At 43.8% G+C, this 57,671-nt stretch carries 48 protein-coding genes (1 of these 48 cut by a window edge); 21 read left to right on the top strand and 27 right to left on the bottom strand.

Annotated features, from left to right (window positions below):
- The 6 genes in view from Q3W13_RS09470 to Q3W13_RS09445 are tightly spaced (at most 28 nt apart) and all read right to left on the bottom strand, a layout consistent with a single transcriptional unit that may run on beyond the window.
- Positions 1-137, bottom strand: the beginning of a protein-coding gene (locus Q3W13_RS09470; RefSeq protein WP_302863226.1) for a glycosyltransferase family A protein. 733 nt of this gene lie to the left of the window's left edge; 137 of the gene's 870 nt are visible here — the first part of the coding sequence; its start codon is at positions 135-137; its stop codon lies off the left edge, out of view.
- The gene (locus tag Q3W13_RS09465; RefSeq protein WP_302863224.1) at positions 125-877 is read right to left on the bottom strand and encodes a bifunctional 2-polyprenyl-6-hydroxyphenol methylase/3-demethylubiquinol 3-O-methyltransferase UbiG; all 753 of its coding nucleotides are present in this window, start codon (positions 875-877) and stop codon (positions 125-127) included. Before Q3W13_RS09465 ends, Q3W13_RS09470 begins: the two co-directional genes overlap by 13 nt.
- A gap of 19 nt (positions 878-896) precedes the next feature.
- Positions 897-2,168, bottom strand: a complete 1,272-nt coding sequence (locus tag Q3W13_RS09460) for a lipopolysaccharide biosynthesis protein (RefSeq protein ID WP_368077628.1) — start codon at positions 2,166-2,168, stop codon at positions 897-899.
- Between the two features lies 1 nt (position 2,169).
- Positions 2,170-3,168 (bottom strand): SDR family oxidoreductase, encoded by a 999-nt coding sequence (locus Q3W13_RS09455; protein WP_302863219.1) that lies wholly within the window; start codon positions 3,166-3,168, stop codon positions 2,170-2,172.
- 20 nt (positions 3,169-3,188) lie between these two features.
- Positions 3,189-4,178: a Wzz/FepE/Etk N-terminal domain-containing protein gene (locus Q3W13_RS09450; protein WP_302863218.1), complete on the bottom strand. Its 990-nt coding sequence runs from the start codon at positions 4,176-4,178 to the stop codon at positions 3,189-3,191.
- 28 nt (positions 4,179-4,206) lie between these two features.
- Positions 4,207-6,633: an SLBB domain-containing protein gene (locus tag Q3W13_RS09445; RefSeq protein WP_302863215.1), complete on the bottom strand. Its 2,427-nt coding sequence runs from the start codon at positions 6,631-6,633 to the stop codon at positions 4,207-4,209.
- A gap of 468 nt (positions 6,634-7,101) precedes the next feature.
- Between Q3W13_RS09445 and Q3W13_RS09440 the strand changes: the two genes are divergently transcribed.
- The 6 genes from Q3W13_RS09440 (at position 7,102) to Q3W13_RS09415 (ending at position 12,671) form a co-directional block, all read left to right on the top strand.
- Positions 7,102-8,730 (top strand): ABC transporter ATP-binding protein, encoded by a 1,629-nt coding sequence (locus tag Q3W13_RS09440; RefSeq protein ID WP_302863214.1) that lies wholly within the window; start codon positions 7,102-7,104, stop codon positions 8,728-8,730.
- Between the two features lie 72 nt (positions 8,731-8,802).
- Positions 8,803-9,774: a glycosyltransferase family 2 protein gene (locus tag Q3W13_RS09435; RefSeq protein WP_302863212.1), complete on the top strand. Its 972-nt coding sequence runs from the start codon at positions 8,803-8,805 to the stop codon at positions 9,772-9,774.
- A gap of 63 nt (positions 9,775-9,837) precedes the next feature.
- On the top strand, positions 9,838-10,113 hold the full coding sequence (locus tag Q3W13_RS09430; RefSeq protein WP_302863210.1) for a hypothetical protein: 276 nt from the start codon (positions 9,838-9,840) through the stop codon (positions 10,111-10,113).
- Between the two features lie 243 nt (positions 10,114-10,356).
- Positions 10,357-10,812: a heme-binding domain-containing protein gene (locus tag Q3W13_RS09425; RefSeq protein ID WP_302863208.1), complete on the top strand. Its 456-nt coding sequence runs from the start codon at positions 10,357-10,359 to the stop codon at positions 10,810-10,812.
- Positions 10,813-10,861: 49 nt separating this feature from the next.
- Positions 10,862-12,043, top strand: coding sequence for an MFS transporter (locus Q3W13_RS09420; protein ID WP_302863205.1), 1,182 nt, complete (start codon positions 10,862-10,864; stop codon positions 12,041-12,043).
- 319 nt (positions 12,044-12,362) lie between these two features.
- Complete coding sequence (locus tag Q3W13_RS09415) at positions 12,363-12,671, top strand: DUF305 domain-containing protein (RefSeq protein ID WP_302863204.1); 309 nt, start codon at positions 12,363-12,365, stop codon at positions 12,669-12,671.
- 33 nt (positions 12,672-12,704) lie between these two features.
- On the opposite strand, the gene Q3W13_RS09410 is transcribed toward Q3W13_RS09415, so the two are convergent.
- On the bottom strand, positions 12,705-13,166 hold the full coding sequence (locus Q3W13_RS09410; RefSeq protein ID WP_302863202.1) for a DUF3659 domain-containing protein: 462 nt from the start codon (positions 13,164-13,166) through the stop codon (positions 12,705-12,707).
- A 271-nt stretch (positions 13,167-13,437) separates the two neighbouring features.
- On the opposite strand from Q3W13_RS09410, the gene Q3W13_RS09405 reads away from it, so the two are divergent.
- From Q3W13_RS09405 to hemN, 8 genes are all read left to right on the top strand, one after another.
- On the top strand, positions 13,438-13,755 hold the full coding sequence (locus tag Q3W13_RS09405; protein WP_302863200.1) for a hypothetical protein: 318 nt from the start codon (positions 13,438-13,440) through the stop codon (positions 13,753-13,755).
- Positions 13,756-13,887: 132 nt separating this feature from the next.
- Positions 13,888-14,388: a DUF3347 domain-containing protein gene (locus Q3W13_RS09400; RefSeq protein WP_302863198.1), complete on the top strand. Its 501-nt coding sequence runs from the start codon at positions 13,888-13,890 to the stop codon at positions 14,386-14,388.
- Positions 14,389-14,424: 36 nt separating this feature from the next.
- On the top strand, positions 14,425-16,617 hold the full coding sequence (locus Q3W13_RS09395) for a multicopper oxidase domain-containing protein (protein ID WP_302863197.1): 2,193 nt from the start codon (positions 14,425-14,427) through the stop codon (positions 16,615-16,617).
- Positions 16,618-16,632: 15 nt separating this feature from the next.
- A complete protein-coding gene (locus Q3W13_RS09390; protein WP_302863195.1) occupies positions 16,633-18,678 on the top strand; it encodes a copper-translocating P-type ATPase in 2,046 nt (681 codons plus the stop codon).
- 326 nt (positions 18,679-19,004) lie between these two features.
- Positions 19,005-20,192 (top strand): PAS domain-containing sensor histidine kinase, encoded by a 1,188-nt coding sequence (locus Q3W13_RS09385; protein WP_302863193.1) that lies wholly within the window; start codon positions 19,005-19,007, stop codon positions 20,190-20,192.
- The gene (locus Q3W13_RS09380; protein WP_302863192.1) at positions 20,189-21,241 is read left to right on the top strand and encodes a response regulator; all 1,053 of its coding nucleotides are present in this window, start codon (positions 20,189-20,191) and stop codon (positions 21,239-21,241) included. Before Q3W13_RS09385 ends, Q3W13_RS09380 begins: the two co-directional genes overlap by 4 nt.
- 81 nt (positions 21,242-21,322) lie before the next feature.
- A complete protein-coding gene (locus Q3W13_RS09375; protein WP_302863191.1) occupies positions 21,323-22,351 on the top strand; it encodes a 2-hydroxyacid dehydrogenase in 1,029 nt (342 codons plus the stop codon).
- A complete protein-coding gene (hemN, locus tag Q3W13_RS09370) occupies positions 22,348-23,727 on the top strand; it encodes an oxygen-independent coproporphyrinogen III oxidase (protein ID WP_302863190.1) in 1,380 nt (459 codons plus the stop codon). Before Q3W13_RS09375 ends, hemN begins: the two co-directional genes overlap by 4 nt.
- A gap of 132 nt (positions 23,728-23,859) precedes the next feature.
- Here the strand turns inward: hemN and Q3W13_RS09365 are convergent, their stop codons facing one another.
- From Q3W13_RS09365 to Q3W13_RS09325, 9 genes are all read right to left on the bottom strand, one after another.
- Entirely contained in the window at positions 23,860-24,171 is a 312-nt protein-coding gene (locus Q3W13_RS09365) for a hypothetical protein (RefSeq protein ID WP_302863189.1), read from the bottom strand.
- A gap of 137 nt (positions 24,172-24,308) precedes the next feature.
- A complete protein-coding gene (locus Q3W13_RS09360) occupies positions 24,309-24,998 on the bottom strand; it encodes a sulfite exporter TauE/SafE family protein (RefSeq protein WP_302863187.1) in 690 nt (229 codons plus the stop codon).
- Positions 24,995-25,417, bottom strand: coding sequence for a FixH family protein (locus Q3W13_RS09355; protein ID WP_302863186.1), 423 nt, complete (start codon positions 25,415-25,417; stop codon positions 24,995-24,997). Before Q3W13_RS09355 ends, Q3W13_RS09360 begins: the two co-directional genes overlap by 4 nt.
- 12 nt (positions 25,418-25,429) lie before the next feature.
- A complete protein-coding gene (gene ccoG / locus Q3W13_RS09350) occupies positions 25,430-26,803 on the bottom strand; it encodes a cytochrome c oxidase accessory protein CcoG (RefSeq protein WP_302863184.1) in 1,374 nt (457 codons plus the stop codon).
- Between the two features lie 7 nt (positions 26,804-26,810).
- A complete protein-coding gene (locus tag Q3W13_RS09345) occupies positions 26,811-27,740 on the bottom strand; it encodes a cbb3-type cytochrome c oxidase N-terminal domain-containing protein (protein WP_302863183.1) in 930 nt (309 codons plus the stop codon).
- Positions 27,740-27,928, bottom strand: coding sequence for a hypothetical protein (locus Q3W13_RS09340; protein ID WP_302863180.1), 189 nt, complete (start codon positions 27,926-27,928; stop codon positions 27,740-27,742). Before Q3W13_RS09340 ends, Q3W13_RS09345 begins: the two co-directional genes overlap by 1 nt.
- Before the next feature lie 11 nt (positions 27,929-27,939).
- The gene (gene ccoN, locus Q3W13_RS09335) at positions 27,940-30,069 is read right to left on the bottom strand and encodes a cytochrome-c oxidase, cbb3-type subunit I (protein WP_302863178.1); all 2,130 of its coding nucleotides are present in this window, start codon (positions 30,067-30,069) and stop codon (positions 27,940-27,942) included.
- An 81-nt stretch (positions 30,070-30,150) separates the two neighbouring features.
- Positions 30,151-30,315 carry a cbb3-type cytochrome oxidase assembly protein CcoS gene (gene ccoS, locus Q3W13_RS09330; protein ID WP_302863176.1) on the bottom strand — a complete coding sequence of 55 codons (165 nt, stop codon included), beginning with the start codon at positions 30,313-30,315 and terminating at the stop codon, positions 30,151-30,153.
- On the bottom strand, positions 30,312-32,702 hold the full coding sequence (locus Q3W13_RS09325; protein ID WP_302863175.1) for a heavy metal translocating P-type ATPase metal-binding domain-containing protein: 2,391 nt from the start codon (positions 32,700-32,702) through the stop codon (positions 30,312-30,314). Before Q3W13_RS09325 ends, ccoS begins: the two co-directional genes overlap by 4 nt.
- A 151-nt stretch (positions 32,703-32,853) precedes the next feature.
- On the opposite strand from Q3W13_RS09325, the gene Q3W13_RS09320 reads away from it, so the two are divergent.
- The 3 genes from Q3W13_RS09320 (at position 32,854) to Q3W13_RS09310 (ending at position 38,328) form a co-directional block, all read left to right on the top strand.
- Positions 32,854-34,617 carry a hypothetical protein gene (locus Q3W13_RS09320; RefSeq protein ID WP_302863174.1) on the top strand — a complete coding sequence of 588 codons (1,764 nt, stop codon included), beginning with the start codon at positions 32,854-32,856 and terminating at the stop codon, positions 34,615-34,617.
- A 119-nt stretch (positions 34,618-34,736) separates the two neighbouring features.
- Positions 34,737-35,933: an acetate/propionate family kinase gene (locus Q3W13_RS09315; RefSeq protein ID WP_302863172.1), complete on the top strand. Its 1,197-nt coding sequence runs from the start codon at positions 34,737-34,739 to the stop codon at positions 35,931-35,933.
- A gap of 4 nt (positions 35,934-35,937) precedes the next feature.
- A complete protein-coding gene (locus tag Q3W13_RS09310) occupies positions 35,938-38,328 on the top strand; it encodes a phosphoketolase (RefSeq protein ID WP_302863170.1) in 2,391 nt (796 codons plus the stop codon).
- Between the two features lie 54 nt (positions 38,329-38,382).
- Here Q3W13_RS09310 and Q3W13_RS09305 read toward each other — a convergent pair whose 3' ends face one another.
- The 6 genes from Q3W13_RS09305 to Q3W13_RS09280 all read right to left on the bottom strand — a co-directional run bounded on the left by Q3W13_RS09305 (position 38,383) and on the right by Q3W13_RS09280 (position 44,232).
- Positions 38,383-39,072, bottom strand: coding sequence for a VIT1/CCC1 transporter family protein (locus Q3W13_RS09305; RefSeq protein ID WP_302863168.1), 690 nt, complete (start codon positions 39,070-39,072; stop codon positions 38,383-38,385).
- A gap of 38 nt (positions 39,073-39,110) precedes the next feature.
- On the bottom strand, positions 39,111-39,863 hold the full coding sequence (locus tag Q3W13_RS09300) for an SDR family NAD(P)-dependent oxidoreductase (protein ID WP_302863167.1): 753 nt from the start codon (positions 39,861-39,863) through the stop codon (positions 39,111-39,113).
- Between the two features lie 6 nt (positions 39,864-39,869).
- Positions 39,870-40,730, bottom strand: coding sequence for a universal stress protein (locus Q3W13_RS09295; protein WP_302863166.1), 861 nt, complete (start codon positions 40,728-40,730; stop codon positions 39,870-39,872).
- Positions 40,731-40,919: 189 nt separating this feature from the next.
- Entirely contained in the window at positions 40,920-41,924 is a 1,005-nt protein-coding gene (locus Q3W13_RS09290) for a zinc-dependent alcohol dehydrogenase family protein (protein ID WP_302863165.1), read from the bottom strand.
- Between the two features lie 49 nt (positions 41,925-41,973).
- Entirely contained in the window at positions 41,974-43,341 is a 1,368-nt protein-coding gene (locus Q3W13_RS09285) for a hypothetical protein (protein ID WP_302863164.1), read from the bottom strand.
- Positions 43,342-43,512: 171 nt separating this feature from the next.
- On the bottom strand, positions 43,513-44,232 hold the full coding sequence (locus Q3W13_RS09280; RefSeq protein ID WP_302863162.1) for a TIGR00730 family Rossman fold protein: 720 nt from the start codon (positions 44,230-44,232) through the stop codon (positions 43,513-43,515).
- Between the two features lie 221 nt (positions 44,233-44,453).
- On the opposite strand from Q3W13_RS09280, the gene hemA reads away from it, so the two are divergent.
- The gene (gene hemA, locus Q3W13_RS09275) at positions 44,454-45,689 is read left to right on the top strand and encodes a glutamyl-tRNA reductase (protein WP_302863161.1); all 1,236 of its coding nucleotides are present in this window, start codon (positions 44,454-44,456) and stop codon (positions 45,687-45,689) included.
- Here hemA and mgtA read toward each other — a convergent pair.
- Positions 45,667-48,252: a magnesium-translocating P-type ATPase gene (gene mgtA / locus Q3W13_RS09270; RefSeq protein ID WP_302863160.1), complete on the bottom strand. Its 2,586-nt coding sequence runs from the start codon at positions 48,250-48,252 to the stop codon at positions 45,667-45,669. The two genes, hemA and mgtA, sit on opposite strands and share 23 nt — an antisense overlap.
- Positions 48,253-48,256: 4 nt before the next feature.
- Positions 48,257-49,069 carry a hypothetical protein gene (locus Q3W13_RS09265; protein WP_302863159.1) on the bottom strand — a complete coding sequence of 271 codons (813 nt, stop codon included), beginning with the start codon at positions 49,067-49,069 and terminating at the stop codon, positions 48,257-48,259.
- A gap of 212 nt (positions 49,070-49,281) precedes the next feature.
- Here Q3W13_RS09265 and Q3W13_RS09260 point away from each other — a divergent pair, with 212 nt between their 5' ends.
- The 3 genes from Q3W13_RS09260 to Q3W13_RS09250 all read left to right on the top strand — a co-directional run bounded on the left by Q3W13_RS09260 (position 49,282) and on the right by Q3W13_RS09250 (position 51,842).
- Positions 49,282-49,953 carry a response regulator transcription factor gene (locus Q3W13_RS09260; RefSeq protein ID WP_302863158.1) on the top strand — a complete coding sequence of 224 codons (672 nt, stop codon included), beginning with the start codon at positions 49,282-49,284 and terminating at the stop codon, positions 49,951-49,953.
- 2 nt (positions 49,954-49,955) lie between these two features.
- Positions 49,956-51,242, top strand: coding sequence for a HAMP domain-containing sensor histidine kinase (locus tag Q3W13_RS09255; protein WP_302863157.1), 1,287 nt, complete (start codon positions 49,956-49,958; stop codon positions 51,240-51,242).
- Positions 51,243-51,398: 156 nt separating this feature from the next.
- The gene (locus Q3W13_RS09250) at positions 51,399-51,842 is read left to right on the top strand and encodes an SRPBCC domain-containing protein (RefSeq protein WP_302863156.1); all 444 of its coding nucleotides are present in this window, start codon (positions 51,399-51,401) and stop codon (positions 51,840-51,842) included.
- Positions 51,843-51,924: 82 nt separating this feature from the next.
- On the opposite strand, the gene Q3W13_RS09245 is transcribed toward Q3W13_RS09250, so the two are convergent.
- From Q3W13_RS09245 to Q3W13_RS09235, 3 genes are all read right to left on the bottom strand, one after another.
- Complete coding sequence (locus Q3W13_RS09245; protein WP_302863155.1) at positions 51,925-54,387, bottom strand: glutaminase family protein; 2,463 nt, start codon at positions 54,385-54,387, stop codon at positions 51,925-51,927.
- A gap of 182 nt (positions 54,388-54,569) precedes the next feature.
- On the bottom strand, positions 54,570-56,093 hold the full coding sequence (locus Q3W13_RS09240; protein ID WP_302863154.1) for a glycoside hydrolase family 32 protein: 1,524 nt from the start codon (positions 56,091-56,093) through the stop codon (positions 54,570-54,572).
- A gap of 6 nt (positions 56,094-56,099) precedes the next feature.
- Positions 56,100-57,668 carry a glycoside hydrolase family 172 protein gene (locus tag Q3W13_RS09235; protein WP_302863153.1) on the bottom strand — a complete coding sequence of 523 codons (1,569 nt, stop codon included), beginning with the start codon at positions 57,666-57,668 and terminating at the stop codon, positions 56,100-56,102.
- Between the last annotated feature and the right edge of the window lie 3 nt (positions 57,669-57,671).

Raw genomic sequence — 57,671 nt, 5'->3', positions numbered from 1 at the left:
CCATCATTCAATATCAATACTTCAAAGTCATTAAAACTTTGCTTTAGAACAGAAACTACCGTCTGCTGTAAGTATCGGCTTCCGTTATAAACCGGGATGACTATACTTACTTTTGGTTTGATCTTCACTTTCGGCATACAGCAAATAATACGTGACAATTTTTTTCCGCAAACTCCTTTTCAGAAAATAATTGAAAATCATGAGACGTGGGGTAAAGCGATTGACCGAAAAAAGATTCAAAAACACTATTCCGGACTTTGTAAGGCAACTTTCTTATACCGCGCGCCAGCAACAGATTTTCCATACGGCGCTTAGCCCAACTGTGCCATTTTCCCGGGTAACGCACATACTTTTGCCCGTAAATATCAACCGTTGCAAATTCAGCCCTTAAAATATCATTTAACTCCTCGTAAGTAAATTCCTGGGTATGAAACGGGTTGATAATGTTTCCGTCCGGACTGGATATTTTAATATTGGGTGTCGAGATAATAACAGTTCCACCTGGTTTAACAACCCGGCCAAACTCTGATAGCATTTTCCTGTATTCGATTAAATGTTCAATAGTTTCCAGGGAGACAATAACGTCAAAAAAAGCATCCTTAAACGGAAGGGAGGTCGCATCCATTATCTCAAAGCTTATTGATGTGTTGTGTTCCCAGTCCTTCCGGCATGCTGTTATAGCGGCTGGATCTATATCACCTGCATAAATTTTAGTATTGCTGACCTTGCTTAAAATATCAGCACCGTAGCCCGACCCACATGCAAGGTCTAATATTACGTCGCCTTCACGAATATACCGGGCGGACTCAATATACCGGTGTATATGTTCTCCAGTCCAAGGGGTAACCTCTACAAAGTGGTGACGTTCTATTGACATAGTTATAATTATCTGGCAATCATTTCGGACTTCTATTCAATCGATATGGTGTTGATTCTGACAATATAATTATCCCCCTTTTTATTTCCCTTCGATAAAAGACTGCTATTAAGCTAAAGCAAAAAAGGTATGATAGCACTGATGCGTACCCAAATTGAGTTATTTTTAACACAGCCAGTAAATAGTAATTAACTAAAATTGAGAACATTATCACCACAGGGCAAATGAAATAGTAAAGGTTATTTTGCCTTTTATAATATACAAGTCCACCTAAAATCATATAAGCGCTGTAAAAAAACTGCCCAATAATCAAAAAGGGCAGATAGTACAATGAAGATTGGAATTTTGGAGCAATAAAATACCTGAATCCTATAGGCGCAAATAGGTATATCAGCAAGCCTGTTACGCCAAGAAGCAACACATAACTGCCAGCTACTTTAACTACTTTTTGGTAATTCCCCTTATTTAGATTATCATATAAAAAGGGATAAAAAGGTGTGATAAAAGCCGAACTGAGCATGGTTATAATAAAGGCAAACTGTGCAGCCAAACCATACAGGCCGGCTTTTGCCGCCCCGAAAAAGTAATTGACCATGTATTTATCCGTATTGTACAAGAAAAACACCATAAAAAAGAGCGGTATGGCCGGAAGTCCTCTTTTTAAGATAAGCAGAATCCAGCTTTTACTGCAGTTAAACGTAATTAGCCCGCTTTTAATAAAATAAAAAAGCGCTACAATAAATACCACAACAGTGCTTATAAACATACTTTGCACCCTGCCCATATAACCCATTCTGAGAAACCGTATAAAAAGCACTGCCAGCACCAGTTCAAGCACCGTTTTCAAAATAGCAAGTATACCAAAGCTCAGGGGTTTGTTTTTGTTTCTTAATATGGTAAACAAGTAGTCGCTATAGAAATTGGAGAAGCTAAAGAAACATACGATATATTGCACCTGCGTGGTCAATCCCGTCAGGCTGAAAAAAACAGAATGAAAAAGTATAACCGTCAACAGCACCATCAATAACACTAAAACAGGGATCGCTAAGGAAGTGCTTACAAAGCTTGCCAGCTGCTTTTTGTCGATAGACGGATATTCAACTGTAAACGTTTCTCCTATCCCCAGATTCATCAAGGGCGCTATGAAATAGATTGAGTTAGAAAATATTACAATGATGCCGTACTCACTTTGTGAAAGATAATAAGTGAAAAATGGCAGCAGGAAAAATGAAATACCTTTGGCAGCCAAACCACAAATTGTATATATCCCAAATGATTTGTAAAAGCTCAATTTAATAAAAACATTGATGATAGTTAAAAGATTCTATTGTAGTCTTTATCCCCTCTTTAAAGCCGATAAGGGGTTTATATCCCAAAATATCGCCGGCCTTTTCAATGTTGGCAAGACTATGCCGCACGTCTCCTGCCCTGCTTTCGCGGTATACCGGCTCTAGTTTCACATCTAAAACTCTTGTAATCTCCAACCAAAGTTGATTTAGGGATGTCTGGCTGCCGCAAGCAATATTGTATATGCTATCTTCAGGAGGTACATTCTGTATAAAAAAGGATTTAATATTGGCCTGAACGGCATTTTCTACAAAGGTAAAATCTCTTGTTTGTTCTCCATCACCATTAAATGTGGGCGCCTTGCCCAATTTGGCAGCTAAAATAAATTTAGGTATCGCGGCAGCATATTCACTTTCGGGGCTTTGCCCGGGTCCGAAAATATTAAAGTATCGGAGTCCGACAGATTCTAACCCGTAAACCCTTGAGAAGAGATCAGCATACAATTCGTTAACGTATTTAGTTACAGCATAAGGGGACAGCGGTTTTCCTATGCGTGCTTCAACTTTTGGCAGTTCCTGACTGCTTCCGTAGGTCGAAGAAGACGCCGCGTAGATAAAGCGTTTAATAGTTCCACTGTCTTTAACAGCGTGAATAACATTCAAGAAGCCTGAAATATTAACAGAGTTAGTAGTTACCGGATCATTTATCGAGCGGGGAACAGATCCAAGCGCAGCCTGGTGACTTATATAATCCATACCGATAACCGCTTTTTTACAAACTTCAATATCCCTGATATCACCTTCCATCATTTCGAAGGCTGGATTATCGAGAAATGGCTCAACATTGCGGCGATAACCTGTTAAAAAATTATCCAGCACGCGCACTTTCCCTGCATTATATTTAAGTAAATATTTAACAAGGTTTGAACCGATGAACCCTGCACCGCCGGTTATAAGGAAGCTATACCGGCTCAGGTCTGCTTCGTGATAACGATTATCATACATATTTTTTTCACGAATAAAGTTTAGCTTTTTAATAGTTCATCTACACCCAGCAAAACTGCCATAAACAATAATCCTATCAGCGTTGTGACAGCCATATGTTTTATAAGACTTACTTTTTCAGGAATTAGCGGCAGATCGGATTCGTCTATAATCCGATATAAAGGCGTTTCCTTTTGCAGATTAACTTTCGCTATCTCGAGATTGCGCATCACCTCAATATAGGCTGCGTTATATGCTGCGGCCTTTGCCTGATTAAACATAGCGCCTGAACGTTGAACGGAGATAGCAGGATTGAGATCGTAGGTGCGGTCGTTCATGGATGCTGTCGACGAAAAGATACCCCTCAGCACCATAGCCAGGCTATCTGCTTCGTGTTGCAAAAGCTTCACCCCCGAAGCGAAAACCTTGGTCTTGGTCTCGGTAAAATACTTAAATGTTTCGTCCAATAGGAGCTTTGCAGTGTAGTAAGTGATATCAGGATCAGTAGAAGTAACACTTAATATATAAACAATCAGTTTCTTATCTTTCTTAAATACGATAAACGACTTTTCGACATAAGTGATGATTTGCTGATACAACATTTTCTGAGTCGGCGTAAACTTATCCAGATCGTTGCCGAATGCACCAACAGTATGAAATTCTTCGCTGAATTGTTTTCTTGCGATAAGATTAAGGAGGGTTTGACGGGGCTTTGTATCCACTTCCGACATCAGAGCAGCGCCGATAAGCCTTCTGGATTTAAACAACTCAATAATATTTTCGCCCGAAAAAATATTATCGGGGCTGCTGGATATAGCATCAAAGCCAAGTTGCGCAGCTAAGTTATAGATGCCGCTATTAGGTTTTGATTCCGTTGATAACACGAAACTAATATTGGCTCTATAAACAGGCCGTTTGCTGCGTATCCTGATAAAACCAATCAAAGCGCCAACTATGGCAGCAAGCAACAAGAGCCGCCATTTTTTAACTACGTTGGATATTATCCGGACTATTTGTTCCTGGCTGAACATATTATATTGCTTTCCTGTACCCGGTATATTATTTATGAATATTGGTAATCGTGATTATAACTAATGATATTAATGAAACTATAGTTGATGTTAGGCCTATAGTTTCGCCGGTGGTAAGCGCCCTTCTTACCTTTTTATGCGGCACAATTATTTCGGCGCCGGGTTCAATTTTCGGATAGGACCTGAACAATCCTAAGAAGCCATTTTTGGCTTTATTTACATGCCCATTGGGGTAAACTACGTATATTTTAGACAAGCGGGCATTTTCTGTAGTTCCCCCTGCCTGTGTAAGGTAATAATTTAACGATTCGCTTTCAATGAAGCCCGCTTTAGTTGGCGCCAGCACTTCGCCGCTTACCCTTACCAACGGATCTACTTTTAAAACCTGTATAATGTCACCATCCTGTAGAACATAATCGTTCATTGATCCGGGTTCATTCAACACCTGTTCAAGGTTTATGGCTATCCTATTGTTTGCCCTACTTGCGTCTTCGATAACCTGGGTTGTGCTTGTATCGCCTGTTTTTTTCTGAACGGTCTTAATACTCTGATCATTGGCCTGATCGGCATCTGTATTCTTCCTTATTAAAAAAACACCCTTTTTATATGCAAGCGGCGATAAACCACCTGCTCGTTTAATGAGGCTGCTGATACGTTCGTTTTTTAGGCCAATCGTATAACTTCCCGGAAAAGAGACCTCTCCATTTATAGTAACGCGCTTTTGCTCCGTATAACCCGGGTTACGCCTTACGGTTATGATATCATAAGGCTGCAGCACGAATTTATTATTTTCTATTTCCAGCCCATCATGAATATCAACATTATACACTTCGGCTATTGAATCAACGCTTACCTGGAGGCTTTGATTTACAATACGTCTTCCAACTTCAATATTAAATGAACTGGCTGCGTCCGTAACCCCTCCTGCCATAAACAAAATATCTTTTAGTGAGAGATTTTGTTTAAACCCATAATCACCTGGTTTCCTTACCTCGCCCAATACCGTTACTTTCAAATCACTCCTGAAATCATCCTCAGCAGCAATATGCACCACATCACCCTTAACAAGGGCAATATCGCTAGCCCCGTTCATGATTTCTGTTACATTAAATGTAATGTTCTCTTTTGTGCCGTCTGCATGGGTGCGAGTTAAAGTTGCACGCCGGGTAAATACGTTTTCCTGCAGTCCGCCCGCCCGTTGTATCAAACCACCGACAGTAAGGCCTGGTGTAAGCTCAAATGCACCGGCCCGGTAAACTGCGCCCGTGATATTTACTTCATTTTCAAAACGGTTCAAAATGGCGCCTACCTCAAACTCGTCGCCATTCTGCGGCTCATAGTTTGCATTCTCTGTCTTTGGCAGGTCTTTTATCTTTCGTTCGATATCTGTCACCTGCTTTACTTTAATGCTGGCTTTATAGGCCCGCTCGGTAAACCCACCCGCAAAAAACAAAAGATCCTGTAATTTCTCACCGTCCTTAAGTTCAAATATTCCCGATCTTTTAACCTCCCCCGTTATTGTTACCCGCTTTTTATAAACCGGAAAATTTATTACATCACCTTCTTGCAGCGGAACATTTCCCTGCTGGTCGCCCCGGGTCAGAAACTGGTAAAGGTCTATTGTTTTATATACCTTATTCTCCCTTAACAATTCTATACTGCGGTAGGAATTAATATCACCTGGCCCTCCGCATAAAAATAGGGAATTAAAAACAGTTGAAAGCGAAGAAACGGTATAATTGCCCGGCTTTGCCGCGCCGACAATGGTAACATGTATGCTTTTTATCTTACCCAGCGTAATAGTAAGCTTTGACTGGCCATTTTTCAGGGATGCATAAGTTGTTTGAGCCATTTTTTCCTGGATTCTTGCAGTGGCCTGCCCAACGGTAAGCCCGGCTACTGCAATTGTACCGACATGAGGCAAAAAGATCGTGCCTTCGGGCTGTACGACAGACCTAATACCGGTTTCTTGATAACCTGATACATTGATCAGCAATTCATCGTCTGCTCCAAGTATGTAATTAACAGGCGTAGCTATACGCAGGTTCGGCTCGAAAGATAACGACGCTGTGCTAAAAAGAGACGCTCCAAATACGCCAGATGTAGGCGGCTTTTGGTAGGATAAATAGTCGTCCGTTTGTTGGTGCCTCTTAGCGCTTTCAAGAGTAGCTGGGCCGGAAGAGATACTTTGGGCGCCTCCGGCGCTTTGAGCACCTGTAAGCCTCGCTTTCAATTTCTGCCACTCCGCCGGCAGCATCCCTTTACTTAACGCTATCTGTTCAGCTTGCTCATTGGATATGCCACTTGCCTGCAACCTCGATCTGATGGTAGCAATATCAGCATCTGAAAGCTGGTCTGCAGTTATTGCAGACAGGCTATATCCAGTAAAAATATCGGGTATTTGCGATGCACTGTTCAACGCATCAATCTGCATTTGATGCTTACCTTGTGCCAAAGCTGTAAATACGTTTATACATAGACAAAAAGATAGCAGAAATACGATTTTCTTATTGATGTACATTTTTATTTGCAAGCTTAGGTGATATCTTCGTGCGATAAGGGATTTTATTACTGGTTTTCAACTTTTAACAAACATCTTATTAATTGCAGCTAAACTACATATTTTAATTTAAAACTCTTTCTTTTGAATGATCAGGTGTCTTACTAAAAATAACTTACCTTATCTACAACAACGCAATTGACCGGCAAGTAAGGAAAGTGATTGTTTTTAACGATCGCTGAAGATAATATTTTATAAGTTAACTCACAATCCATTTTGAATATAAGAAAGAACTTTATAGCTTTTTTACACGACCTCAGAAGGTCCCGTGAATTGCTCTGGACTGTTGACAAGCGCCTGACCAGAGTCAATGTTTTTCTGCAGATATTACAATCTTTTCTGCCTATAGCTTCCCTTTATTTCATGAAAGCTATGATAGACGCTGTACTGCATCAGTACAAAGCGTTTGACAGTATTTTACCATTTATCGCGGGTTATGCGTTGATACAATTGCTAATTGTATGTATTAACCAATACTCGGCATACTTAGATATTAAGCATCAGCACAAGATAACCGATAGTCTATCGGCCAAGATATTTCAAAAAGCCATTGAGGTTGACTATGAGTATTATGAAAATCCGCTGTATCACGACACTTTACATCTTGCACAGCAACAGGCATCTTATAAGATACCACAATTATTTAAGGACTTTAACACTATGGTAATTAACATCCTTTCGCTGTTATTCCTCATTGGATTCTTCTTTACTATTCATGCTCTTTTCGCGCTCTTTTTAACGGTAGTATTTATACCATTAGCCATAACAAAATGGTATTCGGGTTTCAGACTGCTGCAGATGGAGAAAAAATTTGCCCCTATGGAGCGTGAGGCGAACTATTTGAGCAATGCTTTAACCGGCATTAATTCTGCAAAAGAAGTACGTGTGTTTGGTTACGGGAATAGCTTCATAAAAAAAATAATGAATATCCGGGAGATTATTTATCGTGAAAAAACATCGCTTCATGCCAAACTTGTCTGGTATAATTTATTAGCCGAAGCAGGCGAAGTGATTGCTATGGGCTTTGCCTTCGCCTTGCTTGCCGAGTACACGTGGGAAAAAATAATTACTTTGGGCGTTTTTGTTATTTACCTGCAAGGTTTTCAACGCCTTCAAAATTCCTCAAAAGGTTTTCTACAGGCGCTTATTCAGTTATTTCAGCAAAGGCTCTTTTTAAAAGATCTGTTTTCATTTTTAGATCTCAAAACATCAAAGATAAATGCGGGCACATTACCATTTCCTTCCGCAAAAACAGGCCTTACCATATCAAAATTATCCTTCACCTACCCCGACACGAACAAAGTTGTACTTGATAATATATACATGGAATGTAAACCCGGCAAGATAGTTGCACTGGTAGGAGAAAATGGTTCGGGGAAAACCACGCTTATAAAACTGCTGGCCAGGCTTTACGAGAGCCAGGCAGGGGATATTAAAGTTGACAACATAGATATTAGTCAAATAGAATTAAATGCTTTTCGAAATAAAACAGTGTTCCTATTTCAGGATTTTGAAAAATATTTTTTAAGCGTTGAAGAGAATATAATGCTGGGTGATGACAATAATGATATAACTAAAGGCCAAACCGAGCAGGCTGCCAAGCTGGCCCAGGCACACGATTTTATTATGCAGCTGAGCAATGGCTACAAAACCCGTATAGGAAGGCATTTTAAGGGCAGCGAACAATTAAGCGGTGGCCAATGGCAAAAGTTAGCCCTGTCAAGGATATTTTACCGTGACGCAAACCTTATTATACTCGATGAGCCAACCAGTTCATTGGATCCAAACGCCGAATTTGAAGTGTTTGAAAACCTGAAAAAGAACCTGAAAGATCAAATGATAATTGTGGTTACCCACAGGCTGTATAATTTAAAAATTGCAGACTATATTTACCTCCTTAAAAATGGCCATATCGATCAGGAAGGGGATTTCGAAACCCTGGTTAATAAGGATGGCGAATTTAAGAAAATGTATTCCAGACAAAAACTTTGAGATTGGGCTGCAAGTTGCTATGCAGTTTATATCAACGGCTTTGCCTTTCTATCTTAATAATTCCGAATAATAATGTCTTATGCTACCTTATCTGTTATTATACCTACTAAAAACAGACCTGAACTGTTAAAAAGAGCCCTGCTGTCTGTTGCTACACAGAATTATCCCCGTTTTGAAGTCTGTATAATAGATAATAACTGCGATCAGAAAGCAAGCAATGAGACCAAGGCAATTGTAGCGGAATTTAAAAACAGCTATCCAGGCATAGTATGGCTTTATATCCACAGTACCAAAAAATTTGCATCGGGCGCCCGAAATGACGGAATGGACGCGTCTGGCAGTGATTACGTCATATTTTTAGATGACGACGATGAAATGCTGGCCGAAAGCATCAAAATACGGATGGATGAGATGGTTGCTAATCCCAAACTTGCATTATTATATTGTGGCGGCTATTCGAAAATACACCCATATCCTTTCAAACTCTATCGTTATTATCATTACAATAAGACGCTCCATACCAATAGGCTGATGATGATGTCATGCTCATCAATCATAATCAATAAAAAGATATTTCAGGCTAATAATCTCCGGTTCGATGAAGAACAAAGCCGTATGGACGATTATGACCTGTGTAAAATGATAATTAAACTCGGTCTTAACGTAAAATCAATACCTAATCCGCTGGTATTTATTCATATTCATCCGCAAACCCGAATATCGTCACAGAACTTCATGGATTATGGCTTTAAAAATGCATTGATTAAACGATGGGGGCCTCAGGAGGCTGATACGGTATATCACTATGCTGAAGCAGTATGCATTTGGCGGAAATGTTTTGGAATAGAAGAACAAACATTGGCAAAAATTTCAGACAATTTACGACGGGAGTTCAACAGGCGTCCCAGCTTGTCATTCCGGCTCAAATTTATCCTTGTGAGCATTAGCCCTGTTCTTTTCTTATTTTTTTATCACATAGCACTTTATATATCGCAATCTTATAAAAACAATATTGCTTATTCACTGGAAAAACGGGATAAATAAAAGTTTTGAGCTATTGCCTGTTGTATATCGCCCCTAAATCAAGGTATGAAATAAAATGACTTTATGAAAAAGAATACTCGTTATGACAAATACAAAATGAAAAATTCTAAAGTCAAAGTTCGCTTTTGCAAATTGGCTGGCTTATTTGAAAGTTTTGCAGCGTATAAACCAAGATATAACCTTACTGCTTTTTCAGGTTGGCAACGATTTTCAGCTGGTATTCTTCGTATTCGGCAACTTGGTAATGATCGCATTGAGAAAGGCTTTTTAAACTACTTCAACTTTCAATATAAGACTCGAACATCCTTTTATCTGACGCTTCCCGCAAATACCAAATGATTTCCCCCTAAAGCTGTTAACGGTCATTTTTTATACATATCTTCATCATAAAAAATGAATAACACTTTTCGTTACTTCGTAACAAGGGTGAAGCCATCCTGATTATATAGGGTTCCACAACAGCAGACCCGGAGATTGCGCGTTAGTAAAGCGGTTTTACGCATCGCTATATTGACGATCCTTGCGATGGACTATCTGCAATAGTCGGTTATTTATTTGGTGTTAAAGTATAAGCCATACACTATGAAAGTAATAAAAAAGATACTCCTTGTACTATTGGTGATACTGGTCGTGATCCAATTTATTCGTCCAAACAAAAATATTTCTTCCGGCCCGTATGTAAACAGCATAGATAAACACTATACGGTTCCCGGCGATGTTCAAACTGTGCTTAAACGCAGTTGTTATGATTGTCATTCCAACAATACCTATTATCCCTGGTACAACAACATCCAGCCGGTGGGCTGGTTGCTTGCCCGCGATGTGAATGAAGGTAAAGAAGACCTTAATTTCGACGAGTTTAACAGTTATAGCCTTTCCCAAAAACAGCATAAATTAAAAGACCTAACCGAAGAAGTAAAGGAAGGGGAAATGCCTATGAGTATATACACCGTCATTCATCGCGATGCCGTTCTTTCAGCAGCCGAAAAGGAAAGGCTGATTAGTTGGGCAGATAGCCTGAAGAGCAGATTGAATTGATAACTATTTGACGGAAATGTCAGCTATATATCGCGGATAACAGACTTACATGAAATTTTTAACACGGACCGTCTGGATTCTCTCTTTTATAAGTTTGCTGACGGATGTCGCCAGTGAGATGCTTTATCCCATTATGCCCATTTACCTGGAGAGTGTTGGCTTTTCCGTGTTACTAATCGGCATATTAGAAGGGATTGCTGAGGCAATTGCAGGGTTAAGTAAAGGCTATTTTGGAAAGTGGTCTGACAATAGCGGCAGACGTGCCCCATTTATCCGCCTGGGTTATACATTAAGCGCTTTTTCAAAGCCCTTGATGGCCGTAACCACTTTTCCGGTATGGATATTTCTTGCCCGTACTGTTGACCGCCTGGGAAAAGGAATACGAACTGGTGCACGGGATGCCCTGCTGTCTGACGAGGCTACACCCGCCACAAAAGGCCGTGTATTTGGCTTTCATCGTTCGATGGACACAATGGGGGCTGTAGCCGGGCCTTCGCTGGCATTATTGTATCTATATATTTATCCGGCCAGTTATCGTCCGATGTTCTTGCTGGCATTTATTCCCGGAGTGCTGGCGATAGGCTTGTCATTTTTCCTGAAAGACCGGAAAGCACGACCAAAAGAATCTAAGGCTACTCTTTCATTTTTCTCTTTTTTACACTACTGGAAAACCAGCCCTGCCAGTTACCGAAAACTGGTTGGCGGGTTATTAATGTTTTCCTTAGTCAACAGTTCTGATGTATTCCTTCTCTTAAGGATAAAACAGGCAGGATTGAGTGATATGGCCACAATAGGGGTATATATTTTTTATAACATTGTGTACGCCATTGCGGCTTTTCCGCTTGGTGTACTGGCAGACCTGGCAGGGCTGAAGAGAGTATTTATAGCCGGACTATTACTTTTTGTGGTGGTGTATAGCGGCATGACGGTAAACAGTGGTTGGTATTGGTACGGCCTGTTATTCTTCCTGTATGGTTTGTATGCTGCGGCGACGGAAGGTATATCCAAAGCATGGATAAGCAATATCACTAAAAAGAACGATACCGCAACTGCCATTGGAACTTATACGGGATTCCAAAGCATCTGCGCAATGCTCGCCAGCGCGCTTACCGGCTGGTTATGGTTCCGGTTCGGTGCTGAGTTTGCTTTTACCGTTTCAGCTTTAATGACGCTGATTGTCGCTTTTTACCTCTCACAGGCTACCACTGAACCCGGTAAAACTGTCGCGTAAGATGTCCCGCAAAATTTGATAAACTCCAATCGTGCGAGAACAATCTGGATATCTGAGTGTATTTTAATATAAGACAGACACGAAAATCACTTTAAATGATAGCTTGATAGCGCAGGGGTTCCCGCATGTCAGTATGAGTAATCGAAAAAATAAACTAATGACTAAAGCGATGGAAAAATCAAATTATAGCAGATTCGCCCTTATACTCTTAATTTCGTTTATACTCATGTATGCCATCATGTTTCTGAATGTAGAAGAAGCTGATCATATTTATCTTAATATGACACGTTTTTACATGAGCCTATTGATGATATGCGCGATGGCGGTACTCATGATAGTCATGATGCCATTGATGTACTCTGATAAAAAGGCGAATATCATAATAATGATCTCCAGTATAGTCGTATTTGCGTTTGCGTTCATCGGTGTCCATAAGCAATTCCTGATCAGTGATATTCAGTATATGAAAGGAATGATACCTCATCATTCTATAGCCATTATGACTAGCAAGAATGCGCATATTAAAGATGCACGTGTAAGAAAACTGGCGGATGGTATCATCGAGACTCAGGAGAAGGAGATTGCCGAAATGAAAGCAATGATCGACAGCCTGCAACACACACACTGATCGAATATTAATGAGTACAGGCGCTCCCTTAAATTAATGACCCGGATGCGGCATATTTTGCTTTCTTAACCAAAAGCAGTGTGCGGCACAAGCATGTAACTTATAGTTTTTATGCGTTGTGCCGAAGTTATGGCCTGCCGGATCAAGAATTTCGCACTCTTCCTCATCTTTGTCTCTAACCTTAAGTACACTCTCACCCTCATTGTTAAAATAGAATCCGTCTTTACGTGCCTTACCTAACTTTTTACCTTTGGCATCTATAACGTTACCGTCCCGGTCGATAAAGTAAACCTTATGGCCCTTTGCATCCCTTACAATATCATCTTTATTGATAAAGCCCAGCAACGTGCCCCCATGATCATGGATTTGGCCTTTTTTATTAATGTGAATTTCTGTTGCCGAAGCTCCCGTAGGTTCCGTTTGCGCAAACGTAGTTGTCAGGCCTGCTGCAAGAATAGCAGCAATTATCATAAATAAAGTGAATGTTTTTTTCATGACTTTTTTTATACAAAGAAACTCTGCGTGCATAAACAAATCATTGACCGTCAGCAAATAAAAAGGTAACAGGTGTCACAAATCAAACAGAAAGCAACGCTTAGCTTTGCAGTGCCGGCCATTTTAAATATAAAAGGAAACGATAATTATATAAAAGCCTGCTCGTTTTATTTGCAATATTTGCACTGTGACCAAGAAGCTATTTGTAATCTTTTTAGCCGTATTGTATGTCGGAGTCTCGTCCGGGGCCACATTGCATTATCAGTACTGCATGGGCAGGTTGATCAAGGTTTCTATATGGCACAATTACCACGGCAAATGCCATACCTGCGGAATGCCGCTCAAAGAAAAAGCTTCAAAAAAATGCTGTACGGATAAACACCAGCAGTTGAAATCTGACAAAAGCGGTGCTATCACTTACAGCCACCTTACTTTGGGAACAAGCGCTGTAGCACTTCCGTCAATTCCGTCTTACGGCTCAATCGGCTGCCGCCCGTTGTTTCAAACGGTTCTATACCCGGTAAGTAAAGCGCCGCCATCCGCCATTGCGCGTCCTTTTTTCCTTCTTAATTGCAATTTCCGGATCTGAATTTTCATATAGATCCCTTCATTCCGGAGAAACAGGTAACCTACGTGGTTATATACCTGCTGCAAAGACTTCTTTAATCGGTTTTGTCTGCCTGGCAGACAACTGAATTTATTTATTAAATATTTCAAGAGCATGAAAAAGCTTAAAATTCTTGTATGCGCCTTTGTCGCGCTTTCCGTTAGCCGCGTTAACGCGCAATCTATTTCCTCAAAAGACGATATTCTTACTGCTTATTACGGTGTCAAAAATGCGCTTATCACAGGCAATTCATCAGCAACCGGCGCCAAAGCCAAAGAATTGCTAAGTGCATTGTCATCGTTTCCTGCCGACCAGCTAACTGCTGGCGATAAAGCCGCCTGGTTAAAATACACCGGCAAATTGCAGTCGGATGTACGTGATGTTGCAGAGGGCAGCGATATTAGTCGTCAGCGTGAACATTTCGCTAGTCTTTCTGAAAATATGTACAATCTCATTAAAGCTCTAAAGCTCAATTCTGCAATGGTTTACAAAGCCTATTGTCCGATGAAAAAAAGCTACTGGCTCAGCGAATCGGCGGCTATTAAAAATCCTTATTACGGAAACCAAATGTTAACCTGCGGTGAGGTGCAAGAAACATTGCCCGCAGTAAAATAATTACAAAAGGCCGAAGCTTCAGCCCCCTATATTACAATGAAAAAGGTATTTTTTTCCCTGGTCCTGCTTTTACTGCTTCAGGCCACGTTTGCACAGCACGCAATGATGGGAATGGGCAGTTCAAATAAGAGCAGGCACCTTCCGCTTTATACTAAAATCGGAAAGCGCGAGATATATCATTTGTATATCAACGATACCATAGTTAATTACACCGGCAAACAGCGGCCCGCAATGGCGATTAACGGCAGCATTCCTGCGCCAACGCTCGAATTTACCGAGGGCGACACTGCTGAGATTTACGTGCATAACGAAATGATGATGGAAACTTCTATCCATTGGCACGGCTTGATTTTACCTAACAGGTATGATGGTGTTTCTTATCTGACCACAACACCTATCGAAGCCGGAGAGACGCATTTATTTAAATTCCCGCTTGTGCAACATGGCACCTACTGGTACCATTCGCACACCATGACACAACAACAGAGCGGCTTATACGGCGCTTTCATCATCCATGAAAAGCAGCCCATGGCCATGAAAGAATATACGCTGCTGTTAAGCGACTGGACCGATGAAAACCCTGAGCAGGTGCAACGGAGGCTGCATAACGCTTCAGACTGGTACGCCATTCGCAAAGGCAGTACGCAGAACTATCTGCAGGCGATTCAAACCGGCCATTTGGGTACAAAACTCATTAACGAATGGAAAAGAATGACCGCGATGGACGTGAGCGATGTATATTACGACCGCTTTTTTAGTAATGGTAAGACGGAAACCGCAGCGCCGGAATTTAAAGCCGGCGACAAGGTCAGGCTGCATGTCATCAACGGCAGTTCGTCCACTTACTTTTGGCTAACCTGGGCAGGTGGTAAGCTGCAGATAGTAGCTAATGATGGTGAAGACGTTCAGCCGGTGAATGCCGACCGCTTGATAGTGGGGGTTGCAGAAACTTATGATGTGGTAGTGACGATACCTAAAGACCGAAGGTACGAGTTCCTGGCAACTCCGGAAGACCGCACAAAATACACCTCGCTATGGTTAGGCAGCGGGTTAAAGCATCCGGCTAAAAAATTACCAAAGCTGAAATATTTTGACGGCATGAAGATGATGAACGATATGATGGATATGCACGGCAATATGAAAGAAATGAAGGGCATGACAATGACCAACCAGGTAATGGATATGAACACTGTTATGTACTCCGAGCTTGGTGAAGGCGAACCGCCGGTAACACTGAATTACGGTATGCTAAAGGCCACTCATCCTACAACTTTGCCGGAAGGACCAACGAAAGTGCTCAACTTTGAGCTGACCGGCAATATGAACCGTTATGTATGGTCCATCAATAACAAAACGGTTTCCGAATCGGACAAGATATTGATCAAACAGGGGGAAAACGTTCGTATTGTTTTGTACAACAATACCATGATGCGCCACCCCATGCACCTGCACGGCCATTTTTTCCGTGTACTTAACGGACAAGGCGAATATTCGCCGCTCAAAAATACGCTGGATATTATGCCGATGGAACGTGACACAATCGAGTTCAGGGCAACGGAAAGTGGCGATTGGTTTTTCCATTGCCACATTCTTTATCATATGATGAGCGGTATGGGACGCATATTCAGTTATGAAAATTCGCCGGTCAATCCCGAGGTGCCTGATCCTGTTGCCGCGTTCAAAAAAGTGGCAGCCGACGACCGTAAATTCTATGCTTCGGCAAAACTGGGGATCGAGACTAACGGCAGCGATGGTAACGCGGCTTTAGCCAACACGCGCTGGAAGTTTTCGACGATGTGGCACCTGGGGCTTCAGGATACCAAAGGCTATGAGAGCGAGACTATGTTCGGACGTTACTTTGGGCGGATGCAATGGTTGTATGCCTATGCAGGCTTCGATTACCACTACCGGAAAACCGGTGAGCAGGAGAAAAATCTGCTTGGACAGATCAGTAACAAAAACAACCGGCATACGGTAGTGGCAGGTTTGGCTTATACGCTGCCTATGCTATTTGTTGCCGATGCACGTATCGACGGCAATGGTAAGTTAAGATTCCAGTTAGGGCGCGACGATATTGCGCTGACCAGCAGGCTGCGATTTTCTATTGTGGGCAACACCGATAAAGAATACAGTACCGGGCTACGGTACATTGTCAATAAGAATTTCTCAATTTCCAGCCATTACGACAGCGATATGGGCCTCGGGGCCGGATTAACCCTGACCTATTAAAATAAAATGAGCGATATGGAACATAAACACGATCAACATGGAATGCCCGGAGTAACCGGACATCAGCATGAACACTACAAGCTAAATAGCACCTATCAGCAAATGGGGCATGCAGGCCACAATCACGATGCCATGATCGCAGATTTTCGCAAACGTTTTTATGTGGTATTAGTGCTGACCGTGCCGATCTTGCTCTTATCTGACATGATACGGCAGTGGCTGCATTTAAATATTGGTTTTCCCGGAAGCCAGCACGTTCTTTTTGCGTTATCAAGTGTCGTATTTGTTTATGGGGGCTGGCCCTTTTTAACCGGGTGGTTTGGGGAGATAAAAACTAAGAATCCAGGCATGATGACGCTCATTGGTTTTGCCATCACGGTGGCTTATGGCTACAGTGCTGCCACTGTTTTCGGACTAAAGGGCATGGATTTCTTTTGGGAATTGGCAACGCTCATCCTGATTATGCTACTTGGGCACTGGATCGAAATGAAGTCCGTTTCAGGCGCTTCACGGGAACTCGAATTACTGGTTCAATTGATGCCTTCGGATGCGCACCTGGTTCACGGGGACCACATTATGGATGTGAAAACAGACACCCTTAAGGAAAACGACCTGATCCTGATTAAGCCGGGCGAGAAGATTGCCGCAGATGGTATTGTAGAGGTAGGCGACAGCTATTTGAATGAGTCTATGCTGACGGGAGAATCAGCGCCGGTTCAGAAAGCAAAGGGGCAAAAAGTGATCGCCGGTTCTGTAAATGGAAATGGTTCATTAAAAGTCCGGGTAACTCACAGCGGTAAAGATTCTTACCTGTTTAAAGTTATTGACCTGGTACGAAGCGCACAAGAGGCTAAATCAAGTACTCAACTATTGGCGGACAAAGCGGCCAGATGGTTAACCGTAATCGCGCTTTTAGCAGGCGTGGTTACGTTTATTATTTGGATCAGTTTAGGCCGCGATCTTGCTTTTGCGATGGAACGCATGGTTACCGTAATTGTGATCTGCTGCCCGCATGCGCTTGGTTTGGCGGTTCCGCTAGTGGTGGCTAAATCGACTTCTTTATCTGCACAGCATGGCTTGCTCATCAAGAACAGAACCGCGTTTGAGAATGCCAGGAAGATCACTGCTATTGTTTTTGATAAAACGGGAACACTCACTAAAGGAAAGTTTGAAGTATCTCGTGTCGTTATTACCGGAGAAGCTGTATCGGGTGAAGATGAACTGATTCGTATGGCGGGCGCATTGGAAGCAAATTCCGAACATCCAATAGCAACTGGAATAATAGCGGAAGCGAAGAAAAGAAACCTCAACCTGCCGGTTGCAGATAGCTTTAAAGCAATAACCGGCAAGGGTGTGGAAGCAGTGATAGGGCAAAAACGGGTTAAGGTTGTCAGTCCGGCCTATTTGAAAGAAAACAATCTGCAATTTCCCCCGGAATATCATCAGGCGGGTAACGAAACCATTGTTTTTGTTATATCCGATGACCGTGTGGCTGGCTTCATCGCCCTGGCCGATGCCGTAAGGCCGGAATCAGCAGAAGTTATAAAGACACTCCATGAAAATAATATCAAGTCAATTCTACTCACGGGCGACAACAAAATTATTGCTGAAAGCGTATGTTCCCAGCTTAAGATGGATGCCTTTTTTGCTGAAGTGTTGCCGCATCAAAAATTACAGAAGATCAAAGATCTTCAGCAAGAAGGCGGCTTTATAGCAATGACAGGCGACGGGGTAAACGATGCCCCGGCGCTTGCGCAGGCAGACATCGGCATTGCTGTGGGCTCGGGCAGTGACATCGCCGCCGAAACAGCAGGTATCGTTTTAGTTAACAGCAATCCAAAAGACGTAGTAAACCTGATCTTATTTGGCAAAGCTACCTATCGGAAAATGATCCAGAACCTGGCCTGGGCTACCGGTTACAATGTATTTACGCTGCCGTTGGCAGCTGGTGTGCTTTATAACCAGGGTGTACTGCTGAGTCCTGCTATCGGTGCAGTTCTGATGACTGTTAGTACGGTTGTAGTTGCAATAAATGCCGGCTTACTGAAAGTGAGCGCATAATAAAGGCCTAATCCAGGTAAACAAAAATTTACTGACAGGAGCGCTGGAAAGGGTACCCGGCGAGGCCACCGAAGGCGCTGATGATTGGGGCTAACTGTTAAAATGCTTTGCGTAAAATAAATGATATTTATAATTATGATCAGGGTCGCCTCAAAATATGACAATGATCACTTTTTCAATCTAATAGCTGCCACAAATTTGCTTTTGTATAAAAATCACTTTAAAAGATGACTTTTCTCATTATACACTGGTTTATCTTTCGGCCGGTGTAGTTTTTTAAATAAAGCTTTTTGATATTTGTCACTATATCAATTCCTTAATTAATAATGGAAAGCGCCGCCTTACTAAATGCAATCATTCAAAACGCTATCGACGGTATCATCACCATATCTGAACGGGGTATCGTCGAAACCATTAACCCGTCTGCATGCAAATTATTTGGATACCAGCCTGAAGAAGTTATCGGGCAAAATGTATCGATGCTTATGCCGCCTCCTGACCGGGAGCAGCATGATAGTTATTTAAACCGTTATCAAACAACGGGCGTGCCCCATATTATCGGTATTGGACGTGAAGTGACAGGGCTTAGAAAGGATGGTGTTAAATTTCCCTTTCGGCTTGGCGTTAGCGAAGTTCAGTTTTCGGGCCGCAAGATTTACACCGGCTTTATTCACGACCTGAGCAGGCAAAAAGAAGCCGAGGAAAAATTGAAAGAATACGCAAGTCACCTGGAGGACCTGGTTGAAGAGCGTACCCGCTCGCTGAAAGAAATTGTGCGTGAGTTGCATGAGGCAAAAGAAGAGGTAAGTCTTTCACTCGAAAAAGAAAAAGAACTTGGCCAGCTAAAAAGCAGGTTTGTGTCGATGGCATCGCACGAATTTCGAACGCCATTAAGTGCAGTTCAGCTGTCTGCTTCGCTTATTGAAAAGTATGCGGAACCCTTCGCGAACGCCAATATTCGTAAACATGTTGTAAAAATTAAAAGTGCGGTTGGGAATCTCACCACTATCCTGAATGATTTTCTTTCGCTTGAAAAGCTGGAAGCCGGAAGAGTGGAACCCTCATTTTCAACTTTCGACCTGGTTAAACTGGCTGAAGAGGTTACCGAAGAAATGCAACTGGTGGCAAAGCAAAATCAAAGCATTATTTATCAGCATACCGGCATCAACAGCATGGTTTGCCTTGACCAAAACTTGCTAAAAAACTGTATTTTTAATATTATTGGAAACGCCATCAAATATTCGGGCGAAAACACCTTTATAGAGTTCAATACCGAAATAAACGAAAAGGATTGCATTATAACCATTAAGGATAACGGCATTGGCATACCTGAAAACGATCAGAAACATTTATTCGAGGCATTCTTCAGGGCGCATAATATTGGCAATATCCCCGGCACAGGCCTGGGCCTTAACATTGTGGCGCGCTATACCATGCTAATGAATGGTAAAGTAGATTTTAAAAGTAAAATTAACAACGGCACAGTTTTCCAACTGTTATTTCCGACCCTATGAAAAAGAAGGTACTGATAATTGAAGACAACACTGATATACGCGAGAACGTAGTTGAAATTCTTGATTTGGCCGGTTACGAAGTTTTTGATGCAGATAACGGTAAAACCGGTGTTGAACTGGCGCAAAAACATCTTCCGGATATTATATTATGCGACATTATGATGCCTGAGCTTGACGGCTATGGCGTTTTGTATATGCTGAATAAGAATGCTGCGACGGCGGTTATTCCGTTTATTTTTCTGACGGCGAAGGCAGAGCGTATTGATTTGCGCAAAGGAATGGAGATGGGTGCCGACGACTATCTCACCAAGCCTTTTGATGATATAGAGCTGCTTAATGCCATTGAAAGCCGGCTGAAAAAGAAAGAACACCATGAAAGTTTTTACAGCAAATCGTTAGACAGGCTGAACGATTTTGTAAACCGCAACGGCGGCCTGAAAGAATTGAAAAAGGTTATAAGTGAACGCAAAAGCAGGCAGTTTAAAAAAAACCAGGTAATATATTTCGAGGGCGATAAGGGGAATGGTCTTCACCTGGTATTGAGTGGCCGTATAAAAACGGTTAAGCTGGCCGAGGATGGGCGCGAATTTATGACGGGTATATTTAATACTGACGACTACCTGGGCGTACATGCATTGTTAACCAATGAGCCATATAGCGATACGGCTACCGCCCTGGAGGACAGTACGCTATGCCTGATACCGAAAGACAGCATCGACCAGCTGATCAATCTTTATCCTGACATTGCCCGGGAGTTTATAAAGATACTGGCCAACGACATAAGGGATAAAGAAGAGCAACTGCTGCAGCTGGCGTACAATTCGGTGCGTAAAAAAATGGCTGAAGCTATACTTCGTCTCCATAAACTGTCGGGCAATCCGGCTGATGGCTTTAAGATTACGCGTGAAGACCTGGCTGCCATGGCGGGTATGGCCACAGAAACCGTAAGCCGCACCATATCTGATTTTAAGGAAGAGGGCCTGATCGGAAAAAAGGGCAGCACCATCCATGTGCTTGATGAAAATAAATTGAGCAGGATGAAAAACTGACAAAGATCACTTTTTTGGCTGACAGCGCTCACCGGCCGTAAATCCGTGGTAAGATATTTTTGCTATCAAAAGTATCTGGCAATGAAAGTAGTTGCTTACAGCATAAAACCATTCGAAAAAGAATTCCTGGCGAAGGCCAATCAAAAAAAACACGATATAACTTTAATCTCAAACCCGCTGAGCCTTCAAACAACGGTATATGCGGAAGGCAAGGATGCAATAATTGTATATACTAATGACGACGTATCTGAACCGGTTATTGAAAAGCTTGCAAACGCGGGCGTAAGATATATTGCAACACGCTCGGCCGGTACCGGCCATATCGATAAAGATGCCGCTGCAAAATATAACATTAAGCTATCAAACGTTCCCGCCTGTTCGCCGCAGGCAACAGCAGAACAGGCCGTTGCGCTTGCTTTTGCGCTTAACCGCCATATTATAACAGCCGCAAAAAATGGCCTGGATAGCGATTTCAGGGATGAAGAGCTTATAGGCTTTAACTTTTTTGGAAAGACAGCAGGAATTATAGGGCTGGGGGAAACAGGACAGGCGGCCGCAAAAATATTTCATGGTATGGGCTGCCGGGTAATTGGTTATGATATAGCCGTACCTGAGAGCCTGCCATATATAGAACATGTGGATTTAGATGTGCTTTACGCCGGATCAGACATTATATCTTTACACCTGCCGCTTATCGCATCGACAAGGCATATCATAAACAAAGATGCGATCAGTTTGATGAAACCGGGCGTGATGTTAATTAATACATCACGCGGCGCACTTATCGATAATACGGATGTTATCGAAGGATTGGAAAGAAAGAAAATCGGATACCTTGGCATAGACGTTTATGAACATGAGAGGGAGCAATTTTTTGGCGATGATAAAAATGAACTACAAAAAGACGCAACTCTAAAAGCGTTAATGTCCTATCCAAATGTAATCGTCACTCCTCACCAGGCCTGTCTTACTAAAGAAGCATTACAGGACATAGCCAATCAAACAATAAAAAACCTAGACTTATGGCAAAACAAGAAATGTGTTGGCGATGCTTGTATATGCGCTGCAAATTGCCGGATAAAAGCAAAAGAAGTAATTCTTGATAAATGATTAATTCCGAAAAATCAGTGGCCAGCCTGACCGAAAAATATAATGTAGCCGCGCCACGGTACACCAGCTATCCAACCGTACCCTACTGGGACAGCGATCATTTTACTACCGGGGAATGGATGCAATCCGTTAAGCTTTCATTTAATGAGAGTAATGATGCGGGGGGCATAAGCCTTTACATCCATCTGCCCTATTGCGAAAACTTATGTACTTATTGCGGCTGTAATACCAGGATTACAAAAAATCACCGCGTAGAGGAACCGTATATAAAGGCTGTACTTGGTGAATGGGATATGTACCTGAAGATAATGGGCGACTCACCCGTTATCCGCGAAATACATTTAGGGGGCGGAACACCTACTTTCTTCAGCCCTGCAAACCTGGAAACACTTATAAAGGGCCTGCTCGATAAGGCCACAGCGCATCCGCAGGCACAATTTAGTTTCGAGGCCCACCCCGCAAATACAACCGTTGAACATTTGCAGGTATTGCACCGGCTGGGCTTCACGCGGCTAAGTCTGGGTATACAAGACTTTGATCCGCGTGTGCAATTTATCATCAACCGTCACCAAACATTTGAGCAGGTACAGTCGGTGATGAATTCGGCCCGCAGTATAGGCTATACTTCTGTAAACTTCGATCTTATCTATGGCCTGCCTCTGCAGACTATGGAAGGGCTGGCCAATACTATGCATCTTGTGTCGGAGTTAATGCCAGACAGAATTGCTTTTTACAGTTATGCGCATGTGCCGTGGTTAAAACCCGGTCAGAGACGCTTTACCGAAGAACACCTGCCAAATGCGCATGAAAAAAATAAGCTTTACGAAATTGGCCGCAGCCTTTTACGAACCTATGGATTTACCGAAATAGGTATGGACCATTTCGCCCTGCAGGGAGATGAATTGCTAAGTGCAGAAGACACAGGTAAGCTTCACCGGAACTTTATGGGTTATACAGCTAACCACACGCAATTGCTGATTGGTTTAGGCGTATCATCAATAAGTGATTCCTGGTATGCGTTTTCGCAAAACGTTAAGGGGGTAGAGGAATACTTAAAATTGATTGATGCAGGTGAACTACCTGTACTTAAGGGGCATTTATTAACCGGTGAAGACTTAGCGCTTCGGCAGCATATCTTAAACATTATGTGCAAAGGCGAGACCTCCTGGAATTATGATAACGCTGTTCCCGCTGTCTTGATTCAGGCCCTTGAACGGCTGGAGCCACTTGAAGCCGATGGCCTGGTCGAATTATCTCCACTCTCCGTTAAAGTAACTCCATTGGGTAAAAATCACCTCCGGATAATCTGTATGGCTCTTGATGCACGTTTATGGGCCAATAAGCCAACCACTCAACTTTTCAGCATGGCTGTATAGGCTATCGTTTGCTTTTTTTACCTTGGGCCCTGCTAAACAAAAAAGAGGCCGCCGGTGATCTAATCAACCGGCGGCCAAACGAGTACAACAACAGATTTTATATAACAAACACTAACAGCATTATAAAGTGTATCACTGCACTGATGGCAAATAATGAATAATAGTGCGGATGCCTGACCCGCCCATACCTGCAATGATATTTGCAAAATACAACGAGAGTGATATGATTAATACGATTATAGGGGCATTAAAGTAGTACGATAATAAGGCAGGTATTGGAAGGAATAACACACCCTGGCTCACCAATGAAATGTAAAACCACGCTGTGCGGTTTTTTGCCTGGCCATCGGTAAAGCGGTTGTATTTTTCCAAAAAAGTTAACTGCTTTACAGTTTCAGCCTGGTTTGACCAGGTTGCAGCGTTGCTTAGTTTGACTGTGCTCATATATTTTGCATTTTGATAACACAAATATGCTGTATATCAACAGCTTGACACATGACGGGCGACACCTGAAAAAATGATCTGAAACACATTTGGAATAGGTAACATTGGCATTGACAAGCGGGTAAGGGCCAGCCGCGTTAATGACAAATTAAATTACCGGCTGAAGGTCTTGCGGGGCTGATGTATGGAATATTTAAGTTCATTCCTCTTAAAATAAACCAGATACCCAGACATACCATCAGGTAAGGCATAAAGCTGTTGATCCTGCGGCGAACCAATGGGCTAACAAAGCCGGCGCTGACGGTTGCCGCCAGCATTAATGGGAAGGTCCCCATTCCGAACAAAAACATAAACCGGCCTGCCGCCAAAGGGCTGCCGGCATTTATAGCGCCAACAAGGGCAAGGTAAACAAAACCGCAGGGCAAAAAACCATTAACCATGCCAATAATAAAATGCCCCGCTCTGTGCCTTAAGGCTAAAGCAAGCAACTTATTTACAGGCTCAAATGCTTTTGCAGCAAGCCTGCTGTGAGTTATGCGCATGTGGTACAATTTTGCTATGCCAGCCAAAATAATAAGCATGCCGCTAAAAAGGCTTACCCCCTGCTGCAGCCCGGAGACCCAAAGCTGGCGACCTATCAAACCAAATAACAGGCCTATCAGCGTATAGCTTACTATTCGCCCTGTATTATACACCAATTTATCGGCCACTATAAGCCACCACCTGCTTTGCAACGTGGGTATGGCAAACGCCAGCGGACCGCACATCCCTATACAATGCACACTTCCGAAGAAACCGATAAAAAATGCAATCCAGCCAGTACTCATGGTATCATCATTTCTGTTTGATATGCATACGATTTATTGTTGCTTCGCCAATCTAAAATCAGCTGCCAGCGGCCTTTGGCAATCGTAGCGGCGGAAAATTGCATACCAGTACTTTGATGGGTATCAAAGCGGTAGCGTCTATCCAACAAAACGTTTGACGGGCGCTGAAGCCGTAAAGTACCGGCAGCGGCATCTTTAAATTTGATAAAAACATATTCGCCCGCTATTTTGATAACCGGTTGGGCCTGATCTTTTATAACCTGCATTTCCTTATTATAATATCGGTTGTAAGTAAGGCCTTTTTCGTAGTACTGGTGATCATAATCATCATCAGGCGCGCGGAACATGTAAAAACACATACTCAAAATAAAAAGCATGAATAAAAACATGCCCCCGATAAGTCCTTTTCCCCAATTCATCACATTATAGTTTTAGTCGTTTACCGGCCCGACAAAAGTTGTGGATACGGTTTGAATAATTTTGTTATTGCTGACCAGCTGCAACCTGACATCGGTTTTCGCCTGGCGTATGTGCGCGGCAGGTATCACCACAAAAAATATAGTTTTTACAGACGTACCGCCATTTACCGGGCCGGGCGCTTGTATATATTTTATCTTGATATCCGGGTCTTCCGGCCGGAGCGTTATTGTTCTTTTTTCGTTGGTTTTATTAATGATCTCGGCGTTATAAATATTACTGATGTTCCCTCCCGGCTGCTGCTGATAAAGCATTCCGGCGCTTCTCATCACCGTTACATCCATATCTTTGCGGGTAAAAATAAAGTAGCCCAGTATACCGCTTAAAACAAGTATAACCGCACTGTAAGCCATCATACGGATAGTAAAAGTTGGCTTCTCCTTGTTTCTGATCATACTCTCTGAAAAGAAGCCGATCAGGTTGCGCGGCTTATGGATCTTATCCATCACATCGTTACAAACATCAATACACGCTGTACAGTTAACACATTCCAGTTGTGTACCTTTCCTGATATCAATTCCGGTGGGGCAAACCGCCACGCAAAGGCCGCAATCCACACAATCTCCTTTAAAACTAAAAGCATCGTCGTGCTTTGATAGCTTACCCCTCGGCTCGCCCCTGACATCGTCATAGGCTACAACAAGGGTATGTTCATCTATCATAACGCCCTGCAAGCGGCCGTACGGACAAATTACCGTACAAACAAGCTCGCGCACCTGGCTGTAAACCAGGTAAAATACTATAGTAAACACCCAAATGCTGGCGAAACCTACCCAGTGCGCGCTTACCGGCTCGGTGATTATTTTTTTCAGACTGTTGCTGCCAATAATATAAGCCAGGAAAGTATTGGCAATTAAAAACGAGATGATGATAAAAACAATGTGCTTTGCAGATTTCTTCAGGTACTTTTCTTTTGTCCAGGGTGCTGCATTCAGCTTCTTCTGCTTATTTGCATCGCCTTCTATCCAGGCTTCTACCTTCCGAAATACCATCTCCATAAAAATGGTCTGAGGGCATATCCATCCGCAGAATACCCGGCCAAAGGCAATGGTGAAAACTACGACGCAAACGATAAACACTAGCGAAGCTAATACAAACAGAAAAATATCCTCCGGCCAAAACACTTGCCCAAAAAGCACAAACTGGCGTTCAATAATATTTAGCAGCAACAGCGGCTGGCCGTTAATACGAATAAACGGCCCGGCAAAAAACAATAGCAGGTAAACGTAACTTATATAGCTGCGCCATTTATAAAGCTTACCCTTACGGATCAGCGGATATATCCATTTGCGTTTACTGCTTTTTTCCGCTGGTAATACTGCGTCCATCCTGTTATTAATTTAGCGAGGCTGTAACTACTCCGTTTTTGCCTGGTTTGGGGGCATCATCTTCTTCTTTGGTTCCCTGCGGCGCTTTTGCACCTGCGGGGTTTGTACCGTGCAACGATTTCACATAGTTGGCAACGTCAGATATTTGCTTTGGCGACAGCTGCTTTTCCCACGTAGGCATGCCCTTTGCCAGCACCCCGTATTTTATAGTTTTAAAAACATCATTAATTTTACCGCCATGCAGCCAGTAATCGTCAGTTAAGTTAGGCCCTACATTACCCTGTGCATGATCGCCGTGACAAGCCATACAGTTTTGTGTAAATATTGCCTGACCTGCCGAAATAACCTGCGGGTCCGTTACCAGCTTTACAGTTGTTTCGTCCACCCGGTTTGCCTGTTTGCTCAGGTATATTTTTTTTGCCACTTCGGCCTGCGCCATTTCGGTTTTGTATTCGGCGTATTGCAATTGCCCTACGCCAAAAACATGATAGACGAGCAGATAACAGAAAGCAAATGCTATAGTGATATAAAACAGGTACATAAACCACGCTGGTATGGGGTTATCCAATTCCTGTATGCCATCGTACTCGTGTTCCATCACCAGCTTTTTTTCTTCGGAAAGCGGTTTAAGCGACAGCAGTTTATTCCATACCTCTCCTTTAGGCTTAGCCGCCTTTTGTTTCTTTCCAGGTTTAAGTTCGGCTTCAATTTCTGCGTTGCTATAACCCTGCTGCCGCATAATTACCCTGGTGAGCACCCTGAACGTACGTAGTAAAACCAGCATTGCCAATAAAAACAGCAGCAGTGCACACACTACGGCTCCGAAAGCTATTACATTTTGCGTATCAGCCGATAACATGCTGTGGTCATCGCCGGCCATTGACGGCGAGACAACGGCACATAAAACGAGTATAAGTGGTAGGGGTAAATATTTCATTACTTTAAGGTGTTAGTTGATTTAGTGAGGCTATCGCTTAATGGCAGATCGCTCATGTAGTTAATATGCGGCTTGCGCATCCTGAACAGCAAAACGGCCACGACTATGAAGAAGACTAAAAAAATTCCGAGCGATGATATAAGGTAAACCTGGCTTCCGGATAAACCTTCTGTAAATTGCTTAAACATTGTGTTGTTATTTAGTTGTTACTGGCTGTTTTATTTGCTTTTATATCGGTACCCAGGCGCTGCAGATAAGCTATGATAGCGATGATCTCCTTATCACTTTTAACTTTAATATTGTCTTTAGCCAGGTTGCCGGCAATGCTTTTGGCTTGTTTATCCAGTTCGCGATTGGCTGTTTTTTCGTAGCCTGGAGCGTATGGAACACCAAGCTTCCTCATTGCGGCAATTTTTTTGGCGGTAAGCGAAGTATCCAGTTTTTGCAGCAGCAGCCAGTCATATTCAGGCATGATACTGCCGGGCGACATGAGGCGCGGGTCCATCAGGTGGTTATAATGCCAAGCATCGCCATACTTGCCGCCTTCGCGGGCAAGGTCGGGCCCGGTGCGCTTTGAGCCCCACAGGAATGGGTGATCATACACAAACTCACCAGCTTTGCTGTATTCGCCATAGCGCTCTGTTTCCGAGCGGAATGGCCTTATTGTTTGCGAATGACAATTAACACAACCTTCTCTTATATAAATGTCCCGGCCCTGCAATTCAAGCGGCGTATAAGGCTTTACACTGGCGATTGTTGGAATATTTGAGGATATCGTCAGGGTCGGCATTAATTCTACAAATGTTCCCACCAATATCACTATTAACGCAAGCACCATAAATTGTATGGGGCGGCGCTCAAGTGCCCTGTGCCAGCCCGCCTCTCTAAACGTTTTTGGCAGCGGCTCAAGCGGCATGGCTTGTGCGGCTTCGTTGGCAACCAGGCTTCCTTTCAGCATCGTACGGGCCACGTTATAAGCCATTACTATTACACCCAGCAAATACAGGCCACCGCCAACCGAACGCATAATGTGCATTGGTAATATCTGCAAAACGGTTTCTAAAAAGTTAGGGTATTTTAATAATCCTTCGAGCGTAAATTCCTTCAGCATCAGCCCCTGGGTAAACCCAGCCCAGTACATTGGTATTGCATAAAACAGGATACCCAGGGTGCCGATCCAGAAATGAAATGATGCGAGCTTTTTTGAATAAAGCTCTGTTTTATAAATGCGGGGTATCAGCCAGTATAATATGGCGAAAGTCAAAAATCCATTCCAGCCAAGTGCACCCACATGCACATGTGCGATTATCCAGTCAGAAAAATGGGCAAAACCATTAATCTGTTTTAGCGACAGCATAGGTCCCTCAAATGTGGCCATACCGTAGGCTGTTAAGCCAACCACCATGAATTTAAGGATAACATTGTCACGCACCTTATCCCATGCGCCACGTAGTGTTAACAGGCCATTTATCATGCCTCCCCAGCTTGGTGCAATAAGCATAACTGAAAACACCACACCTAACGACTGTGCCCAGCCCGGTAAGGTTGTATATAGCAAATGGTGAGGGCCTGCCCAGATGTAAATAAATATAAGCGCCCAGAAATGCAGGATACTGAGCTTATAAGAATAAATAGGACGGTTTGCCATTTTGGGAAGAAAGTAATACATCATCCCTAAATATGGCGTGGTAAGGAAGAAGGCAACCGCATTATGCCCATACCACCACTGCACCAGGGCATCCTGAACGCCGGCAAAAACCATATAACTTTTAAACCATGCTACCGGCAGTTCGACAGAGTTAACAATGTGCAATACAGCAATAGTAACAAACGTTGCAATGTAGAACCAGATGGCCACATACAAATGGCGTTCGCGGCGCCTGATGATAGTACCGAACATATTAATGCCGAATACTACCCAAATAATGGTTATGGCAATATCTATCGGCCACTCCAGCTCGGCATACTCGTGAGAGGTAGTAAGCCCAAGCGGGAGCGTAATTACTGCCGATAAGATAATGAGTTGCCATCCCCAAAAGTGTATCTTGCTTAAAGTATCGCTAAACATCCGGGTTTTCAGCAGGCGCTGAAGCGAGTAATAAACACCCATAAAAATAGCATTACCCACAAATGCAAAAATTACGGCATTGGTGTGCAATGGCCGGATACGGCCAAAGGTGGTGTACTGATTGTTCATATTCATGGCCGGATGATAAAGCTGGATAGCTACAATCAGGCCGACGGTCATTCCAATAATACCCCATACAATGGTAGCTATACCAAAATTGCGGACTATCTTGTTGTCATAGTAAAAATTTTCGGGCTGCATATAATTATTGTTGATGTTGTAAAATTATGCCGGGGTGTAAACCTGCAACGTGATGACAATTGGCGCAAAAGGTGATGCTCGTCACTTTTTTATTTCAACTTTTTCAGGGTCATCATCAAGTAGTATCCGGATGGCGGGAGTATGAAGATCTTCATTCTGTCCGCTCCGTTGTGCCCAAAAAAAGGCCGCTAAAAAGCAGGAGGCCAGTAACAGGCTGCATCCTATCAGGAAATAAATTATGTTCATAACAATTTGCGTCTTTTTGCTGCCAGGTGGGTAGCAATGCTGGTGAACGAGATGATGGTAACCGTGCTTACAGGCATTAATATAGCTGCTGTGAGCGGCGAAAGCCTGCCTGTTACAGCATAGCTTAATCCTATTAAATTATAAGTGAGCGAAATGAGAAATGACGCGTGGATCACCTTCACGGTATCTTTTGCGAACTTTAAAAATGCAGGTAATTTGCCGAACGAGCGTCCGTCAAGGATAGCATCGCTGCCGGGCGAAAAACTGTTTACGTCGTCGGTGATGGCTATACCCAGGTCGCTTTGTTTTAACGCACCCGAATCGTTAAGCCCGTCCCCTATCATCATTACTTTGTGTGTGCCGGATTGCAGTGATTTTATAAAATCAAGCTTTTCCTGCGGCGAACGGCTAAAGTGCATCCGCGCATCATCCCTGAAAAAACTCTTGAGCTCTTCCCGTTCATGATCCTGATCGCCTGATATTAAATGGATATCGTATGTTCCGGCAAGTCCAGCTACATCATTTATGCCTTCGCGATAGTGTTGCCGGAAAGAAAAATAGCCGTAATAAACATCATCTATCAGTATATAAACCTTTGTTGAATAGGAGGTGACATTGCTGTAGTTAAATACAAAATCTGCGCTTCCCAATCGTACGGAATGATTTGATATAACCGCCGCAATGCCCTTTCCGGCTATTTCATCGTAACTATCTGTCTTTAATTTTTCAATCGCTCCGAGGTATTTGCAAATCATACGTGACAGCGGATGGTTTGAGCCGCTGCAGGCAGTATATATCAATTGCTTTTGCTTATCATTGAGCGGTGCGGCCAGCTCCACTTCATTACTGCCGCTATTGGTTATGGTGCCGGTTTTGTCGAGCGCAATGGTGTCGATATGTGCCAGTTGCTCAACAACAGCAGGGTTCTTAAGATAAAAGAGGTTTTTATCAAAAATGCTTAAAGCGGCCGACATAGTAAACGGCGTACTTAGTGCCAATGCACACGGGCACGCTACGATTAATACCGCCGTGAAAGCTGCAAGCCCCCTTCTGATATCCTCTCCTGCCCAGAAAACAAATGAAGAAAGGGCAATCGCCAACAACACTATCGTAAAGTACTTGCCCACCCTTTGGTTAAAAGTTTGCATGCGGTTATGCTGTTTGCGGGTAAATGCTTCGTTGTTCCACAATTGGGTAAGATAGCTCTGCGAAACCGCCTTGATCACCTCCAGCTCTATTGCCCCGCCGGTTTGGCGGCCGCCTGCGTAGATAATTTCACCGAGCGTTTTGCTCACCGGGATGGCCTCGCCGGTAACGAAGCTAAAATCAATCAGGGCATCGCCCTTCAGGAGGATGGCATCGGCCGGGATAATTTCGTTATGCCTGATAATTATGCGCTGATTGGTTTGCAGTTGTGAAAGCGGCACAGGCTTTTCTTTACCATGTTCTATAACGTGCACTGCTACAGGAAAAAAAGAGCGGTAATCACGCTCAAAAGATATATGGTAGTAAGTTTTTTTCTGAACAAATTTACCCACGAGTAAAAAGAACACCAGGCCGCACAGCGTGTCTGCAAAGCCGGGACCGCTTTTGGTGAACACTTCTGCCACCGTGCGTATAAATAGCACGGCAATACCCAGCGCCAACGGAAAATCGATGTGTAATACTTTGTTTTTTAGATGCTGATATGCCGATGTGAAATAGCCCCAGCCACTATAAAAAACCACCGGCAGACAGATTAATACATTGACAATGCCGAAAAAGTATTTGAAGGAATTCTCAAATGCCGACATGCCAAGATATTCAGGGAAACTCAATAGCATTACGTTACCGAAACAAAAGCCGGCGACCGCGATTTTCGAAACCAGGTTATCTTTTGTGGCCGACGCTTGTTCCTTAATTACATCCTGCAAACGTATTACCGGTTCATAACCAATATCGCTCAAAAGCTCAACCAGGCCCCTAACGGTTAACTGGCGCTGGTCAAAACGTACATTCAGCTGCTTCTTCAGAAAGTCAACACGGGTATAATGTACCGCAGGGTTAATCCTGTTCAACTGCTCGAGCAACCACAAGCAAGAACTGCAATGGATTTGCGGGATGTAAAAGGTTATGATAGTTTTCTCCGGATCTGTATAATCTATCAGATCACTTGCTACTGCAGGATCGCTTAAATAATCAAAACGCTTATCTGTCCGCGCCTGAGACGAACCCGGATGCCGGTTATAGCTGTAATAATTACAAAGCTTATTTTCTGCCAGCACCAGGTAAACGCTCTTACACCCCTGGCAGCAAAAATGCTTATCCTCCGCTATAAAGTCCGTGGTAAAACAATCATCTCCGCAATGGTAGCAGGTACTTTTTTGCGCCGTTAAAGTTTCGGTCATTCGTATTTTAATTCTTGCCCCAAAGCTGCGACTACACTTCGCGCAAAAAAATGATCTTGAAACTGCCGGAAAGTGACGCTCGTCAAGTTTTGCATCACCGCTTGCAAGTAGCTTTGCCCCCAAAGCAAACTGACTCTAATTATTTAACCGCATGCCGCACAAATTTCATATCCCCGTTTTAGGGCTTGGTTATTCTATTGATACGCCTTTAAAAGTTGCCAGGTATGGCATAAATTCTACAGTTTCGATAGTTGATGACGAATTGACCGAACGCTTCCGAAAACTGCATTCAGAAAAAAATAATGAAAGCTATATCGAAATCAGAAAGAACGACGATAATGCACGCAGCCTGCGCATAACCGCTTACCTTAATTTACTCGACAGGCTGGTTAACCGGCAATTTGAGGGCTTAAAGGCGCTTCCATTTGAACCGGGCAACGACTTGTGCCGCTATTTTGAAATGTTACCGCCCTCTTCATCTTTGAAACAGGGCTATGATTTAATGATGGATTACCCCGACGGTGACAGCAAGCGCATTTTCCAGGATATTCTTCGGCGGGCAATGACCAGGGGAACAATCGACGTAAACATTATGTCGAAAGTTGATAAGATGAATAATGTTACAAATACCCATTTTCCGAAGGAACAAAATACTGATGCGTTAGCAGCATTGCGCGGCTTTGCCATGAGCAACCTTAACTCTTCGGTGGTTTTATCAGCTGGTATGAACCCGCGCTTATATAACTATATCGCTACTTTTCCTGATTTTTTCCCGGATGAACAAGGTTTGCTGAAAAAGAAGATCATTCTGAAGGTGAGCGATTATCGTTCGGCGCAAATACAGGCTAAGTTTTTGGCAAAAAAAGGGCTATGGGTGTCGGAATTCAGGGTTGAGTCCGGCTTAAATTGCGGCGGTCACGCCTTTGCAACCGATGGATATTTGATAGGCCCGGTACTGCAAGAATTTAAGGAAAACCGAAAACAGCTTTATATGGAGCTGTTTACAACTTACCGCGCGGCGTTAATGGAGAAAGGGATTGTTTTTAATAATCCTTTATATCAACGGTTGAGTGTGCAGGGCGGCATCGGTACAGCTGAAGAAAATAACTTCCTGCTATCATACTTCCAGTTAGATGCAACCGGTTGGGGCAGTCCTTTTTTGCTGGTGCCCGAGGCTACCAATGTCGATGCGGAAACATTAAAACTTTTGGAAAACGCAACAAACAGCAATTACTACTTAAGCAATTCGTCGCCGCTGGGCATTTTGTTTAATAATTTCAGAGGCAGCAGTGCCGAGCGGCAAAGGATTGAGCGCATAAACAGGCACAGACCCGGCAGCCCCTGTACCAAAAAATACCTGGTATCGAACACCGAATTTACGCAGGAACCTATTTGCACTGCATCACGTGAATATCAGAACCTGAAAATCAAACAATTGAAAAGCCTGCATCTCCCCGCCACCCAATATGACGAGCGGGTTAACGCAATTACCGAAAAGATATGCCTTTGCGAAGGACTGTGTTCGTCGGCCTATATTAAAAACGATATGGTAAAGCCCAGAGAGAACAAGGCGGTTGCGATTTGCCCCGGCCCTAACCTTGCCTACTTTACAAGAAGTTACTCGCTGGATGAATTAGTAAGCCATATTTACGGATGTACCGACCTGTTGATAGAAGTTAAGCGGCCACATTTATTTATCAACGAGCTTAACTTGTATGTCGACTACCTCCAAAAGCAAGTCCAGGCGTATGCCAAAGATCTTTCTGATAAGAAAAAGCAATATCTGCTAAAATTTAAGGCCGAATTAATGAAAGGCATAAATTATTATAAAGTACTGTTTTCAGCCCAAACCATCCAGTCGTTTATTGATGACTTGTATTGTGCGGAAAACAGATTGGCCGGGCTGGATATTTAACCTGCCAACACATTCGGCAAAGTGACGTTCAGCACTTTTCAGACTGATTGCTATCATTAGTCAATATATTGATAATAAGCACCTTTGCTAACACGACAAAGCTGACTAAAACATTATCAATGAACGATACAACAGCCTATATTTTAGCGCTTAACTGCGGCTCATCAAGTTTAAAATTCAGCCTGTTCGGGTTGGAAACGCTAAAGAAACATTTAACCGGTATTATCAGGCGTATCGGGCAATCTGAAAGCAATTTTGATATTGAAGTACCCGGCGAAGGCCTGGTTTATAGCAGCAATACCAGTATCGATTCCATTGCATCTGCAGTGCGAATCACTATGGATTGGTTTAAAAGTAATGCACAATACCCTATTATTGCTATTGGCCATCGCATTGTACAGGGTGGGCCGTGTCACCGCCAACCTGAGATCATAGACGATTTTCTGCTTCAAACTATCAAACAATTCGTTTACCTCGCGCCAAATCATCTGCCGGACGAAATAGCAGCCATCAGGTATTGTAAAACTGCGATTCCTGATATAACCCAGGTAGCCTGCTTTGATACCGGCTTTCATAAAGATTTGCCGGACTATGCGGCCTATTACCCTCTGCCAGTAAATTATCGCGAAGAAGGCTTGATACGCTATGGCTATCACGGCCTGTCGTATGAATATGTTTTGAACCGGCTAATAACAAAAGATCCGGATGTAAAAAACAAAAAGATAGTAATAGCTCATTTAGGAAGCGGCGTCAGCATGACCGCTGTAAAAGGCGGCCAAAGCATAGAAACCACTATGGGCATAAGCCCAATGGGCGGTTTAATGATGGGCACGCGCCCCGGGGACCTTGATCCGGGGGTGCCTTTGTTCTTATTGAAAAAAATGAGAATGCCCGCCGCTAAAGTGGAAAGCTTACTTAACCAACAGTCCGGACTAAAGGGCATTGCCGGCATAAGCGACATGGAGGAACTTATAGAAAAAGAAGAACTTGAGCCGCGGGCTAAGGAGGCTTTAACTATGTTTTGTTACCAGGCCCGAAAAGCGATTGGCTCTCTGGCGGCTGCCCTGAATGGACTCGACATGCTGGTATTTACGGGCGGTATCGGAGAAAATGCACCCGTCATCAGGAAGCGGATTTGTAAAGAGCTTAAGTTTCTTGGCATTCGGTTAAGTAAAAAATCAAACAGCAATTCATCTAAAACGATATCATCAGCCAAAAGCAAAGTAAAAGTGCTGGTAGTTAAAACCGATGAAGAAGCGATGCTGGCCCACCACACCCGGGACCTGCTCCAAATAAAAACTTCACAAAAACATTAATAATATGAATACAAATGGCGAAAACCTTTTGATGGAGGAAGAGCCTCTGTCGCAGGAAGCGGTAAACAGGATAGATGCCTACTGGCGCGCCGCAAATTATCTGTCGGTAGGGCAATTATATCTGCGTGATAACCCCCTGTTAAAGCAACCGCTAGAATTGGCACATATAAAAAACATGCAATTAGGTCACTGGGGCACTACACCTGGTCAAAATTTTATTTATGCGCATTTAAACCGGATAATTAAACAACACGACCTGGATATGCTCTATATATCGGGCCCCGGGCACGGCGGCCCGGCTGTTGTAGCCAACAGTTATCTTGAAGGCACTTATAGCGAAATATATACCGAAATAACCCAGGATGAAAGCGGCCTTAAAAAATTATTTACCCGGTTTTCCTATCCGGGCGGAATTTCAAGTCACGCCTCGCCGCAAACGCCAGGCTCAATGCACGAAGGGGGCGAATTGGGTTATTCGCTTAGTCATGCTTTCGGCGCTGTTTTTGACAACCCCGATTTAATAGCTGCTTGCGTAGTTGGCGACGGCGAAGCAGAAACAGGTCCCTTGGCTACAGCCTGGCATTCAAATAAATTTTTAGATCCTTTGACCGACGGGGTGGTATTGCCGGTCCTTCATTTAAACGGCTACAAAATATCAAACCCAACTGTTTTAGCAAGGATACCGCATCACGAACTTGATCACTTGTTCAGAGGCTATGGCTGGAATCCGATTTTTGTCGAAGGTTCTGAACCCGGTAAAATGCACCGGTTAATGGCAGCAGCTCTTGACTACGCCATCGACCGAATTAAACAAATAAAATTCGAAGCGAGGGAGAACGTTCAAAGAACGGAGCATTGCTGGCCAATGATCATATTGCGCTCGCCAAAGGGATGGACAGGCCCTAAGATGGTAGACAATAAACAAATTGAAGGCACGTTCAGGTCGCACCAGATACCGCTCTCTGTTACAGCATCATCACCCGAAACACATCTGCAGCTTTTAGAGGCCTGGATGAAAAGCTATAAGCCAGAAGAATTATTTGACGAGCGCGGTAAACTTTTACCCGAAATAACAAAATTGGCACCTGAAGGAGATAGCCGAATGAGTGCTAACCCACACACCAACGGCGGCCTGTTGCTGAAGGATCTGCTACTACCAAACTACAAAAATTACGGTTTAGAGAAACCAGTTCGCAGCAGCATGGGCGAAGGCGATACACATGTTGCCGGACGGTTTCTGCGCGATGTTATTAAGCTCAATCAGGCTAACCATAATTTTAGAATATTCGGGCCCGACGAAACAGTCTCGAACCGCCTGGAAGAAGTGTTTACCGTAACCAACCGCCAATGGGACGCCGAAGTTGACCCGAATGACGAATTCCTGGCCCCCTCAGGCCGTGTAATGGAGATGCTGAGCGAGCATCAGTGCGAAGGATGGCTGGAAGGCTATTTGCTGACCGGCAGACACGGCATATTTAATTGTTATGAAGCCTTTATTCATATCATCGATTCCATGTTTAACCAGCACGCCAAATGGCTGAAAATGACGCTTGAGATTCCGTGGCGCCGCAAAATAGCTTCATTAAATATTTTGTTAACCTCGACGGTGTGGAGACAGGATCATAATGGCTTTACGCACCAGGACCCGGGCTTTATGGACCATGTCATTAATAAAAAGTCGGAGATCGTTCGTGTTTACCTGGCCCCTGATGCCAATTGTTTATTATCGATAATGGACCACTGCCTGCGCAGCCGGCACTATGTAAATGTTATTATTGCCGGTAAACATCCATCGCCGCAATGGCTCACCATGGACGAAGCCGTTGACCACTGCACCCGAGGCATAGGGATTTGGGAATGGGCCGGTAACGACCAGGACTGCGAACCTGATCTGATTATGGCTTGCAGCGGCGATGTGCCCACGCTGGAAACATTGGCAGCCGTAAAGATACTCCGGGAGGATTTGCCTGAATTAAAGATCAGGGTTATTAATGTCGTCGATCTGTTGAAGCTTGAACGGCAGTCCGGGCATCCGCACGGATTAAGCGACCTGGAATTCGACGCATTATTCACCAGGGACAAGCCGGTGATATTTGCCTTTCACGGTTACCCATGGCTTATCCACCGGCTTACCTATAACCGGGCCAATAATGCAAATATACATGTAAGGGGATACAAGGAAGAGGGTACCGTAACCACGGCCTTTGATATGACCGTGCTGAACGAGATGGACCGTTTTCACCTGGTAATGGATGCTATTGACCGCCTTCCGCAAACCGGCAGTAAAGGGGTTCATCTGAAACAAAAATTACAGGATAAATTGATCGCGCATAAAGTCTACATATGTGAGAATGGTGAAGATATGCCGGAAATAAAGAACTGGAAGTGGAGCTGACTTTAAAAAAAGCGGGGCTTCAGTTTTTGAGGCGCCGCTTTTTTATGCTCACAATTAATTTCCATTAATCAATTTAGCCATACCGAACGCCGCTGCAGCAGCCAGCGTCCCTATCACAACAACCTTTATGGCGCCGCTTAAAGGTTCCTGACCTGTTAATTTGCTCTTAAAATATCCGAACACAAACAAACAGATCAGTGTTATAGCACATGAATAATATAGTGCTACTGTTGAATTGCCGATAAACACATAAGGGGAAAGGGGGATTATACCGCCCACCACATAAGAAGCTCCGATGGTCAGGGCGCTTTTTGTGGCCCTGTTTTCCTGGGGTTGTTCCAGGCCCAATTCATAGCGCATCATAAAATCAACCCATTTATCTTTGTCCTTTGCCATTTCCTCGGCAATTTGAAACTGGAGTTCCTGCGAGATACCGAAATCCGCAAACACTTCGCGTACTTCCGCTTTTTCCTGCTCGGGCACACGGTCTACTTCCTCGTATTCTCGTTTCAATTCCGAATTATAATGATCTGCTTCCGTACGTCCGGCAAGAAAACCACCAAGCCCCATGGCAATTGAGCCCGCAACAATTTCGGCAATGCCGGCTGTCATCACAATTGAAGATGAATTTACGGCGCCGCTTAATCCCGCGGCTAGCGCAAACGGCACCGTTAAGCCATCGGACATGCCGATAACTATATCCCGGATGGTTTCAGAACTTTTTACGTGAGTTTCCTTGTGCATTTATAACTAATTGATGCATAAAGGTACGCAACTTTTAGTTATCGGGCCGTCAGACCGCCATCAATTACCAACTCAGAGCCGGTTACATATGATGCCTCATCGGAGGCCAGGTACAGCGCTCCATAAGCTATTTCCGCAGGAGTACCTATCCGGCCCATCGGGCACATGTTCTTTATAATCTCTTCGGAATGTTCGTCGGCAGTAATAAATTCCGTCATAGGGGTAAGCACCCCGCCGGGATGAATTGAATTGACCCGGATATTGTCTTTGGCAAACTCAATTGCGTTATCTTTGGTAAGCAGGCGTAATGCGCCTTTTGATGCGGTATATGCAGGTCCATTACCTCCGACAAGCCCTGCAATCGATGATATGTTAACGATCGACCCGCCCCGCGCTTTCCGCATATGCGGTAAAACCAACTGTGTGCCATTAAATGCACCTGTTAGGTTGATGGCGATTATTTTGTCCCATATTTCCACTGTGATATTTTCGGTAGCCGTTCCGGGGTAATATCTACCGGCGTTATTGATCAGAATATCCACTTTGCCAAACAGCAGGATGGCTTTTGCTATCACCGCCCCCCAATCGTCACGGGCGGTTACATCAAGCTCTGCAAATTCAATTTGTGCACCTGCGTTCTTAGCTTCATTCACCCAAGCCCCCAGTTTGTTATATTGTACATCGGTAGCCAGCACTTTGGCTCCTTCTTCCGCAAATAACCTGGCTATGGCTTCGCCAATACCACCGGCTGCGCCAGTAACTATGGCCACTTTATCTTTAAGCCTGTTCATTCTATGCTAATCTTTTGCCGGAATGACTAATAGAGGTATAGTTATCTCCCGTGCCACTTTTTGTGTAAAGCTGCCAGGCACCAGCCGCTCCAGGAAATTATGCTTACGGTGCACCATAGCCAATATATCAATATGGCCATGCTCATAAACCCACTCTAATCCATTTTCTACTTTATGGTCTTTTACAACCCGGTAATAAATAGCAGGATAATCTGCCTTGTTGGAAATCTCGGTCATAAAAGCGTCGATTTGCTTTTTTAATTCGGGGTTGGCTTCTTTGTCATCCTGAATATGGGTGATCAATAGCTCAGCATTGAGCGGACGTATCAACGCAATTAAATCATAGATTGAATCGAGATCTTTCGCGGGTTGCTTAAAGTCGGTAGCGAAGGCTATCTTTTTGATGCTGCCCATCTTTGCGTGCGCAGGTACAAGCAGTAAAGGCACAGTGGTGTCGTTAATCATCCTGCGGCTGTGGTTGCCTATTACAAATTCGCTTAAGCCATTATTGCCATGCGTGCCCATTACTGTGAGTTTAATATTTTCGCTCGCTACCAGGTCTGTTAACACGCTAATGACAGGGCCCATTTCGCTCCTGCAATGCACAAACGGCTTAAAAACTTCTGAGTCGACAGATCGCTCCATTTCAGCTTTCAGTTTGTTAAGCATATTGGCATTTTCTTCAACCAATTCATCATATTCATACAGCGGCCATGCAACCATGCCTGCCTCCGGCATCTCTGAGGGTACTAAAAATGCATTACACAAGGTAACGTTGGCTTTAAGCCGCTGCGCCAGCCTGTATCCGTATAAGGCAGCGTGTTTTGCATTGGCTGAAAAATCGGTTGCAATAAGTACATTCTTCATTTTGCTGTTCTTTGAATTTATTTGCTGAAGTAAAATTGCTTAAATACGGCCATCCGGGTAATGACCGTCGTCACCTTATTAAGTGACCGTTGAACAGCAAGGGCAAGGGTTAAGGCAGCCCCGGTAGTAAGCGATAGAACCTAAGGACAATGAAAAAGCCTGGAATGGCTTGCTTAAACAAGGTTGTAATTAGTCCATCACCAAAACAGCGGCGCCATTAATCCTGCCGGATCGTAGTTTTTCGATAGCATGATTGGCTTGCCGCAATTCAAAAATCTCCGTTTCAGTATGAACCGGAATTTTATCTATGGTTTTAAAAAAACTTAAACCGTCATCCCTGGTTAAATTTGCTACCGATCGCACACACCGCTCCTGCCATAATATATCGTATGAAAAAGAGGGTATTGGGCTCATGTGTATCCCTCCGCAAATCACTTCACCTGCTTTGTCAACATCACGCAAAGCCTTTGGTATTAATTCTCCGGCCGCGGCAAATATAATGGCCGCATCCAGTTTTAGCGGCGCAACCGCATCGCTACCGGCTGCCCAACAGGCGCCCATTTTTAATGCAAAAGCCTGGGAGGCCTTGTCGCCTTCTCTTGTGAAGGCATAAATGCTTTTACCCTGTGCGACAGCAATTTGAGTTAAAATATGAGCGGCGGCGCCAAAGCCATAAATGCCTATGTTCCGAGCATCTTTATTAATCATGCGGTACGACCGGTAACCGATCAACCCGGCACAGAGCAATGGTGCAGCACCCGGCTTGCTTTGCTCCAAACTGAGCGGAAAGCAGAAGCGGGCATCTGCAACGGTGTATTCGGCAAATCCGCCATCAATGGTGTAACCGGTAAACAGCGCATTATCGCAAAGATTTTCTTTACCGGCCTTGCAAAATTTACATTTCCCGCAGGTATGCCCCACCCATGGAATACCAACTATATCATTAAGAGCATACCCAGTAACGTGTTTACCTATACCAGTAACCTTACCCACAATTTCGTGCCCTGGTATTAAAGGCAGTTTCGGGCTGGTCAGGTCGCCATCAATAATATGCAGGTCCGTCCGGCAAATGCCGCAGGCCATAACTTTAATAAGCAACTGGCTGGCATCAGGAGCAGGTACCGGTAATATTTTATGAACCAGGTGCTGCTGCTGTTTTTCGAGCACCATTGCATTCATTAGTTGTGCTGGCATATTATACGTATTAGTAACCCGCAGATATAGTAGTACCGCGCACGCCTTACTAACGCATGGTTAAGGCCTGATTAGTGTTATATAACGCCATTTCGAGTTTCTTATCCTTATTATATACATCGGGATAGGTTACCAATACCCCATCCTTCATTTCGCAGGTTATATAAGTTATCCTTAACGGCACCGGTGTTTGTAACATAAAGTTTTTCATTTGTCCGGCATTAAGGGCTGTCTGCATCTCTTTTATTCGTGCCGCGGTTTTATCATTTTCAAGCAAAAGGGCGGCCAGTTTTCTGCCATTTTCTATTTTAATTGTCCCGTCAGTAATAGCCTGGGCTTTGTTTACAGGCATCTTCGCCTTGCCCAGCCCCAGTAAGGTTATTCCTTTGTTGTTAGCCTGCCAAAAAAATATGGCGCCAGGTTGGGTTCCGCGTAAGGTGTAATTGTTTATTGTATTATTTCCCTGGTATTCGTTTTCTTTATTTATCCGCAATCCTGGCATATTGCCGGGCCTGCGTTTATAACCAACGGTGAAATAAGTTATTGAATTTGTTACTACCGGGGTTGGAGTAGCCGGCTTCCCCGCCACAATTTTAAATTCATACACCATATCGGGACGATGAAATTTAAGAGTGAATGAAGGGATATTGATGTGTATGTAGGAACCGCCGTCGATATTCATCCAGCGCAGGCGTTCCATGTTTATGGCGATTTTCCTTATTTCGGCCTGGGGTATCTCGTAACAATCGCCCTGGTAAACACCTTCGAGCAAATGCATGCGCCGCTGTAAATCTTCGTATTCCTTTGTTTTCGGCTGAACATCTAAAATTGCCCTTGTATAATCACGCTGCTGTAATGCGTTCGCCAAAATAATGTCTGCCCGGAAGTCCGCAGTCATTCGGTCTATCTTTTTGGCCGGAAAATCGGGATTAAGTTTACCGAAATGCAGGTGATTGATAAAAGTAATCATCGCATCGGTAAGCAGGATATCATATTGTGCCTTGCCGGCGCTGCTAACAGTTGCTGGTCGTTCCAGGATATCGTGAAGGCGGGAGTATATAATATCTGCCGGATGATAATCTGCATGTGCAAGGCCGTACTGTAGCACACAATCCAGTAGCATCATCGACTCCCACGTTTTTTGATCACGGTTCTGCGGGTTTACCCAGCCCGGTGCAAAGTCCCTTTGCCGGTAGAACCGTTTTACCGATTCGGGAAAGTATATTTTTAGGTTCGGCTTATTATCTGCAAGTAGCTCTCTAATCGCTGTTGTAACTGTAGTATCGGCGTTCGGGGTCTTGTGTAATGATGCGGCAAATGATTGCCCCGCAGGCAAGCCAGCCAACGCCGCCATAGATAGCAGTGGGAGCATTATTAGTAAAAGTGCATTTTTAACCTGTTTCGTTATACTTGTCATAGTCTTAATTTAACTATGTAAAGTTGGGGCGATCCAGTTGTTTAAATAATGACAGGTATCACAGTCTGGTATGATTGAATACATACTGCCTTCTAAAAACGGATGCGCCATTACAGGCGCACCCGTGCAGTTGATTGGTATAATGGATGTTTATTCAGACAGGTTCCTTAATCAGTCATGTTCAAACAACCATTTAAATGGTTTAACAGGGTTTTTGGGTTTAAGCCCATACTGCTTTATACTTTTTTCTTTAATCAGCGCCACAGCCTCTTCAATATCATCGGTAACCAAAAACAAACGGTTATCATTTTGCCCGATGGTGTCATTTTGCCGCATCAGCTCAATATGCTGTAATAGTTCTTTGTGATATTCTTTACCGAAAATAATGACGGGAAAATTTTCAATCTTACGTGTTTGAATAAGTGTCAGGGCCTCAAAATATTCGTCCATAGTGCCATAACCACCCGGCATTACCACAAACGCAAACGAATACTTAACCAGAAGAATTTTACGCAAAAAAAAGTGCTTAACAGAAACCCATTTATCAAGGTACTTATTTGGGAGCTGCTCTTTCGGCAACTCGATGTTACACCCCACCGACTTGCCGTTTACATCTTTGGCGCCGCGGTTGGCGGCTTCCATTAAGCCAGGCCCGCCGCCGGTTAATATGGTAAATCCAAGCTTTGCAAATGCTGCTGACGCTTCTCGGGTAAGTTGATAATATGGGTGATCCTCACGAAAACGGGCCGAACCGAACACTGTTATGCATGGCCCGATAAAGTGCAATGCCCTAAACCCTTTTACAAGCTCCCACATGGTTTCGAATGTAAACTTCAGTTCTTTAAGGCGGGAATGAGGCCCATCAAGGAATATAATTTCGGATTTGGTCATTGAAAGCTTTTTGTACAAAATTGTTCAGCGGCAGCCGGTTCCTGAATGATAAATGTCAATCCTGCAAATGACCTTTGTCACAATCGGCGCATATCAGACAAATGGCAAAAATTGTGACGATGGTCATTTCCTGATATGACCGTTATCAGCATGAAAAATTATCTGGAACGCCACTTTTACGCCGTGAATTTTTTTCAAGCGAAAAGCGATATTTAAAACCGATGATAGTTGCGCACCCGTTAATGCTTACTAATTTTTTTGTTGCAGGGATTAATTATAAAAAAAGCGATGGCGAAATGCGAGGCAGGTTTGCCATTAACACCGATCAATATTCAAAAATTATAAATTCCGCGCCTGATTATGGTGTCGACAGCTTTTTTATACTCTCAACATGTAACCGCACCGAAATTTATGGCTTCGCCGATAATCCGGATTGTTTAACCGAACTGCTTTGTTCACAAACAACCGGAGACAAGCGAACCTTTACACAACTGGCGTATGTAAAAAATGGCAGGGATGCTGCGGAACATCTTTTCAAGGTTGGGGCCGGGCTTGACTCGCAAATACTCGGGGATTACGAGATTATCGGGCAGCTTAAAAAGGCCATAAAATTTTCATCCGATAATGGCTTTATCAATCCCTTTATGCAGCGTTTGTCCGATCATGTTCTGCAGGCCTCAAAACTGATAAAAAACTCTACTGATTTGAGTAGCGGAAGCGTGTCAGTTTCATTTACTGCTGTGCAATACCTCAAGCAGCATATTTCATCAAACAGTAAACACAAAATATTAGTGATAGGCGCAGGTAAAATTGGCCGCAATACTTGTAAAAACCTTGTTGACTATTTTGGCGAGGCCGATATTACACTGATTAACAGAAGCATGGATAGAGCAGCGGTATTGGCAGCCGAACTTGACCTGAACTACGCGTCCATGGATGACCTGTCTGCGTACCTGAACATATCTGACATTATACTTGTTGCCACCAGCGCGTTGCAGCCTCTTGTATCAGCAAAAGATTTTCAAGGCACAGAAAAAAAATTAATATTGGATTTATCAATACCCTATAATGTAGACCCCGCTGTATCTGCCCTGCCAAATGTAACCCTGATTAATGTAGATGAATTATCAAAAGCTACGGATGAGAACCTGCAAAAACGACGTTCCGAATTACCAAAGGCATTGGCAATTATAAGAGACTGTATGGCAGACTTTTTAGACTGGTACGAAATGCACAAAATAAGCCCGGTACTAAAAGCTGTTAAAACAACACTAAGTGATATTTACAGGCAACAGTTAGCCGTTACAAAGAAAACCGATAAGGCGGTATCGTACAAATATGAAACGAAGGTACAGGCTGTTGTAAAAAATATGGCCTGTAAAATTAAGCACGACAAAAATTACGGCTGTCACTCGCTTGAGGCTATCAATGAATTTATGCGGGCGGTAGCGAATTAACGCGACCGGCATGCGAATTGATTTTAGCCCTTTTATAAAACCACTTTTTTGCATACTCTGCCGATATTACATAACCTGAAATTATTAGTAAAGTCCAGCCATAGTATGCTGCAGGTAGCCGGCCGAACCCAAACCACTGCGCCGCAGGTGTAACCGGGATAAGCAAAACGACTGATAAAACAACAAGTGTAGCCGTCAGCAAATATTTGCCCGGCAAGCTTTTAAAGAATGGCTTTCGCGTACGAACAACGAGCACAATTGAGTCGGCAGATATTACCGACTCGATAAACCACCCGGTTTGAAAAGTCTTCTCCCCGGCATGCATCACAAGCAATAAAAGGCCGAAGGTAAGATAATCAAACAAAGAGCTTAGCAGACCGAACGTAAGCATGAACCGCCTGATAAACCTCAAATCCCAACGCTGCGGCTTTTGTATGGCTATATCATCCACGTTATCAGTCGCAATAGCCATTTCCGGGAAATCGGTCATCAGGTTAGTCAGCAGTATCTGTTTAGGCAATAAAGGCAGGAACGGCAAAAATAACGACGCCCCGGCCATGCTGAACATGTTGCCGAAATTGGCGCTGGTAGCCATAAAAATATATTTCATGGTATTGGTAAAGGTTTTGCGGCCTTCTATAATACCATTGCTTAAAACATCCAGGTCCTGGTTAAGCAGAACAATATCGGCAGCTTCCTTTGCCACGTCGACCGCAGTGTTTACGGAAATACCTACATCGGCCGCATGCAGCGCGGGCGCATCGTTAATCCCGTCGCCCATAAAGCCTACCACATTCCCGGTCTGCTTCAACACAAAGATGATATGCTCTTTCTGGTTAGGCTCCACCTCGGCGAAAATGTCGGTCTTTGGCGCCTGCTGTTTAAAAGCAGCATTGCTCATCTGCTTTAATTCGCCGCCGGTTAATATTTTTGGCGAATGCATCCCTATTTGTATCGCCAGGCTTTTGGCTACAAGCGCGTTGTCGCCGGTAATAATTTTGAGTGATACGCCGAGATCGCGCAGGTTAGCGATGGTTGATGCGACACCGGCCTTCGGAGGATCGAAAAAAGTGACAAAGCCAAGAAACACCATTTTATTTTCATCATCCCGCTCAAACTTGTCTTGTTCTGTTATTTTATAAGCTACTCCCAATGTGCGGTACCCGGCATTGCTCAACTCTTCGTAACGGCGGATTATATGCGCTTTATGGTCTAAGATATTAGCTACTTTACCATCGGCAGTCTCCGCCATGTCGCAAACCGCAAGCACATTGTTTAATGCCCCCTTGGTAATGGCAATATTGCTTGCGCCATGGTTGATCACTACTGTTAACCTTTTGCGGATAAAGTCATACGGAATCTCTGAGCGAACAGTGTAAGCACCGGCATCGCCGGAATAGTATTCGCAAATTGCATCGTCTATCGGGTTTCGGAACCCTTTTTGCATGGAAGCATTCAGCCAGGCATACTGCATTACTTTTGAACCATTGCCGCCGTTAATATCTAAAGTGCTTTTTAGTTTTACTTTACCTTCAGTTATAGTGCCGGTTTTATCGGAACAAAGAATATTCATGCTGCCCACATTTTCTATAGATGACAGGCGTTTTACAATTACTTTTTTGAGGGCCATGTGCCTGGCGCCGGCAGACAAATTAACGCCGATGATGGCGGGCAGTAATTGCGGCGTTAATCCAACGGCTAATGCAAGTGAGAACAAAAATGAATCTAAGACAGGCTTATGAAGATAAACGTTCAAAGCAAAAATAATGATTACCAGCAGCAGGGTAATCTCCATTAACATATAGCCAAACCTGCGGATACCTCTTTCAAAATCAGTTTCAGGAATTTTGGCACGCAGGCTGTCGGATATTTTTCCTAATTCTGTATGCCAGCCGGTGTTTACGGCAATTGCCCTGGCGGTTCCGCTTACTACGTGCGAGCCCATCAACAGCACATTCGATCGCTTTGACAGTGGGGTATCTTCGGGCAGCAAGCCTGGTGCTTTTTCAACCGGAAAAGTTTCGCCCGTAAATACGGCCTCGTCTACAAACAAGGCAACCGCTTCCATCACCAGGCTATCTGCAGGTATAACATCGCCCGCGCTCAGGCAAATAATATCGCCTGTTACAACCTTCTCTGCGGGCACGGTGACGTTTATTGAATTTCGTAAAACTGTACAATGCAATTGTACCATTTTAAGCAATTCATTTATGGCATTGGCTGCACCCCGCTCCTGTAAAAAACCAAGCAAGCCACTTATCAGAACAATAATAAATATAATAGCGGTGTCTGTTGCATCACCCAGACCAGCCGAAATTAAAGATGCTATTATCAAGAGTAAAGTTACCGGGCTTTTAAATTGCGCAAGAAAAAGCACCAATCCCGTTTTTTTATCAGATGACTTAAGTGTGTTTTTGCCGTAAAGCCTTAACCTGGCGGCGGCCTCACCAGCTTCAAGTCCGCCAGTCCCGCTTTGCAGCTCCTGAATGGCCGAATCAACACTGATATTCCAGAAATTTTTGAGAAAAGGGGCAGGCGGGTTTACCGGTTTAGTTGCAAACATACTGTTAACATGGGAACACCAGCAATGGAACGTTCATGTTTTGGGGAAGTGTATCTGGCAGGTATCTTCCAAAAACCTCCTCGAAATGGAAACGGTGGTTTACTAATATCAGTAAATCAGTATGCAGGGCATTTACCATCACGTCAATGGCCTTTTTTAAATCCCTTTCCCTAATGTTATTCAGCAGAAGATTATCATATTGAATGTTAAGGCCAATTATTTCGTTAAATAAAACCTTCGAATAGTTTACATCCATTTCCGGCATGCCTTTGGCGGCAATATTGGCAATCTGCAGCAATGCATCATAGGGTGCAGCCAGCTCAGCGAGATACTTAACAATTTGTAACCGGCAATATCTTAAATCGGCCACATACGTTAACCGTTCAAAATCCCGCGGTTTAAAGTTTTCAGGAACTAAAAGCAACGGGCACCTTACCCTGTTCAGAATACCCTGGGCGTTCAGGTGAGAGTCTGAAGCGATATCGTGCGCATTAGCAGAAATTCCCTTTACCATCAGCCATATACCGTTCTTGATAATCAGCCCAGCCAGTTCGTCTTCACTAAACCCCGACACATCAAGGTTATTAATTGCGGGATAGTAAGCATCTGGCTCAAATGATGTTACTTCCGGATCAGTTGCTTCATGCCCTGTATAGCTCCCGGCAAGTTGTAAACTTTTTACCTCTATCGTCCTGGAGCAAAATACGGTATCGGCCACCAGAATATCTGCCTTAACTTTTTTTGCGATACTAAACGCAAAATTGATAGCGTTTGCTGCCTCGGCTGAGAAATCATTTATTACAAGGATAGTTTTCATAATTACACATCAAAGTGAATAACGTTATCAAAATTACCCGTTAACTATGGGTTAATAAATGATATTAATCACCTCAAAAGCTGATTTCCGGGCGTATCCCCGTTATTTTTGATGAATTAAGATGACCGGAGCTTTCTGTGGTTATCTCGTAAGTAAATTGCAGGCTTCAATTTTACTTCAAAATCGTTTTGTACTTTTAGGCTAAAAAAAATGTGAAACTGCTGATAATTGAAGACGAGCAAGGATTACGCGAAACCATTAAAAAGTATTTTACTGAAGACGGAAATATCTGCGAGGCCTGCAACGACCTAAAGTCCGCTTTGGAAAAAATTGCCTTATATGATTATGATTGTATTCTTTTAGATATAGGTCTTCCGGACGGTGAGGGCTTCGGTGTTTTGGATTATTTACGCCAGAATGGCAAAAGTGATTGTGTGCTGATCATATCGGCACGAAATTCGGTTGATGATAAGACCAAAGGGCTCAACACCGGCGCTGACGACTACCTTACCAAACCCTTTCATCTGGCAGAACTGAAAGCCCGGGTGCTGGCTGTATTCAGAAGAAAAACATTAGGCGCCGGAAGCGTGCTCACTTATAAAGAGATAGAGATTGACTTAAACGGCCGGAATGTAAGTATCAACAAAACGCCGGTTACTTTTACTAAAAAAGAGTTCGACATGCTGCTTTATTTCATAGCAAACAAAGGGAAAGTAGTATCGAAAAACGCCATTGCCGAACATCTTTGGGGCGATGAAATGGACATGCTCGACAGTTTTGATTTCATTTACACGCATATAAAAAACCTGCGTAAAAAGTTAACGGATCTAACGGGGAGAGACTTTTTTTCTTCGGTTTATGGCGTAGGCTATAAATTTTTTTAACAATGAAATTAGCCTCGCACTATACCAGGGCAAGCGTGCTGATAAGTCTGCTGGTTTTAACCATATCGGCATTCGTTTACTATTACACTATCAGCAGCATAGCAAGACAACAATTGGACGGAGACCTTTCCGAAGAAGTTGCTGAATTTGTAGGTTATGTTAACCGGCATCATCGGCTACCTAAACCAGTTGATTTCGACCAGGACCAGACCTCTGTGATTAAAACCAGCCTGAGCAACTATGAAACCCGCTTTTTTGACACGCCTTACTTTAACAAAAAGGAGAAAAAAAATGAAAGCGGCCGGGCTGTAACCTTTCTTGTAACCATATCACCACAACGTTACCTGGTAACCATATCTGAATCGAGGGAAAATACCGAATACCTGTTACAGATTATTTCAGTTATCACCCTGGCACTTGCCGCCATATTACTTACGGTACTGATTGTTACTCATAAATATTTTTTAAAGGGCCTTTGGGAGCCGTTTTATGCTGCGTTAGGAAAAGTTCAGGAATTTAATGCTGCTGACCATACCCGGATAACAGCGACGGCGAGTAAGGTTGACGAATTTAAGCAGTTGAACGATGCCATAGAAAAAATGTCGGCCCGTGTTACGGAGGAATATAAAGGGCTGAAAACTTTTACCGAAAATGCGGCTCACGAGATCATGACTCCGTTATCTCTCATCACTTCCAAATTGGATATATTAATACAGGATGAATCATTGCGGCCTGATCAATACATGCAGATTGCCGATTTGTATGCGGCAACAAACCGGCTTTCTCATTTAAACCAATCTCTTTTATTGCTTGTAAAAATCGAAAATGACCTGTTACACGACAACGAAGCGTTGAATATGAAGAACGTTATAAACGAAAAATTTCAGCTGTTCCAGGAAATGATACAAAGCAAGAGTATTGATGTAAATTTTGAGATGGAGGATGTAGAAATTAATGCCAGCAGGCATCTCGCCGAAATACTGATAAACAATTTGTTCAGCAATGCTATCCGTCACAACAGGGAACACGGCGAGATAAGAATCCGGCTAACAACCGAAACGCTAACATTTCAAAACACAGGTAATGGCGATATGCTGGATGAGCACCGGATATTCGACAGATTTTATAAAAGCAAAGCATCTGAAGGCACCGGGCTTGGCCTGGCCATCATCAAGACCATCTGTAACAAATATAACTTTGTTGTTAATTACCGGTTCATAGCGGACCTGCATAGCTTCGAGATAAAAATTAATTCAAAACAGCAAAAGCAGGCGCTTCCGCTACAATAAATAGCCTTGCTCCTTATACCATTGTTTAGAATAAATCCGGCCGCAAGACGTCCAAATTACCCCGTTATAATGTCTATTTAACCATCCTTTCATTGGTGGTAATGACGTTAATTTTGGCTTTGAAGATTATCACTTAAAAGACCAATATACAATAACATGAGTAACCAGGATTTTACTGCCACCGTTTGGGTGGAACAAAGACCAGCTGAGGCATACCATACCATTTTGAATGTAAGAGAATGGTGGTCTGGCCTGTATAACGAATCATTTGAGGGCGTCTCAGAAAAGCTGGGCGACGAGTTTAGCTTCCGTGCAGGTGACGGCGCCCATTATACCAAGCAAAAATTGATAGAACTGATACCGGGCAAAAAGGTGGTTTGGCTGGTAACAGAAGCCAATCTTAGCTTTGTAGATACGACAGACGAGTGGGAAGGCACCAGGATTAGCTTTGAAATTTTTGAAGATGCAGGCAAAACTAAAATTGTGTTCACGCACATCGGCCTTGTTCCTGCTTTTGAATGTTACGACGCATGTTCAACCGGTTGGGCGCGGTATATGCAGGAGAGATTAGTACACGCGATTACTAAAGCGGCCGCCTGATATAATTGCCGTAAACAAGAAAAGCAAGCGGCGGATAACTTGCTTCTCTTGTTCAGGGCGCTTTTGTGAGTTGCGGAAGATGCTACTTTTTCAGCAAACTCTTCATAAAATATCCCCCTACCACGCTGCGTGCCTGGAAACCGACCTGCTTACCATTGGTAGTTTCGTGCCAGTCGCTTAACGGTACACGCGACGATGTTTCGGTAGCATATTTGTAAACCGGGGTAATCAGTTCGTTAAAATCTTTGCTATTGCTGGTCATGGCAGCTGTCCACAATATCCAATCAGATTTGGTGTAGGTTTTACGGCTATCCAGCGGCAGACCAAAAGCATTCTGGTGCTTCAGGTAATAGCTGATTTCGGTATCATAAACTTTCTGAGGAAACAGGTTTAACTTAAACACCTTATCCCACACCATGTTGTATTTCTGGCTCCAGGTGTCCTTGTTGTCGAATACCAGGGCATAATGGTCGCCGGCATTATCTTTTGCTACCCATTGATTAGCCATATCCCCAGCCATCGCTTTGTATTTGGCGGCGGTTTTGGCATCCCCTAAAGCAGCAGCCATCTGCGCATAAGAGCCTATAGCTACTATAGCTTTAACGGAAAGATTAGCATTATGGGCCAGGTGACCGGCAAAGTCATCAGTACAAAGCTGGTTGCCCGGATCGAGGCCAAACTTGGCGAGGTAGTTTACCCAGGTAGTCAGGGCCTTCCAATGTTTGCGGGCGTAAGCCGGATTGTGCTCAGCCCTAACTATTGCGTTGGTCAAAATAATCATATTTCCGGATTCCTCAACCGGCATGCCCTCTCCATACAACTGTCCATTGGCCTGCGGATATACGCCCAGGTCATGCGCTGCAAAATCATGCTTAAACCTGCCGCTTTCCGAAAAATAAAATATTCCGTTCAGCATGCCTTCCATCAGCTTTGGGTTATAGATAAGGTACAACGGCGCCGACGGATAGGTAACATCCACCGTATTGATGAAGCCCCCGCTGAAATTTTCTTTGGACAACCAAAGGATCTCACCCGCCGGGCTTTTCACCAGTTGATGTGCCGAAATACTTTGGCGATACGCCATCACGCATAGTTTGGCATAAGTTTCGCCACCGGCTGCCAAAGCATCGTTGTAGATTTTTTTATCAGTTGCATCACATTTCGCAATAGTGGTTTTATACTGTGCAGCGGCGTTAGCCAGTACCTTTTCCATGGTAGCACCAGGCGTGTTCCTCCACCATGGTTTCAGGTTAGTGCCAAAGTATTGAATGGATTGCAGTTCATCATAGCCCAATTCCAAAAATTGAGAAACCGGGGCGGATCCAACTGCACCAAGATTTTGCACAGTACTCAGCATCAGGCGCTTACCTTCTTTTACGCTTTCCGGCCATTTATTTTCAGTAAATGCGCTTACTATCCTGCCACTCTCAACTACGGTCTGCATAGCCTTAGTGCTGGCAGGGACGGCCACGTACATATATCCCCAATCAATCCGGACATTATCGCCTTTCTTTTTCAATACCGGCTGTTCAACCGTTCCCGCCTTCAGGATCTGCATACCCGATGCCGAATATTTTTGAGCTTTGACGGTTTGCGATGCCACATCAGCAGCGATATTGGAGCTTGCAGCGGTAAGTATGCTTACGTCATGCTTTTTTCCATCGGTAGCTTGTGCCTGGTAGCTGATATATGATACCGGCAGCGACAATAACGAAAGATCATTCAATATCAGCGGCGAGGTAAACGCTACCCTTAATTTCACAGGGCCACAGTTAAAATGATATATGGTTTGAGTGGCGTTGACGGTAACGCTAACCTGCCCGGCAGTTTTAATACCGGCGAACAAATCGTGCTTCACTTCTACCGAAATCCCGGCGTCAATCATGGTGCCGCCGCCGGTATTATGGCAATGCACGGCTAATACGTTTTCGCCTTTAACCATAAAGTTTTTTGCTTCGGCGGGCAGCTCAAACATTTCGTAATCACCGTTAGCGCCCGGGCGCGATGCAACCAGGTGGCCGTTTAAATAATACTCGGCATCATCATCGTGATAATTTCTAAGAATAAGTTTTCCACCAGGTATTTCACTCAGCGAAAATTTACGGCGCAGCCAGATGTCTTTTCCTGTCCATTTAGTTCCGTTGCTGATGCGGTCATCGCCAAAAGGGCCTTTGCCAGTTTTCCAGCCATTATCATCAAATGAGGGTTGTTCCCACCCTTTATCCGGCGCAGCATCAACCAGGTAGCGGCAGTTATAGGTTTCCTCATCGCCTGCTGCTAAAATTGATTTTAGTTCAGGCGGTTCATTTCCCATAAAATGATAGTATTCGCCATCTACTTTTATTATTCCCTCAAGCGACTGGTCTTTGCCGGTCCAGTGCTGGGTTGGTGAATCGTATAGCTTGTCGGTATTAGACCATATACTGAAGTAAGTATTATGGCTGATGAGGGGATAAGCAGGCATTTTATAAACCTGTGCTCGCAAAGCAGTTAGCGAACAGGCGCTTATCGCCGTTATGGCAATAGCTTTAAAAACAGTTCTCATAGTTTTTAGGTGTATGTAAGTAAATATCGGCCAAATTAAAAATTTTAACCGTCAAAACCACATTTATATAAAAATACCGGGGCGTCTGTTGGGCAGGCGCTCCCGGTAAGCCAATTTATTGTGAAGAGTCTCGAGTCTGAAAAAGTTCTGACTTAAGACTCAGTGCTAACGACTAAAGACTCCTATCTATCCATGTCCCAAATTTTCAGCGTTTTGAAAACAGCTGTTCCAGAAGCAAATGCTGAAAGGCCGGTTGCGTCTTTATCGGGGTAGATCATGGTCGATATCACCTGTTCGCCGCCATTGCCGAATACTTCAAGCGACGATTTATCGACCAGCACACGCAGCCTGATAACGCCGTTAACGGCATTTACCGGGGCGGTTTGTAGAAGGTTGCGTTTGTCCTTATTGGCGTTTTCCGCAGTGGAGCAGTCGACATAAATTTCTTTACTTGCTGCATTATATCCAACCTCGATCTTTTTTGAGCCATCGGCATCAGATGCTACAATGAACCCGCTTTTCTCCGATTTACCCGGCTGTATTTCGGCATCTATCCAATAGGAATTGGCGTTAAGATGCGAAGCGCCGTTCAGTTTCATAGCGCCGCTCACGGGCAAATTTGTTTTTGATATTACGGCCCCCTTTGCATATTTAGATAACGAATTGGTAATGATAGCAGCCGGGTTTTGGAAAAGACGGATACCATCCGCGGTGTTCCTTAGCGACAAATCCCTTGGTATAGACATCTGGCCTTTCCATGGAGAAGTTTCCGGCTTACCATTGATCAGCCAGCCTATCAATATCTTTTTATTTGCCGGTGCATCACGCCAGGCGATAGCAGCGTAAAAGCAGTCGCCGTAATCTACGCGCAGCATTTTTTCAGCAGGGTTCAGGTTAGTAAATTTAGTTCCATCAAAATCGCCCACAAAGTATTGCATCTGCGGGCCATGCTCGCCAAAGTTCGATACAAACAGCACGTATTTTGTATTGGCCGGGTTACCATTAACCGGAAGCGGCAGCATCGATGGGCATTCCCATCCATTTTTAGTATAACCCGCCGGGCCAAAATCACTAAGCTTTTCCCAGTGCTTTAAGTCTTTAGAACCATAAAAACGCACCATGTGTTCGTTCACCATCGACACGGTCATGATCCACTGTTTTTTTGGCGCAAACCAAAAGACGTTAGGGTCCCGGAAGTCGCGCATATTCAAGTCGATAACGGGGTCCTTGTCATATAATTTATACGACATACCGTTATCATTACTATAGGCTATGTATTGTGCTTCTTTGTGTTGTTTAGGCAAATCTCCTGTGAAGATAGCCACGATAGGCCCCTTACCATTTTTGCCAAAACCGCTGGTGTTATTTTTGTCGATGACTGCCGAGCCTGAATAAATATAAACGGTAGTATCCCTGGTAACTACTTCGTGAATGGCCACGGGCAGATGTTTCCAGTGCACCAGGTCGGCACTTTCAGCATGGCCCCAGCTCATGTGACCCCATTTATTTTCCTGCGGATTATGCTGATAGTACAGCTGGAATTTGCCATTCAGGTAAATTAACCCGTTGGGGTCGTTGGTCCAGTATTTATCGGGTGTAAAGTGGTATACAGGCCGCCATTGCGGCGTAGGTGGTGTAGCGTCCTGCGCCATTCCCCGAAGCGAAATAGCAAGCAGTGAAAGAATTAATAATCTGTTTCTTATCATGGTCATTTAGCGTTTATTGTTTTTCCTTGTTGAGTTTGCTTTTGTTTTTTGTGCAATATCGCCATACCAATAGGTAACGGCTGATGCATTGATTTCCCCGTTTTGCCAGCCGAGCATTTCCAAATCATATTTGAAATTATTGTGGAACGGCACCCTGTCGAGGTTGCGTGTACGGGTAAACGTGTTTGCCCCGAATGAGTCGCTGTTATCAGCCCGTGGGGCATTGGCGAATGGCGTTTGGTAAAGTACTACCGGCGCCCACGAGGTATTATAGTAATCTTCTGTCCCTGTGCCGTATTCCGACGGAAAGATATTGCCGTCCACCCAATATTTCTGGTCGCCTTCGCCGTACCAGGTGTGCATCAGGTTATCCACGGCGAAAGTATCGCCCATAAACATGCCGCGGCCCTTGATGGTATTAAAGTTCCATTCAATGGGGTTATCTTTTTCTTCCTTGCGGACAGGGATATCGTGTCCTTCTTTCCAATCAGCATGAAAGTAAAGAGAATGGCTATCCCATTTCCAATTTTCAGTAACTGCGGTAAGTGTAACAGGCATATCTTCCGAAGATGTATTTACCAATGTAATGCTTGCCGACTTTCGGTATGGCATCACCCATCTTAAATCGATATTACCGTCTTTTGTGACGCTACGGTACCAGCTTTCTATTGGTTTACCGCCTTTGCCGCTTCCCATAAAATCACCAAGGGGGCAGTATACAGTTCGTCTGCCATCAAATTTTATCGCCACCATTAACTTATCCGCCTGCGTGCTAATGTCTTTCAACTGGATTGCGATTTGCTTAACAGCATGAGTACCGGCAGGCAAGTTCAAAGCAAGCGGCTTTTCAGTGCCGATTGTTTTGCTCAGACTGATTTTTTGTCCCGATGGCATTCCCGGATGCCGCAGCTTCTCATTCACCGAATCGATAAGCGATTTAGCTGATGCCACCTGGTCGACGCTAAATGTTTTCACTTTAGCATCCTCATTATACACCCGGTAATTTATCTGATAATATCTTGGCTGATCATCGGTATCCTTATCCTCAAAAGTTATTTTGCAATGTTTGGCAAATGGCATTGGCAGATATAGCGTACTGCCGCCTTTCTCTTTTGGCTCATAACTGGAATGAGGCTGTAGCAAAGGTTGACCGATTCCCAGTCCGTTTCGCATTAAATCGTATGCAGGTATCGTAACGGTTGGTTCGGCTTGGTTATCGAAATAAATCCTTAACGTACCGTTCCGTTTAAACGTTGTCAGCCAAAAGCGTACTATTGCACCCGGACCATCGGCTTCCATCATTACATGCTCCGTTCTGCCGCCGTTTTTTTCCATACGGATATATTGGGATGCATCGCCATTGGCAAACCAGCCGGACTGACCGGGAGCCAGCGATTTACGGTCGTAGCTGCTGGCCTGTATTTCATGATACGCAGGCGCGGGCCATCTAGCCATGGCGTTGTAATCCACTATCTCGCGCAAAAGTGAGCGCATATCGACACGCCCCTGTGCATATCCGAAAAGGCAGGGCAAACACAGCATCACACTAAACGATATATTCTTAATACTACGCATGTA

Source organism: Mucilaginibacter sp. L3T2-6 (assembly GCF_030519355.1).
In the GTDB taxonomy this organism is placed as follows: domain Bacteria; phylum Bacteroidota; class Bacteroidia; order Sphingobacteriales; family Sphingobacteriaceae; genus Mucilaginibacter.
Note: the sequence above shows the minus strand (reverse complement) of the source record. Positions and strands in the feature narration are given on the sequence as shown.

Bases quoted from the DNA above. Each gene is read 5' to 3' on its own strand.
- Q3W13_RS09235 (WP_302863153.1), bottom strand. From the start codon at position 57,668: ATGCGTAGTATTAAGAATATATCGTTTAGTGTGATGCTGTGTTTGCCC.
- Q3W13_RS09310 (WP_302863170.1), top strand. From the start codon at position 35,938: ATGAATACAAATGGCGAAAACCTTTTGATGGAGGAAGAGCCTCTGTCG.
- ccoS (WP_302863176.1), bottom strand. From the start codon at position 30,315: ATGAACATAATTTATTTCCTGATAGGATGCAGCCTGTTACTGGCCTCC.
- hemN (WP_302863190.1), top strand. From the start codon at position 22,348: ATGATTAATTCCGAAAAATCAGTGGCCAGCCTGACCGAAAAATATAAT.
- hemA (WP_302863161.1), top strand. From the start codon at position 44,454: ATGATAGTTGCGCACCCGTTAATGCTTACTAATTTTTTTGTTGCAGGG.
- Q3W13_RS09430 (WP_302863210.1), top strand. From the start codon at position 9,838: ATGAAAAAGAATACTCGTTATGACAAATACAAAATGAAAAATTCTAAA.
- Q3W13_RS09360 (WP_302863187.1), bottom strand. From the start codon at position 24,998: ATGAGTACTGGCTGGATTGCATTTTTTATCGGTTTCTTCGGAAGTGTG.
- Q3W13_RS09340 (WP_302863180.1), bottom strand. From the start codon at position 27,928: ATGTTTAAGCAATTTACAGAAGGTTTATCCGGAAGCCAGGTTTACCTT.
- Q3W13_RS09245 (WP_302863155.1), bottom strand. From the start codon at position 54,387: ATGAGAACTGTTTTTAAAGCTATTGCCATAACGGCGATAAGCGCCTGT.
- Q3W13_RS09380 (WP_302863192.1), top strand. From the start codon at position 20,189: ATGAAAAAGAAGGTACTGATAATTGAAGACAACACTGATATACGCGAG.
- Q3W13_RS09410 (WP_302863202.1), bottom strand. From the start codon at position 13,166: ATGAAAAAAACATTCACTTTATTTATGATAATTGCTGCTATTCTTGCA.
- Q3W13_RS09345 (WP_302863183.1), bottom strand. From the start codon at position 27,740: ATGAAATATTTACCCCTACCACTTATACTCGTTTTATGTGCCGTTGTC.
- Q3W13_RS09325 (WP_302863175.1), bottom strand. From the start codon at position 32,702: ATGACCGAAACTTTAACGGCGCAAAAAAGTACCTGCTACCATTGCGGA.
- Q3W13_RS09305 (WP_302863168.1), bottom strand. From the start codon at position 39,072: ATGCACAAGGAAACTCACGTAAAAAGTTCTGAAACCATCCGGGATATA.
- Q3W13_RS09255 (WP_302863157.1), top strand. From the start codon at position 49,956: ATGAAATTAGCCTCGCACTATACCAGGGCAAGCGTGCTGATAAGTCTG.
- Q3W13_RS09315 (WP_302863172.1), top strand. From the start codon at position 34,737: ATGAACGATACAACAGCCTATATTTTAGCGCTTAACTGCGGCTCATCA.
- Q3W13_RS09420 (WP_302863205.1), top strand. From the start codon at position 10,862: ATGAAATTTTTAACACGGACCGTCTGGATTCTCTCTTTTATAAGTTTG.
- mgtA (WP_302863160.1), bottom strand. From the start codon at position 48,252: ATGTTTGCAACTAAACCGGTAAACCCGCCTGCCCCTTTTCTCAAAAAT.
- Q3W13_RS09415 (WP_302863204.1), top strand. From the start codon at position 12,363: ATGGCGGTACTCATGATAGTCATGATGCCATTGATGTACTCTGATAAA.
- Q3W13_RS09300 (WP_302863167.1), bottom strand. From the start codon at position 39,863: ATGAACAGGCTTAAAGATAAAGTGGCCATAGTTACTGGCGCAGCCGGT.
- Q3W13_RS09280 (WP_302863162.1), bottom strand. From the start codon at position 44,232: ATGACCAAATCCGAAATTATATTCCTTGATGGGCCTCATTCCCGCCTT.
- Q3W13_RS09425 (WP_302863208.1), top strand. From the start codon at position 10,357: ATGAAAGTAATAAAAAAGATACTCCTTGTACTATTGGTGATACTGGTC.
- Q3W13_RS09465 (WP_302863224.1), bottom strand. From the start codon at position 877: ATGTCAATAGAACGTCACCACTTTGTAGAGGTTACCCCTTGGACTGGA.
- Q3W13_RS09355 (WP_302863186.1), bottom strand. From the start codon at position 25,417: ATGAATTGGGGAAAAGGACTTATCGGGGGCATGTTTTTATTCATGCTT.
- Q3W13_RS09395 (WP_302863197.1), top strand. From the start codon at position 14,425: ATGAAAAAGGTATTTTTTTCCCTGGTCCTGCTTTTACTGCTTCAGGCC.
- Q3W13_RS09365 (WP_302863189.1), bottom strand. From the start codon at position 24,171: ATGAGCACAGTCAAACTAAGCAACGCTGCAACCTGGTCAAACCAGGCT.
- Q3W13_RS09265 (WP_302863159.1), bottom strand. From the start codon at position 49,069: ATGAAAACTATCCTTGTAATAAATGATTTCTCAGCCGAGGCAGCAAAC.
- Q3W13_RS09435 (WP_302863212.1), top strand. From the start codon at position 8,803: ATGTCTTATGCTACCTTATCTGTTATTATACCTACTAAAAACAGACCT.
- Q3W13_RS09295 (WP_302863166.1), bottom strand. From the start codon at position 40,730: ATGAAGAATGTACTTATTGCAACCGATTTTTCAGCCAATGCAAAACAC.
- Q3W13_RS09285 (WP_302863164.1), bottom strand. From the start codon at position 43,341: ATGACAAGTATAACGAAACAGGTTAAAAATGCACTTTTACTAATAATG.
- Q3W13_RS09320 (WP_302863174.1), top strand. From the start codon at position 32,854: ATGCCGCACAAATTTCATATCCCCGTTTTAGGGCTTGGTTATTCTATT.
- Q3W13_RS09375 (WP_302863191.1), top strand. From the start codon at position 21,323: ATGAAAGTAGTTGCTTACAGCATAAAACCATTCGAAAAAGAATTCCTG.
- Q3W13_RS09290 (WP_302863165.1), bottom strand. From the start codon at position 41,924: ATGCCAGCACAACTAATGAATGCAATGGTGCTCGAAAAACAGCAGCAG.
- Q3W13_RS09450 (WP_302863218.1), bottom strand. From the start codon at position 4,178: ATGTTCAGCCAGGAACAAATAGTCCGGATAATATCCAACGTAGTTAAA.
- Q3W13_RS09440 (WP_302863214.1), top strand. From the start codon at position 7,102: ATGAAAGCTATGATAGACGCTGTACTGCATCAGTACAAAGCGTTTGAC.
- Q3W13_RS09405 (WP_302863200.1), top strand. From the start codon at position 13,438: ATGGGCAGGTTGATCAAGGTTTCTATATGGCACAATTACCACGGCAAA.
- Q3W13_RS09240 (WP_302863154.1), bottom strand. From the start codon at position 56,093: ATGATAAGAAACAGATTATTAATTCTTTCACTGCTTGCTATTTCGCTT.
- ccoN (WP_302863178.1), bottom strand. From the start codon at position 30,069: ATGCAGCCCGAAAATTTTTACTATGACAACAAGATAGTCCGCAATTTT.
- Q3W13_RS09390 (WP_302863195.1), top strand. From the start codon at position 16,633: ATGGAACATAAACACGATCAACATGGAATGCCCGGAGTAACCGGACAT.
- Q3W13_RS09250 (WP_302863156.1), top strand. From the start codon at position 51,399: ATGAGTAACCAGGATTTTACTGCCACCGTTTGGGTGGAACAAAGACCA.
- Q3W13_RS09455 (WP_302863219.1), bottom strand. From the start codon at position 3,168: ATGTATGATAATCGTTATCACGAAGCAGACCTGAGCCGGTATAGCTTC.
- Q3W13_RS09400 (WP_302863198.1), top strand. From the start codon at position 13,888: ATGAAAAAGCTTAAAATTCTTGTATGCGCCTTTGTCGCGCTTTCCGTT.
- ccoG (WP_302863184.1), bottom strand. From the start codon at position 26,803: ATGGACGCAGTATTACCAGCGGAAAAAAGCAGTAAACGCAAATGGATA.
- Q3W13_RS09385 (WP_302863193.1), top strand. From the start codon at position 19,005: ATGGAAAGCGCCGCCTTACTAAATGCAATCATTCAAAACGCTATCGAC.